Annotated in this window: 61 protein-coding genes and 1 tRNA gene (1 of these 62 cut by a window edge); 26 read left to right on the top strand and 36 right to left on the bottom strand. The window is 57.5% G+C overall.

All coding sequences use genetic code 11. From position 1 onward, the window contains the following. Together HKX44_RS15750 and HKX44_RS15745 are read left to right on the top strand one after the other, a co-directional pair. Window positions 1-189, top strand: partial view of an ABC transporter permease gene (locus HKX44_RS15750; RefSeq protein WP_276152328.1) — the final stretch only. 840 nt of this gene lie to the left of the window's left edge; the window shows 189 of its 1,029 coding nt (coding positions 841-1,029); the start codon falls outside the window, past its left edge; its stop codon occupies window positions 187-189. After that, window positions 186-1,340, top strand: coding sequence for an ABC transporter permease (locus HKX44_RS15745; RefSeq protein WP_276152327.1), 1,155 nt, complete (start codon window positions 186-188; stop codon window positions 1,338-1,340). The genes HKX44_RS15750 and HKX44_RS15745 overlap by 4 nt, the downstream gene beginning before the upstream one ends. A 247-nt stretch (window positions 1,341-1,587) precedes the next feature. Here the strand turns inward: HKX44_RS15745 and HKX44_RS15740 are convergent, their stop codons facing one another. After that, window positions 1,588-4,014 (bottom strand): mechanosensitive ion channel family protein, encoded by a 2,427-nt coding sequence (locus HKX44_RS15740; protein ID WP_276152326.1) that lies wholly within the window; start codon window positions 4,012-4,014, stop codon window positions 1,588-1,590. Window positions 4,015-4,252: 238 nt separating this feature from the next. Here HKX44_RS15740 and HKX44_RS15735 point away from each other — a divergent pair, with 238 nt between their 5' ends. From HKX44_RS15735 to HKX44_RS15710, 6 genes are read left to right on the top strand one after another with little or no spacing between them, the layout of a single operon-like run. After that, entirely contained in the window at window positions 4,253-5,461 is a 1,209-nt protein-coding gene (locus tag HKX44_RS15735) for a hypothetical protein (RefSeq protein WP_276152325.1), read from the top strand. Then, a complete protein-coding gene (locus HKX44_RS15730) occupies window positions 5,458-6,702 on the top strand; it encodes a glycosyltransferase family 4 protein (RefSeq protein ID WP_276152324.1) in 1,245 nt (414 codons plus the stop codon). The genes HKX44_RS15735 and HKX44_RS15730 overlap by 4 nt, the downstream gene beginning before the upstream one ends. After that, window positions 6,702-7,778, top strand: coding sequence for a glycosyltransferase (locus tag HKX44_RS15725; protein WP_276152323.1), 1,077 nt, complete (start codon window positions 6,702-6,704; stop codon window positions 7,776-7,778). The genes HKX44_RS15730 and HKX44_RS15725 overlap by 1 nt, the downstream gene beginning before the upstream one ends. Further along, a complete protein-coding gene (locus tag HKX44_RS15720; protein ID WP_276152322.1) occupies window positions 7,775-8,359 on the top strand; it encodes a histidine phosphatase family protein in 585 nt (194 codons plus the stop codon). The genes HKX44_RS15725 and HKX44_RS15720 overlap by 4 nt, the downstream gene beginning before the upstream one ends. Beyond that, a complete protein-coding gene (locus HKX44_RS15715) occupies window positions 8,356-9,501 on the top strand; it encodes a glycosyltransferase (RefSeq protein WP_276152321.1) in 1,146 nt (381 codons plus the stop codon). The genes HKX44_RS15720 and HKX44_RS15715 overlap by 4 nt, the downstream gene beginning before the upstream one ends. Continuing rightward, window positions 9,494-10,252, top strand: coding sequence for a polysaccharide deacetylase family protein (locus tag HKX44_RS15710; protein ID WP_276152320.1), 759 nt, complete (start codon window positions 9,494-9,496; stop codon window positions 10,250-10,252). Before HKX44_RS15715 ends, HKX44_RS15710 begins: the two co-directional genes overlap by 8 nt. Window positions 10,253-10,254: 2 nt before the next feature. Here the strand turns inward: HKX44_RS15710 and HKX44_RS15705 are convergent, their stop codons facing one another. Beyond that, entirely contained in the window at window positions 10,255-10,437 is a 183-nt protein-coding gene (locus HKX44_RS15705) for a hypothetical protein (RefSeq protein ID WP_276152319.1), read from the bottom strand. A gap of 182 nt (window positions 10,438-10,619) precedes the next feature. Next, on the bottom strand, window positions 10,620-11,123 hold the full coding sequence (locus HKX44_RS15700) for an alkylphosphonate utilization protein (RefSeq protein WP_276152318.1): 504 nt from the start codon (window positions 11,121-11,123) through the stop codon (window positions 10,620-10,622). A gap of 254 nt (window positions 11,124-11,377) precedes the next feature. On the opposite strand from HKX44_RS15700, the gene HKX44_RS15695 reads away from it, so the two are divergent. Then, window positions 11,378-12,658, top strand: a complete 1,281-nt coding sequence (locus tag HKX44_RS15695; RefSeq protein ID WP_276152317.1) for a DUF4214 domain-containing protein — start codon at window positions 11,378-11,380, stop codon at window positions 12,656-12,658. Window positions 12,659-13,328: 670 nt separating this feature from the next. Here the strand turns inward: HKX44_RS15695 and lepA are convergent. Continuing rightward, a complete protein-coding gene (gene lepA / locus HKX44_RS15690) occupies window positions 13,329-15,128 on the bottom strand; it encodes a translation elongation factor 4 (RefSeq protein ID WP_276152315.1) in 1,800 nt (599 codons plus the stop codon). A 284-nt stretch (window positions 15,129-15,412) separates the two neighbouring features. On the opposite strand from lepA, the gene HKX44_RS15685 reads away from it, so the two are divergent. Beyond that, window positions 15,413-15,772 carry a hypothetical protein gene (locus tag HKX44_RS15685; RefSeq protein WP_276152314.1) on the top strand — a complete coding sequence of 120 codons (360 nt, stop codon included), beginning with the start codon at window positions 15,413-15,415 and terminating at the stop codon, window positions 15,770-15,772. 188 nt (window positions 15,773-15,960) lie between these two features. On the opposite strand, the gene HKX44_RS15680 is transcribed toward HKX44_RS15685, so the two are convergent. The 6 genes from HKX44_RS15680 to HKX44_RS15655 form a co-directional block, all read right to left on the bottom strand. Continuing rightward, on the bottom strand, window positions 15,961-16,422 hold the full coding sequence (locus HKX44_RS15680; RefSeq protein ID WP_276152313.1) for a low molecular weight phosphatase family protein: 462 nt from the start codon (window positions 16,420-16,422) through the stop codon (window positions 15,961-15,963). Continuing rightward, window positions 16,423-16,902 carry a UPF0262 family protein gene (locus tag HKX44_RS15675; protein ID WP_276152312.1) on the bottom strand — a complete coding sequence of 160 codons (480 nt, stop codon included), beginning with the start codon at window positions 16,900-16,902 and terminating at the stop codon, window positions 16,423-16,425. A 102-nt stretch (window positions 16,903-17,004) separates the two neighbouring features. After that, a complete protein-coding gene (gene hisD, locus HKX44_RS15670; RefSeq protein ID WP_276152311.1) occupies window positions 17,005-18,306 on the bottom strand; it encodes a histidinol dehydrogenase in 1,302 nt (433 codons plus the stop codon). 116 nt (window positions 18,307-18,422) lie between these two features. Then, window positions 18,423-18,893, bottom strand: a complete 471-nt coding sequence (locus tag HKX44_RS15665; RefSeq protein ID WP_276152310.1) for a DUF2948 family protein — start codon at window positions 18,891-18,893, stop codon at window positions 18,423-18,425. Continuing rightward, the gene (gene murA / locus HKX44_RS15660) at window positions 18,890-20,161 is read right to left on the bottom strand and encodes a UDP-N-acetylglucosamine 1-carboxyvinyltransferase (RefSeq protein ID WP_276152309.1); all 1,272 of its coding nucleotides are present in this window, start codon (window positions 20,159-20,161) and stop codon (window positions 18,890-18,892) included. The genes HKX44_RS15665 and murA overlap by 4 nt, the downstream gene beginning before the upstream one ends. A gap of 1 nt (window position 20,162) precedes the next feature. Further along, window positions 20,163-20,327 carry a hypothetical protein gene (locus tag HKX44_RS15655; RefSeq protein WP_276152308.1) on the bottom strand — a complete coding sequence of 55 codons (165 nt, stop codon included), beginning with the start codon at window positions 20,325-20,327 and terminating at the stop codon, window positions 20,163-20,165. Between the two features lie 86 nt (window positions 20,328-20,413). On the opposite strand from HKX44_RS15655, the gene HKX44_RS15650 reads away from it, so the two are divergent. Next, window positions 20,414-20,488, top strand: a tRNA-Thr gene (locus tag HKX44_RS15650). Between the two features lie 275 nt (window positions 20,489-20,763). On the opposite strand, the gene HKX44_RS15645 is transcribed toward HKX44_RS15650, so the two are convergent. The 5 genes from HKX44_RS15645 to HKX44_RS15625 form a co-directional block, all read right to left on the bottom strand. After that, window positions 20,764-20,928 (bottom strand): hypothetical protein, encoded by a 165-nt coding sequence (locus HKX44_RS15645; RefSeq protein ID WP_276152307.1) that lies wholly within the window; start codon window positions 20,926-20,928, stop codon window positions 20,764-20,766. A gap of 115 nt (window positions 20,929-21,043) precedes the next feature. Further along, a complete protein-coding gene (locus HKX44_RS15640; RefSeq protein WP_276152306.1) occupies window positions 21,044-22,192 on the bottom strand; it encodes a lytic murein transglycosylase in 1,149 nt (382 codons plus the stop codon). A gap of 102 nt (window positions 22,193-22,294) precedes the next feature. Then, window positions 22,295-23,350: a YeeE/YedE family protein gene (locus HKX44_RS15635; RefSeq protein ID WP_276152305.1), complete on the bottom strand. Its 1,056-nt coding sequence runs from the start codon at window positions 23,348-23,350 to the stop codon at window positions 22,295-22,297. Between the two features lie 42 nt (window positions 23,351-23,392). After that, window positions 23,393-23,728 carry a metalloregulator ArsR/SmtB family transcription factor gene (locus tag HKX44_RS15630; protein WP_276152304.1) on the bottom strand — a complete coding sequence of 112 codons (336 nt, stop codon included), beginning with the start codon at window positions 23,726-23,728 and terminating at the stop codon, window positions 23,393-23,395. Between the two features lie 52 nt (window positions 23,729-23,780). After that, window positions 23,781-24,149, bottom strand: coding sequence for a hypothetical protein (locus HKX44_RS15625; protein ID WP_276152303.1), 369 nt, complete (start codon window positions 24,147-24,149; stop codon window positions 23,781-23,783). 70 nt (window positions 24,150-24,219) lie between these two features. On the opposite strand from HKX44_RS15625, the gene HKX44_RS15620 reads away from it, so the two are divergent. The 12 genes from HKX44_RS15620 (at window position 24,220) to HKX44_RS15565 (ending at window position 34,542) form a co-directional block, all read left to right on the top strand. Further along, window positions 24,220-24,960 carry a cytochrome c biogenesis protein CcdA gene (locus HKX44_RS15620; protein ID WP_276152302.1) on the top strand — a complete coding sequence of 247 codons (741 nt, stop codon included), beginning with the start codon at window positions 24,220-24,222 and terminating at the stop codon, window positions 24,958-24,960. Window positions 24,961-24,971: 11 nt separating this feature from the next. Beyond that, window positions 24,972-25,532 carry a thioredoxin family protein gene (locus HKX44_RS15615; RefSeq protein ID WP_276152301.1) on the top strand — a complete coding sequence of 187 codons (561 nt, stop codon included), beginning with the start codon at window positions 24,972-24,974 and terminating at the stop codon, window positions 25,530-25,532. Between the two features lie 118 nt (window positions 25,533-25,650). After that, window positions 25,651-26,127 (top strand): sulfur oxidation c-type cytochrome SoxX, encoded by a 477-nt coding sequence (gene soxX, locus HKX44_RS15610; protein ID WP_276152300.1) that lies wholly within the window; start codon window positions 25,651-25,653, stop codon window positions 26,125-26,127. 92 nt (window positions 26,128-26,219) lie between these two features. Next, window positions 26,220-26,639, top strand: coding sequence for a thiosulfate oxidation carrier protein SoxY (soxY, locus tag HKX44_RS15605; RefSeq protein ID WP_276152299.1), 420 nt, complete (start codon window positions 26,220-26,222; stop codon window positions 26,637-26,639). A 23-nt stretch (window positions 26,640-26,662) separates the two neighbouring features. Continuing rightward, on the top strand, window positions 26,663-26,992 hold the full coding sequence (gene soxZ / locus HKX44_RS15600) for a thiosulfate oxidation carrier complex protein SoxZ (protein ID WP_276152298.1): 330 nt from the start codon (window positions 26,663-26,665) through the stop codon (window positions 26,990-26,992). A gap of 24 nt (window positions 26,993-27,016) precedes the next feature. Continuing rightward, window positions 27,017-27,862, top strand: coding sequence for a sulfur oxidation c-type cytochrome SoxA (soxA, locus tag HKX44_RS15595; RefSeq protein ID WP_276152297.1), 846 nt, complete (start codon window positions 27,017-27,019; stop codon window positions 27,860-27,862). 93 nt (window positions 27,863-27,955) lie between these two features. Continuing rightward, window positions 27,956-29,659: a thiosulfohydrolase SoxB gene (gene soxB, locus HKX44_RS15590; RefSeq protein ID WP_276152296.1), complete on the top strand. Its 1,704-nt coding sequence runs from the start codon at window positions 27,956-27,958 to the stop codon at window positions 29,657-29,659. 28 nt (window positions 29,660-29,687) lie between these two features. After that, complete coding sequence (soxC, locus tag HKX44_RS15585; protein ID WP_276152295.1) at window positions 29,688-30,971, top strand: sulfite dehydrogenase; 1,284 nt, start codon at window positions 29,688-29,690, stop codon at window positions 30,969-30,971. Then, window positions 30,955-32,016 carry a c-type cytochrome gene (locus HKX44_RS15580; RefSeq protein ID WP_276152294.1) on the top strand — a complete coding sequence of 354 codons (1,062 nt, stop codon included), beginning with the start codon at window positions 30,955-30,957 and terminating at the stop codon, window positions 32,014-32,016. The genes soxC and HKX44_RS15580 overlap by 17 nt, the downstream gene beginning before the upstream one ends. Window positions 32,017-32,020: 4 nt before the next feature. Next, on the top strand, window positions 32,021-32,725 hold the full coding sequence (locus HKX44_RS15575; protein WP_276152293.1) for a c-type cytochrome: 705 nt from the start codon (window positions 32,021-32,023) through the stop codon (window positions 32,723-32,725). Between the two features lie 26 nt (window positions 32,726-32,751). Then, the gene (locus HKX44_RS15570; protein WP_276152292.1) at window positions 32,752-34,017 is read left to right on the top strand and encodes an NAD(P)/FAD-dependent oxidoreductase; all 1,266 of its coding nucleotides are present in this window, start codon (window positions 32,752-32,754) and stop codon (window positions 34,015-34,017) included. An 87-nt stretch (window positions 34,018-34,104) separates the two neighbouring features. Beyond that, the gene (locus tag HKX44_RS15565) at window positions 34,105-34,542 is read left to right on the top strand and encodes a DUF302 domain-containing protein (RefSeq protein WP_276152291.1); all 438 of its coding nucleotides are present in this window, start codon (window positions 34,105-34,107) and stop codon (window positions 34,540-34,542) included. Between the two features lie 3 nt (window positions 34,543-34,545). On the opposite strand, the gene HKX44_RS15560 is transcribed toward HKX44_RS15565, so the two are convergent. The 4 genes from HKX44_RS15560 to HKX44_RS15545 all read right to left on the bottom strand — a co-directional run bounded on the left by HKX44_RS15560 (window position 34,546) and on the right by HKX44_RS15545 (window position 38,893). After that, entirely contained in the window at window positions 34,546-35,622 is a 1,077-nt protein-coding gene (locus tag HKX44_RS15560) for a YeeE/YedE family protein (protein ID WP_276152290.1), read from the bottom strand. A 121-nt stretch (window positions 35,623-35,743) separates the two neighbouring features. Further along, complete coding sequence (locus HKX44_RS15555) at window positions 35,744-36,688, bottom strand: MBL fold metallo-hydrolase (RefSeq protein WP_276152289.1); 945 nt, start codon at window positions 36,686-36,688, stop codon at window positions 35,744-35,746. A 5-nt stretch (window positions 36,689-36,693) separates the two neighbouring features. Beyond that, entirely contained in the window at window positions 36,694-37,611 is a 918-nt protein-coding gene (locus HKX44_RS15550) for an MBL fold metallo-hydrolase (RefSeq protein WP_276152288.1), read from the bottom strand. Between the two features lie 97 nt (window positions 37,612-37,708). Then, window positions 37,709-38,893 (bottom strand): MFS transporter, encoded by a 1,185-nt coding sequence (locus HKX44_RS15545; protein ID WP_276153236.1) that lies wholly within the window; start codon window positions 38,891-38,893, stop codon window positions 37,709-37,711. Between the two features lie 85 nt (window positions 38,894-38,978). Between HKX44_RS15545 and HKX44_RS15540 the strand changes: the two genes are divergently transcribed. Continuing rightward, entirely contained in the window at window positions 38,979-39,947 is a 969-nt protein-coding gene (locus HKX44_RS15540; protein ID WP_276152286.1) for a helix-turn-helix domain-containing protein, read from the top strand. A gap of 56 nt (window positions 39,948-40,003) precedes the next feature. Here HKX44_RS15540 and HKX44_RS15535 read toward each other — a convergent pair whose 3' ends face one another. The 7 genes from HKX44_RS15535 to glpD form a co-directional block, all read right to left on the bottom strand. Continuing rightward, window positions 40,004-41,725 (bottom strand): ABC transporter substrate-binding protein, encoded by a 1,722-nt coding sequence (locus HKX44_RS15535; RefSeq protein ID WP_276152285.1) that lies wholly within the window; start codon window positions 41,723-41,725, stop codon window positions 40,004-40,006. 68 nt (window positions 41,726-41,793) lie between these two features. Continuing rightward, the gene (locus HKX44_RS15530; RefSeq protein ID WP_276152284.1) at window positions 41,794-42,066 is read right to left on the bottom strand and encodes a DUF2160 domain-containing protein; all 273 of its coding nucleotides are present in this window, start codon (window positions 42,064-42,066) and stop codon (window positions 41,794-41,796) included. Between the two features lie 16 nt (window positions 42,067-42,082). Next, complete coding sequence (locus HKX44_RS15525; RefSeq protein WP_276152283.1) at window positions 42,083-42,922, bottom strand: carbohydrate ABC transporter permease; 840 nt, start codon at window positions 42,920-42,922, stop codon at window positions 42,083-42,085. Then, window positions 42,922-43,794, bottom strand: a complete 873-nt coding sequence (locus HKX44_RS15520) for a sugar ABC transporter permease (RefSeq protein ID WP_276152282.1) — start codon at window positions 43,792-43,794, stop codon at window positions 42,922-42,924. The genes HKX44_RS15525 and HKX44_RS15520 overlap by 1 nt, the downstream gene beginning before the upstream one ends. 1 nt (window position 43,795) lies before the next feature. Then, a complete protein-coding gene (locus HKX44_RS15515; RefSeq protein WP_276152281.1) occupies window positions 43,796-44,875 on the bottom strand; it encodes an ABC transporter ATP-binding protein in 1,080 nt (359 codons plus the stop codon). 12 nt (window positions 44,876-44,887) lie between these two features. Continuing rightward, on the bottom strand, window positions 44,888-45,976 hold the full coding sequence (locus tag HKX44_RS15510) for an ABC transporter ATP-binding protein (protein ID WP_276152280.1): 1,089 nt from the start codon (window positions 45,974-45,976) through the stop codon (window positions 44,888-44,890). After that, window positions 45,976-47,598 (bottom strand): glycerol-3-phosphate dehydrogenase, encoded by a 1,623-nt coding sequence (gene glpD, locus HKX44_RS15505; protein ID WP_276152279.1) that lies wholly within the window; start codon window positions 47,596-47,598, stop codon window positions 45,976-45,978. Before glpD ends, HKX44_RS15510 begins: the two co-directional genes overlap by 1 nt. 278 nt (window positions 47,599-47,876) lie before the next feature. Here glpD and HKX44_RS15500 point away from each other — a divergent pair, with 278 nt between their 5' ends. After that, window positions 47,877-48,635, top strand: a complete 759-nt coding sequence (locus tag HKX44_RS15500; protein ID WP_276152278.1) for a DeoR/GlpR family DNA-binding transcription regulator — start codon at window positions 47,877-47,879, stop codon at window positions 48,633-48,635. A gap of 52 nt (window positions 48,636-48,687) precedes the next feature. Here HKX44_RS15500 and HKX44_RS15495 read toward each other — a convergent pair whose 3' ends face one another. The 10 genes from HKX44_RS15495 to HKX44_RS15450 all read right to left on the bottom strand — a co-directional run bounded on the left by HKX44_RS15495 (window position 48,688) and on the right by HKX44_RS15450 (window position 54,592). Continuing rightward, window positions 48,688-48,957, bottom strand: coding sequence for a WGR domain-containing protein (locus tag HKX44_RS15495; RefSeq protein ID WP_276153728.1), 270 nt, complete (start codon window positions 48,955-48,957; stop codon window positions 48,688-48,690). A 130-nt stretch (window positions 48,958-49,087) separates the two neighbouring features. Next, entirely contained in the window at window positions 49,088-49,294 is a 207-nt protein-coding gene (locus HKX44_RS15490; protein ID WP_276152276.1) for a cold-shock protein, read from the bottom strand. 209 nt (window positions 49,295-49,503) lie between these two features. Then, entirely contained in the window at window positions 49,504-50,379 is an 876-nt protein-coding gene (locus HKX44_RS15485; protein ID WP_276152275.1) for a hypothetical protein, read from the bottom strand. Then, a complete protein-coding gene (locus HKX44_RS15480) occupies window positions 50,376-51,095 on the bottom strand; it encodes a hypothetical protein (protein WP_276152274.1) in 720 nt (239 codons plus the stop codon). Before HKX44_RS15480 ends, HKX44_RS15485 begins: the two co-directional genes overlap by 4 nt. Beyond that, window positions 51,095-51,469 (bottom strand): hypothetical protein, encoded by a 375-nt coding sequence (locus HKX44_RS15475; protein ID WP_276152273.1) that lies wholly within the window; start codon window positions 51,467-51,469, stop codon window positions 51,095-51,097. Before HKX44_RS15475 ends, HKX44_RS15480 begins: the two co-directional genes overlap by 1 nt. Before the next feature lie 250 nt (window positions 51,470-51,719). Then, window positions 51,720-52,016 (bottom strand): 50S ribosomal protein L23, encoded by a 297-nt coding sequence (locus tag HKX44_RS15470; protein WP_276152272.1) that lies wholly within the window; start codon window positions 52,014-52,016, stop codon window positions 51,720-51,722. Beyond that, a complete protein-coding gene (gene rplD / locus HKX44_RS15465) occupies window positions 52,013-52,630 on the bottom strand; it encodes a 50S ribosomal protein L4 (RefSeq protein WP_276152271.1) in 618 nt (205 codons plus the stop codon). The genes HKX44_RS15470 and rplD overlap by 4 nt, the downstream gene beginning before the upstream one ends. Next, window positions 52,627-53,361: a 50S ribosomal protein L3 gene (gene rplC, locus HKX44_RS15460; protein ID WP_276152270.1), complete on the bottom strand. Its 735-nt coding sequence runs from the start codon at window positions 53,359-53,361 to the stop codon at window positions 52,627-52,629. Before rplC ends, rplD begins: the two co-directional genes overlap by 4 nt. Window positions 53,362-53,374: 13 nt before the next feature. Further along, window positions 53,375-53,692: a 30S ribosomal protein S10 gene (gene rpsJ, locus HKX44_RS15455; RefSeq protein ID WP_011567658.1), complete on the bottom strand. Its 318-nt coding sequence runs from the start codon at window positions 53,690-53,692 to the stop codon at window positions 53,375-53,377. A 219-nt stretch (window positions 53,693-53,911) separates the two neighbouring features. Beyond that, complete coding sequence (locus tag HKX44_RS15450; protein ID WP_276152269.1) at window positions 53,912-54,592, bottom strand: CatB-related O-acetyltransferase; 681 nt, start codon at window positions 54,590-54,592, stop codon at window positions 53,912-53,914. 253 nt (window positions 54,593-54,845) lie between these two features. Here HKX44_RS15450 and HKX44_RS15445 point away from each other — a divergent pair, with 253 nt between their 5' ends. Further along, window positions 54,846-55,394 carry a hypothetical protein gene (locus HKX44_RS15445; protein WP_276152268.1) on the top strand — a complete coding sequence of 183 codons (549 nt, stop codon included), beginning with the start codon at window positions 54,846-54,848 and terminating at the stop codon, window positions 55,392-55,394. Window positions 55,395-55,585 lie beyond the last annotated feature (191 nt).

Raw genomic sequence — 55,585 nt, 5'->3', positions numbered from 1 at the left:
GTTTCGGTTGTGCTGGGGCTGCAAACTATCGGCCCCTCATTGCTGACCGCGCTGAAATCGCAGGATCAATTCCTTGCAGCCTTCGTGTTGATGTTCGTCGCCATGTTGACGCTGATCGGCACGATGATCTCTGATCTGCTGCTGGTCCTGCTGGACCCGCGAATTCGTTATGGGGATCGCAACACATGACCGGGCATCCAGATAACCGTTATGTCGATCCAGAACCGTGGCAGGACGAAACCGACATCAGCGCGCCGGAACGCTCTGACATGGATGCGCCCGCATGGCTTCTGGTCTGGCGCAAATTCCGCCGCCACAAGCTGGCGTTGGTTTCGGGCCTCTTCCTGCTAACCTGTTATCTGATCCTGCCGATCGCGGGTTTCATTGCCCCCTACACCCCGAACGAGCGCAGCGCCGATTACCTCTATGCGCCCCCGCAGAGCATTAACCTGTGGCACGAGGGCCGCTTTGTTGGGCCTTTTGTCTATCCCACCACTGCCGAGGCCGATCTGGAGCAATTCCAATGGCGTTATAGCACCGATGAAACCACACCAATGCCGCTGGAGTTTTTCTGCGAAGGGCAAACCTACCGGCTGTTTGGCCTCATTGCCTCGGACACCCATCTGTTCTGCGCGCCTCAAGGGGCGACCGTGTTCCTTTGGGGCTCTGACCGGCTGGGCCGCGATGTCTTCAGCCGCATCCTGTATGGCGCGCAACTGTCACTAACCGTCGGCCTGATCGGCATCACGGTGTCGTTCCTGCTGGGCATCACCTTTGGCGCGATGGCCGGGTACTTTGGGGGCAAAACCGACTGGATCGTGAACCGCGCCATCGAAATCCTGCGTTCCCTACCAGAGCTGCCGCTGTGGCTGGCTCTCTCTGCCGCAGTGCCCTCAAACTGGGGGCCAGTTGCGGTGTTCTTTATCATCTCGATCATTCTGGGCATTCTCGACTGGCCCGGCCTCGCCCGTGCGGTGCGCTCGAAATTCCTGTCCCTGCGTGAAGAGGAATACGTAAAGGCGGCTGAAATGATGGGTGCCAAACCCTCGCGCGTGATCCGCCGCCATTTGCTGCCCAACTTCATGTCACATCTGATCGCCAGCGCCACCCTGTCGATCCCCGCAATGATCCTTGGCGAAACCGCGCTCAGCTTCCTTGGTCTCGGCCTGCGCGCCCCTGCGGTCAGCTGGGGCGTGATGCTGAACGACGCGCAAAACCTTGCGAGCATCGAAATCTATTGGTGGACCGCCATCCCGATGCTGCCGATCATCGTGGTTGTACTGGCGTTCAATTTCCTTGGCGACGGGCTGCGCGCGTCGCTAGACCCATACAAAAGCTGACGACGCTCGCATCGCGCCACGTCTATAGCCCCGCCTTCAACCTGAGACCTCTTACCTTACCAAAGGCCCAAGAACGCGAATATTGGCGATGATGGTTAAGGTCGGGCGCTATATCCTTCATCTTGCCGCTAAACTCCGGAGGTCCGGAGGCAGCGCCTCCGAACTGCGCCGCCGATGCCACAGGCACACCGGATAATGTCCGCGAAACCCGACATACCCAACGCGGCGCAGCACCACTCAGATGTCACTAGCGGTCATCCCCACCCGGTTCTGCGCCGCCCTCAAGCATCTCTTCCTCGATCGAGGCCTGCGCCGCGGCGGTGATGGTGCTTCGTTCTTCCTCGCTCAGCTCCTCAACTTTGCCATCCGCCAGCCGCACCGTCACTTCGCGATGGGCAAACTTGATACCTTCGCGTTCAAACAACGCCCGGATATCCTGATAGATTCGCTTGCGAATAACCCATTGATCACCGGGTTTTGTCATGAACTTGACGCGGATGATCATTGCACTGTCCTGCATTTCGATCACGCCTTGAGATTTCAGCGGCTGGATGAAATCAGGACCGATCACCGGATCCTCAAGCAACTCCTGACCCAATTTCTTGATCAGTTTGCGCACCCTTTCCACATCCGTGTCATAGGTCACCCGCAGGGGCAGTTTCATAATCACCCAGTCCCGCGAATAATTGGTCATCACCTGCAATTCGCCGAAGGGAATGGTGTGCAAGGCACCCAGATGGTGGCGCAGTTGAAAGGAACGGACCGAGATTTTCTCAACCGTGCCTTTTACCCCACCTACGTCCAGATACTCGCCTTTGCGAAAGGCATCATCAAACAAGAAGAACGCCCCCGCAAAAATGTCGCGCACCAGCGCCTGCGAGCCAAAGCCGACCGCCACGCCAACAATACCAGCACCGGCAAACAGCGGCCCCACGTTGATGCCCACCTGCATCAACACAATCAACACGATTGTCACGACCACCACAATCAGCATGAAATTGCGAAACAGGGGCAGCAGGGTTGCCAATCGGCTGGCCGAGGTACCGCCGCCCTCATCGCCCAGCTCGCCCTCTTCCTGATCACCGGCTTCCTCGCGGATTTTCGTGTCAATCCAGATCCGGAAGGCATGATAGATGATATAGCCGAAAAACATGATGACCATGATATCTAGCAGCCTGTCGGCGGCGCTTTCCACCATCTCTGCGCTGTCATTGTCCCAGATATAGAAGAACGCATAGGTCCCGGCGACAAAGGCCAGAATACCGGCAACGCGCCGGGCCAGCCCTTCAAAACTGTTCAATTGGTGGCGCGGGGCAATCGCCTTGCGGGCCGCTTCCTCTTCGGCGCGGGTCTCTTCCAGCTCTTGGGTCAAACGCGCCATTTCTTCAGGACCGACGGCCTGTTGTTCTGCCGCTTCCAGCGCCTGTTCCTGCGCGTCTTCCTCAGCCATGACTTCATTCATCCGGCGCAGGGCGCGGGCACGTGAAAAGCTGCGTTCGATCAGATAGTTGATCACGCCGTACACAACAATGATCGAGATCAGGATGCCATACGCGCCTGCAATCAGTGGAATGGGGTTCGGGTTACCCAATACAAGGTCGTAGGTCAGCTGGAACCAGGCAAACAGCACGTAAAGGATCACAATGGGTGCCCAGATCTGGCTTAACACGCGGGTGGCCATCCCCGTCTCTTCCACGGTTTGCCCGCTGCGCAAGGCCCGTGAAATAGCCCGACGGTTGATCAGCACCATCAGAATATTAAGCAAAACAATCACTGCCGACATGATCGAGGACAGGAAGGCATAAACATCGTAGTTCAGGCCCAACTCAGCGATCCAGAAACCGAAAAGCATCGTGCAAATGTCAAAAACCGCCAGTATCCACAGCCAGTTGTAGAGGCGGTTCGCGTCACGGTCGCTCAGCGCGGGCACGCGATACTGTGCCAGATAAGGCGAAAGGATCATACGCCACAGGCCGGAAACAAACCGGCATGTGAAATACCCGGTGTTGACCAGCGTCGCGGTGAACTGCAAAGCGGAATCTTCAAGCTGGCCGAAAATCACAAGGCCAATGACATAGGCCACCGTCATCGACACGATTATCCCACCGACACCGGCCAGAAACCGCAACACAAGAAAGGGCATCTTTTCACTATACCCGACGGGGTTTTCCCGGATGATCGGCACTATGATGTGGCGCATCATGCGTTTGCCATAGATTTCCCGCTCGAACAGCACGCCAACCGCAAACAGCAGCAGGCTATAGCCCAGCACCTCACCAAAGGCGACAAGCGTTCCTGTGGGACTGGCCGCGCGCAAGATATACAACACCTCATTGAATGAGGCCGGCAACTCGACAAGACGGTCGATCAATGCGGCGCGAAACCGCACCGTATTGTCTTGCAAGGCCATCAGTGCGGACCCGTCAAATCCTTCAGATGCATCAACCGGCGTTTCTTCCGGTTCTTGCTGAAGCAGGTTGCCCTCGCGGTCGATCACCACAACACCAACACCATTCTCGGCCGCCTGTTGCATGATGTCTTCAATCTTGGCTTCGGCACTCTTTTCCTGCGCCTGCGGGGCAGTCAAAAAAGAGATCCCTTGCGCAGAGGCGATCCCGCTCAAAGGACCAAGCAACAGCCCGATCAGTAACGAAAGTAAAATAATCAGGCGCATAAAAATCTCCGCGTTCTGCGACGGTTGAAACAGGCTAGGCCAGTCGCCACATCAATGCAACGAGCTGGCAGCAGGCCACTGAACGAAACCGTGATCCTTGACGTTTTACAAAGCCCTGCAATTTATGCCATAGCGGAAGCGGGCTGGCGCATGCCTGCCCTCAAATCACAGACGAATCCTGCGGGGGTCTGTTCACAGGCCAAGCCACAATTCAAACGTGGTGGAAAAGGTGACACTTATGGGGCCAATACCCTCGCACGCTAACCGCGATACCCGCGCACGGCGGATCATGTTTTACAGCCACGACACTTTTGGCCTTGGCCATTTGCGCCGATCCCGGGCTTTGGCCACGGCAATGACTCAGGCCGACCCCGAAGCCTCGGCGATCATTCTTACCGGCTCTCCGATGGCGGGCCGGTTCACTTTTCCTGAACGTGTTGACCACATCCGCCTGCCCGGTGTGACCAAGACACCCGACGGCAGCTATATCAGCCAAACCCTGGGGCTGGATATTGACGACACCACCTCTCTGCGGGCGGGATTGATCCAAAGTGCGGTCGAACGGTTCGAGCCTGATTTGATGATTGTCGACAAAGAGCCCACAGGTTTCCGCGGAGAGCTGCTGCCGACGCTGGAATACCTGCGGATGCGCGGGCGCTCACGTGTGGTTCTGGGCTTGCGCGATGTACTGGACGAACCCGAGGTGCTGGCCGCTGAATGGGACCGCAAAGGGGCCTTGGCGGCGGCTGAGAATCTCTATGATGAAATCTGGGTTTATGGGGTGCGTGACGTTTATGATCCGTCAGAGGGTTTGGCCCTGTCCGCCGAAACCCGTGCCAAGATGCATTGGACGGGGTATCTGCGCCGTGCGGTAACCGATTCATCTGATGTCCCTGACACACCTTACGTTCTGGTCACCCCCGGTGGCGGCGGTGACGGGGCGGCGATGGTGTCGCTGGTGCTGTCTGCCTACGAGCAGGACCCTGATCTGGGGCCGGACGCCATGCTGATCTACGGGCCATTCCTGTCAGGCGAAGTGCGCGACGCCTTCGATGCGCGGGTGGCCAAGTTGAACGGGCGGGTGACTGCCGTGGGTTTTGACAGCCGGATTGAGGCGCTGTTTGCCGGTGCAGTCGGGGTGGTCTGCATGGGCGGCTATAACACGTTCTGCGAGGTCCTGTCGTTTGACCGCCCTGCGGTCATCGTGCCACGTACCAAACCACGGCTGGAACAATGGATCAGAGCCAGCCGCGCCGAGGAATTGGGACTGGTGCGGATGCTGGACGAATTCCGCGACGGGATGACCACGCAGGCGATGATTAACGCAATCCGCGCCCTGCCCCGACAAGCCAGACCATCCGCCGCCGGTGCTGACGGGCTGCTTGACGGGTTGGACGTGGTTGTGAACCGGGCACAGGCCCTGATGGACAAAGGAACAAGCGGATGACAAAGCCCCCCCGCCTCGCGGTTGTGGTCAAGGGATGGCCACGGCTGTCCGAAACATTCATCGCACAGGAACTGGTCGCGTTGGAAGAGGCCGGTCTGGATTTTGACATCTGGTCCCTGCGCCACCCGACCGACAAGAAGACCCATCCGCTGCACGACCGCTTGCAGGCTCCGGTTCACTATTTGCCGGAGTATCTGCGTGATGATCCTGCACGGGTTGCACGCGCCATGGGTGCCGCCGCCGAAATGCCGAGGTTTGACGCCGCTGCCGCTGCTTTTGTTGCGGACCTTGAACGAGACGATACCGCCAACCGCCGCCGCCGCTGGGGACAGGCCTGTGTGATGGCGCATGAATTGCCCGAGGACGTGGGCGGGATCTATGCGCATTTTCTGCATACCCCGTCTTCCGTCGCCCGCTATGCCGCCATCCTGCGCGGCGTGCCTTGGTCTTTTTCTGCCCATGCCAAGGACATCTGGACGTCGCCCGATTGGGAACTGCAAGAAAAACTGAAGGGCACAACCCATGGTGCCGCCTTTGGGGCAACCTGCACAAGGTTCGGGGCAGAGCATTTGCAGGGGCTGGCCGACACGCCGTCACGGGTTGATCTGGTTTACCACGGCCTTGATCTGGGCCGCTTTCCTGCGCCGCCTGTCCGCCCCTTGCGCAAGGCCGACGCGCCATTTGCAATGATGTCGGTCGGGCGTCTGGTCGAGAAAAAAGGCTATGACAACCTCCTGGATGCCTTGGCCCTGCTGCCGGCATCACTGGACTGGCATTTCACCCATATCGGCGGTGGCGCACTGGACGCGGATATGCGGGCGCGGGCGCAACGGCTTGGCATTACCAATCGCATTACCTGGCGCGGGGCCTGCGACCAGCCCGAGGTAATTGCCGCCATGCGCACTGCCGATCTGTTTGTACTGCCCTCGCGCATTGCCGAAGATGGAGACCGTGATGGCCTGCCCAATGTGTTGATGGAAGCCGCCAGCCAGAAACTTCCGATCCTCAGCACCCCTGTGTCGGCCATCCCTGAATTTATCGACACCGGCGTGCATGGCATTCTCAGCGATGATGCCCCCGCAGCGCTGGCCAATGCGATGCAAGAACTCGCCACGGATCCCGCCCGCGCCCATGGGCTGGCCGATGCCGCCTATGACCGCCTGACCGCGCATTTCCTGATGCACCCGGGCATTGAACATCTGACTGGGCGACTGAACGCAATGTTAACGGCACAGGGCTGATGCAACTGGCCTTTTATGCGCCGATGAAGGCTCCGGACCATCCGGTCCCGTCCGGGGACCGTAGCATCGCCCGCGCATTGCTGGCCGCCCTGCGCCGAACCGGCGCGCAAGTCTGCCTGCCCAGCAGCCTGCGGTCCAGAGATGGCAAGGGCGACAGTGCGGTGCAGGCCGCGGTGCAGGCGGCAGCCGATGCCGAGATCGACCGGCTGTTGCCGCTGGGCCGGACCGCCGATTGGCAGGCCTGGATCACCTATCACAATTACTACAAGGCACCCGATCTGATCGGGCCTGCGGTCAGCAAGGGCTTGGGCATCCCCTATGTACAAATCGAATCCACGCGTGCGCGCAAACGCCTGTCCGGCCCTTGGGCCGCCTTTGCCAAAGCAGCCGAAGCGGCGAGTGATGCCGCCGATGTAATCTTTTATTTTTCCACCCGTGACGCCGTCGGCCTGAAGGAAAACGCCCACGCCACACAGCGGCTGATCCATCTGCGGCCCTTTCTGTCGCGGGATACCTTGCCCCGTACAGGGCCGGTAAACGGTCCGATGCTGAGCGTCGGGATGATGCGGGCCGGCGATAAAATTGCATCTTTTCAAATCATTGCCGACACCCTTGCCCTTTTGGCCACTCCTGACTGGCGACTGGATATAGCCGGGGATGGCCCCGCACGGCACGAGGTCGAACATATAATGCAGCCCTTCGGGAACCGTATAAAATTTCTGGGGCAGCTTGACCCGCCGACCTTGCAATCGACCTACCAAAACAGCAGCTTGATGTTCTGGCCGGGCGTAAACGAGGCCCTTGGGATGGTCTATCTGGAGGCGCAGGCTGCCGGTTTGCCCGTCGTGGCCCAAGACCGCCCCGGTATGCGCGAAGTGATTGCCCCAGCCGGTTATCCAACGCCCCAAACCGGTGCCACAGCGCTGGCACAGATGCTGGATGGTCTTCTGGGGCAACCCGAAAAACGCCAGCAGATGGGGCAGGATGCACAGACCTATGTGCTCGAAAATCACCTGATGCCCTCTGCAACGGATACGCTGCGCGACGGGCTGGCCAGTATCGGAGTTGCCACATGATCCACCTAGCTCTTTTGCGCCATGGGCATACCGAATGGAATCGCGCGGGCCGGATACAGGGCCACACCGATATTCCACTGGATGATGCGGCACGGGCGGATCTGTCCAAACTGATGCTACCGCCCCCGTGGCACAAGGCTGATCTGTTTGCCAGCCCGCTGGCCCGTGCCGCAGACACCGCCCGGATTGTGGCCGATCGGGATCCCATCACCGACCCAGCCCTGATGGAAATGAACTGGGGCAAATGGGAGGGGAAGTTCGGGGCACAAATGCGCAGTGATCCCGCCAGCGGGTATCGTGACATCGAAACATGGGGCTGGAACTATACCCCGCCGGATGGCGAGCCTCCCGCCGCCCTGCGCGCGCGGCTGCTGCCTTGGGTCGCTGGCTTGCAGCGCGATAGTCTTGCAGTTTGTCATATCGGTGTGATGCGGGTGCTTCTGGCCCAAGCAACAGGTTGGGGCTTTGACGGCCCCGCCCCCTTCCGGATCAAACGCAACAGGCTCTATGTTATCCAGATAGACGGGGACAACTGGCAGCTTCAGGACGAACCTGTCCGATTGACGGAGCGCCCGGCATGAGGGTGATGATCGTCGTCACCCATCTGCTTGGCACTGGCCACCTGACCCGCGCGCTCACCCTCGCCAAAGCGTTTGACGCAGCGGGCCATCAGTCCATTGTTGTTTCTGGCGGTATGCCTGTTGCGCGGCTTGCCAACAGCGGGGTCGAGGTTGTGCAACTGCCGCCGGTGCGTTCGGACGGGGTGGATTTCAGCAGGCTTTTGGACGAGGCGGGCACAGTGGCCTCAGATACCCTGCTTGAAGCGCGTAAGAAACAACTTGTTCAATCCCTTACCCAATTCAATCCAGATGCGGTGATTACCGAGCTGTTTCCCTTTGGCCGGCGCATTCTGAAAGACGAATTCACCACCCTGCTGGAGACCGTTCATGCAAGGCCCAACCGACCGGCGGTCTTGGCGTCGATCCGGGATATCCTTGCCCCGCCCAGCAAACCCGAGAAAGCCGCCCGCACAGACGCGATTATTACCGCACAGTATGACGCAGTCCTTGTACACTCCGACCCCGAGGTGGCCCCCCTGAACCTCAGCTGGCCAGTATCGGAGGCGCTGCAAGGCAAGTTGCGCTATACCGGATTTGTCGCCGCCGCACCGGCGCTGCCGCATCCCGATGAAGCGGGAAAAGGCGAAGTGATTGTCAGCGCCGGCGGCGGTCCGGTTGGCGCAGACCTGTTTCACTTCGCCCGCGCGGCAGCCGCGCTGGACAGCAAACGCGTCTGGCGGCTGCTGGTTGGCGGTCAGGATGCACAGTCCACGATCACGGATTTGCAATCCGGTGCCCCGGCCAACCTGCTGGTGGAAACCACCCGCCCCGATTTTCGCCAAATGCTGCATCACGCAGCCGCATCGGTTTCCTTCTGCGGCTATAACACCGCGCTTGATCTGCTTCAGACGAGCTGCCCTGCGGTGTTTGTGCCTTTTGACGATGGCAACGAAGTGGAACAAGGCATTCGCGCGGCGGCCCTTGCCAATGCCCCCGGGATCGAGGTGCTGGCGTCGGGTGATCTGACAGCCCCGGCCCTGCTTTACGCCGTGAGCAAGGCAATCACGGCGGGCCCACAGCGCAAGGCGCGACAACATATGTCTGGTGCCGAAAAAACCGTTAAGATCGTTGATCAAACCGTAAAGGACCTGCGCCGTGACTGACTGGACCGGCCTGCAAACCGAGCTGCGCATCTGGTATGATGAGGGGCTGGCCATGCCGCTCTGGTGGCGTGACGATGACGCCGTGGCGCAAACCACCGCGCTTGACCAGATGGTGGCACGGGCCAGAGACCTGAATATGCCGGTGCATATCGCAGTGATCCCGAAACACGCGGATCAAAGCCTTGTCGACGTGGTATTGGCGGAACCGAAACTGGTGCCGCTGGTGCATGGCTGGGCACATGAAAACCACGCCACACCGGGGCAGAAAAAATCCGAGTTCGCAGAACCGCGTGCCGCTCAACTCGCCGAGGCCAGTGCCGCAATCGCGCGGATGAAATCCTTGTTCGGCACCAGCTTTGCCGAGATTTTCGTGCCGCCGTGGAACCGGATTGATCCCGCATTAATTCCACAGCTGCCCGCATTGGGGTATGCGGGCCTGTCAACCTTCACTCCCCGCCTGTCCCGCCTGGCAACGGGTGGCCTGGTACAGATCAACACACATATTGACCCCATCGACTGGCGCGGCGGCGGTGGGCTGCGCGCCCCTGCTGAATTGCTGAATATTCTGATCCGTCACCTACAGGATCGCCGCGCAGGGCAGGCAGATACGGCAGAACCCTTGGGCATGTTAACGCACCATCTGGTACAGGATGAAGAGACCTGGCGGTTCACGCTGGAATGCCTTTCCCGCCTGATGGATGCCGGGGCCGTTCCGATAGATCTACAGGCAAGGCTTAACTCCTTACCCTGACATCAGGACCCTGTCAGCTTGCGCGCCACCAGATAGGCCACCGGCACAGCAACAACAGCCCCCGCAGCAGCAGCCGCGAGGATCGGTGTCAGTGACACGTAACCGGCGGAAAGCACTGCGATAACTCCTGCGCCTGCCAAAGCGGTGGCAATGATTGAATAGAGCATTGAAGCGAGACGAAACATGGCGTGTCCTTTTGAATTGGGTGGCGCTGCGCTTGGGTTAGCACGGAGCCGGACCGCCTGTGTTGATTTGGGTCAATCCACGCATCCTGCGGAAAATACCTGGGGCAAGGCAATTTGATGCAGGCAGCATTGGGTGACCACGAAAAGTGATGCTTGATGTCTCAAGTTTAACTCGAAAAGCTCTAACCGCGCTTTTTCACAAATTCCGTCAAGATCACAATACGCTGGCCTTCGACGCGGCCTTCGATATGGGCGGAATTGTCGGCAACCAAAGATATCCGATGAACCGCTGTGCCGCGTTTGGCGGTGAACCCGGCCCCTTTTACGTTCAGGTCCTTGATCAAAACCACGGTATCACCGGAGGCAAGCGCCACCCCGTTGCTGTCCTTATGTGCCGTCTCCATCGGTGCGTTATCCGCCCAAATCTGGGTTTCTTCCTCAAGATACAACTGGTCAGACAAATCACGCGCCCAATCGGTATCCAGCCGTTTGAGGGTGCGGGCGGCAAACACCTGCACAGCCGGATCGTCCGACCACATGGTGGATGCAAGGGCGCGGAAATGGTCCGGTACGGTTTGGGGATCGGCACAGGCAGCACAGATAAAGACAGCAGCATCCGACGGGCCACCCGGAACCGGCGTTTCAATAAGCGGGGCGTCAGCGGTGGTGCAAAGAGGACAGTTCATGCAGTGGGTTTAGGCCCTGCATTCTTGCGGCGCAATGGGTGTTGTCCGGCGCGGTGCCGGTGAAAAGCCATGTTGCGGAAAATCTTGGCCAGACGCATCCACGACCGGCGATTGCCCGCCCATATCCTCCCCCGTGCCGCGCCGCACATTTGTGCAACAACAGCAATTTTGATATGGATTGCAAATATTTCGCCCCATTCCCACCTTCATTGAAACATATTCAGGTGTTGTAAGGCCCAAAAAAGGAATGCCCGATGCCCACATATACCCTCAGCGACAATGACGACAATTTTACCGGCAGCGAAACCGCAGATGTCATTCGCGGACGGGGTGGCAATGACATGATCGACGCCCGTTTCGGCGACGACTTTGTCAGAGGGGGAGCCGGAAACGACACCATTTACGGACGCGACCAGAATGATACGCTGTACGGGGATTCCGGTCAGGACTCACTGATCGGCGGTTTGGGCAATGACACCCTGTATGGTGGCACCGGTGACGATCTGCTGGCAGGCAGTCAGGGCGATGATGAAATTCACGGCGGTAACGGCAACGACTTGGTTTTCCTGGGCGTTTTCGAAGGCTCTGACCGGATTTTCATGGATGCGGGCAACGACACGCTGGACGGTGCCGCTGCGGATTCATCCTTTTTCGCCTCAGGCGGCAGCGGCGACGACGAATTGCGCAGCGGCCATGCGAACGACACGTTGGACGGCGGCACCGGCGATGACTGGGCCATGCTGAGCAACTCCATGAACCACTACACATTGACGCTCCAGCCGGGTGATCTGACCTTGACCGACCGCAGCGCAGGCGGCACCGGTACCGACACCCTGATCAGCATCGAAAACCTTGAATTCGCAACAGGTGGCGAGGATACCCCCAACACGGTTTTCGCCCTTGGCACCTATGGCGGCATGGCAAACCTGACTGCGGATCAAATCGAAAGCTTCGTCGAATTCTACATCGCCTACTTCAACCGCGCACCCGATGCAGTGGGCCTCAACTTCTGGGGCACGGCATTCGCCAACGGGACCACGCTGGAACAAATGGCAAGCCTGTTCATCGACCAGCCCGAAACCCGCGCGACCTATCCCAGCTCAATGAGTAACGCGGATTTTGCCACGACGGTTTACGACAATGTGCTGGGCCGGGTTGCCGATCAGGGTGGGTTTGATTTCTGGGTTGGCGTTCTTGATGATGGTTCGGTCGGGCGCGACCAGTTCATTCGTGAAATTCTTGCAGGTGTACGGGCCGAGCCGCCGCAGGGTGCCTCGCCCGCGTTCATTGCACAACAACAAGCAGACGAGAATTTTCTGGAATCCAAAGTCGATATCGGCGCGTATTTCGCGATCCACAAAGGCATGTCAGATGTCAGCGACGCCTCGGCCGCGATGGCACTGTTCGACGGCAGCGCCGCCAGCCTGAACCGCGCCGTGGATGCGATTGATGACTATCACCAAGACGCGCTGGGTGCCGACGGCGGTTTCTTGTTGCCGCTGGTTGGTGTGCTGGATGATCCGTTCTCGGCGTAGGATCGGGTTTGTGGGGTAAGGTGCGTACACAATAACACCCTGTTAACCGTCCTGCGGCAAAATTACGGGATGAGTCGATATAGCCGCATGTATGTTCCGGGCGGAACATACTTCTTTACTGTAAATTTGGCCCAACGTGGCACCGACCTACTGGTTCGGGAAATTACCTTGCTCAGATCGGTGTATCGAGCTGTTGCGCGTGAACATCCAATTTACTGCAATGCCATGGTGATTTTGCCGGATCACATTCATACGGTCTGGACTTTGGCGGAAGGGGATGCCGACTTTTCCATTCGCTGGAAGAAGATAAAGGCACGCTTTTTTAAACACTCTGGCGCTGCGCGCCACTGTGAGTAAGAGCAAATCCCGAAAAGGGGAATGTGGAGTTTGGCAGCGACGGTTTTGGGAACATTGTATCCGTGATAAGGCCGACTTTCAGGCCCATATCGCTTATTGCCATTGGAATCCCGTCAAATACGGGTTTGCCGCGCGCGCCGTTGATTGGCCATATTCGACGGTACATCGGAGTATACGTAGGGTGGGTGCAACCCACGCGCCCGACAATTGAAACCTGAAAACGCGTGGGTTGCACCCACCCTACATCTCAACGCGCGCACATAAGTAGCTGTGCCAACCTTCTTCGCCCAGCCGCAGCGAAAATGCACGGCTTTTAGCCATCCATCTTCAGCGCCGAAATAAACGCTTCCTGCGGGATATCCACTTTACCGAACTGGCGCATCTTCTTCTTACCGGCCTTCTGCTTTTCCAGCAGTTTCTTCTTACGTGTTGCGTCACCACCGTAACACTTGGCCGTCACGTCCTTGCGCATGGCGGACAGTGTCTCGCGGGCGATCACCTTGCCGCCGATTGCCGCCTGAATTGGAATTTTGAACATGTGGCGGGGAATCAGGTCTTTCAGCTTTTCCACCATCGCACGGCCACGCGCCTCGGCACGGTCGCGATGCACCATCGTTGACAGCGCATCAACTGGTTCGTCATTCACAAGAATCGACATTTTGACCAGCTGATCGGTGCGGTATCCGGTCATGATATAGTCAAAGGATGCGTAGCCTTTGGTCACAGACTTCAGCCGGTCGTAGAAATCGAACACCACTTCGTTCAAAGGCAGATCATAGACAACCATCGCCCGCGAACCGGCATAGGTCAGGTCCATCTGGATGCCGCGGCGGTCCTGACAGAGCTTCAGCACGTCACCAAGATAATCATCAGGCACAAGGATCGTCGCCTTGATACGCGGTTCTTCGATGTGATCCACAAAGGTCAGGTCGGGCATGTCGGCGGGGTTGTGCAGTTGATCCACCTGACCGTCCTTCATGTGGATGTCATAGATAACCGACGGCGCGGTGGTGATCAGATCAATGTTGTATTCCCGCTCGATCCGGTCGCGGATCACTTCGAGGTGCAACAGCCCAAGGAAACCACAACGGAAACCAAAGCCCAGCGCGGCGGATGTTTCCATTTCAAAACTGAAGGACGCATCGTTCAGCGCCAGCTTCTCAATCGAATCGCGCAGGTCTTCGAAATCGGCGGCATCAACAGGGAACAGACCACAGAAGACAACAGGCTGTGCGGGCTTAAATCCGGGCAGCGCATCGGTCGTGCCCTTTTTCTCGTGGGTAATTGTGTCGCCCACACGGGTGTCACGGACCTGCTTGATCGAGGCGGTGAGAAAGCCAAGTTCACCGGGACCCAATTCATCAATTTCCGTCATCGCAGGACGGAAAACACCAATCCGGTCGACGTGATGTGTCGAATCATTCGACAACATCCGGATACGCTCGCCCTTTTTCAGAACCCCATCCATGATGCGGACCAGAACGATCACCCCGAGATAGCTGTCATACCATGAATCCACCAGCATCGCCTTAAGCGGCGCGTCGCGGGTACCGGTAGGCGGCGGCAGATGTTCGACAATAGCTTCCAGCGTTTCCGCAATGCCGATGCCGGTTTTGGCAGAGACGCGGATCGCCCCTGATGCATCAATGCCGATCACATCTTCGATCTGTTCGGCAACCCGGTCACAGTCGGCGGCGGGCAAGTCGATCTTGTTCAGAACCGGCACGATTTCATGATCTGCATCAATGGCATGATACACGTTTGCAAGGGTTTGCGCCTCAACGCCCTGCGTTGAGTCAACAACCAACAGCGACCCTTCGACGGCGCGCATAGAGCGGGAAACCTCATAGGCGAAATCGACATGGCCCGGTGTGTCGATCAGGTTAAGGACATATTCTTCACCGTTGTTCGCTTTGTAATTGATCCGCACGGTCTGTGCTTTGATGGTGATCCCGCGCTCGCGCTCGATGTCCATACTGTCAAGCATCTGCTCTTTCATATCGCGATCGGCCACAGTGTGCGTGGACTGGATCAAGCGATCAGCCAGAGTGGATTTACCGTGGTCAATATGGGCCACGATGGAGAAATTGCGGATGTGTGAAAGTGGTGTCATGGTAGGGATATGTAGGGGTTTAACGGGGCGGTCAAGATGGATTGGCTGGCCGTGCGAAGCGTGAAATTCTGGCAGAGCGGTATTTTCGAAAGTGAAACCGGATTTGGCGTGGTTCGGCACGTCTCTGACCGCCGAATATGGTGGTGTTGTCGGATCCGAACACGGCACAGCGCCACGGCACAAACGTGATTTGCCCCCCTGCTCCAAATCCGTCATACTGGGGCAAAGGCAAAACAGGACCACCAAGGGGCAAACCCCATCGGTTCAGGGCAAAGGCAGAATTTATGTTACGTATCAGTTTGGCGCTTGTGGCACTTGTGGCCTTAGTTGCTTGTGGCGGCGGCAGGTCATCGGGAAATCGGGGCTATGCCCCTGTGGTGCAATTTGCCAGCGGCCCGATTCAGAAAGCCTGTCAGGCGCAGGGGCGCAAGGCCGCGTCACGGGCGCGTTGTGGCTGCGTACAAGCGGTGGCCAACCGTGAACTGTCGTCGTCGGATCAGCGCAGAGGGGTGAAATACTTCAAGAACCCGCACGCCCTGCAAGAGGTACGGCAAAATCAGGACAGCAATCCGGGGAACAAGCGTTTCTGGGCCGCATGGAAGGCTTACGGCCAACGCGCAGCACAGGTGTGTTCAGGCGTCTAAAGCTATTCGAGTTTTACTCGAAGCACTATTGGCCGGCACGTATCCCTAGAGCGCCTCGCCTTAGATATGGATCGTTTGTTCGCTGTCTCTCCCTTTGGGTGAACGCGAAAAGCGATATATGATAGCTCAGGTTAAAGGCGGGACGCTTTAAGCAGAAAACGAAAGGTCAAATTCGCCCGGCACACCCACTACGTCGCGTCGTTTGGCGCGCCGAAACGCTCTATCAATCGTTCCGCAATCTGATCACGCGCAGCGCGGAACTGCGTCAGTTTCGCATCGCGGGTTTCCCCTAGGCCGGTTGGGTCAAGGATCGGCCAGTATTCAACGTCGAGATGGAAAAAGCGGGTCAGTTCCAGCGCCCGGCGTTGGCTGGCTGGCGACAGGGCAATCACCAAATCAAACGATGACAGATCGTCGCCCCATTGCTCCATTTCATCAAAGCTGCGCGACCGGTGACGCGACAATTCGACCTCAAGTTCTGCGCAAACAGCGATGGAAAACCCGTCGATTTCCAGATCATTTTTGACGCCAACCGATTGCACATAGGTATCGGTACCGTAAAACTTCTTCATGATCCCCTCTGCCATCGGGGAACGTACTGCGTTGTGATCGCAGCAGAATAATACGGATTGGGGGAGTGTGCCTTTCACTCAGCCTCCGAAATGCAGGACACAGATCAGGGTAAAGAGACGGCGCGCCGTATCGGTGTCGATTTCCGCTTTACCTTCCAGCCGCTCCTGTAAAACACGGCTACCTTCGTTGTGAATACCGCGCCGCGCCATATCGATGGTTTCGATCTGGCTGGGGGGCAGTTTTTTCACCGCATCAAAGTAGGATTCGCAAATCTGGAAGTAATCCTTAACCACCTGACGGAATGGTCCAAGCGACAGATGGAACTCTGCCGCTTTTTCCTCGGCTTGGGTTTCGACATCAAACACCAATCGCTTGTCACGGATCGAAAGCCCAAGGTGATAAGGTCCTTCCGGCACCGGGCGCGCATCACGCGACGGCAGCACAAATGTATTATCTTCAAGCAGGTCAAAGACGGCGACCTTGCGCTCTTGCTCGATCTCCGGTGTCGGAGGCGGCAGATTGGCGTCATCAAGGTTGATCTGAACGAGACGGGACATGCGCGGGCGCATCCTTTTATGAGCAGGTTTGTCTATGGATACGCCAGCAAATCGCCAGAGGCAATGTCACCCGCTTTTTGTTGTTGAACGCCGCCAGACATGTCAGCGGTTCAACCTGTCCAGACGTGCGGTCACACTCAAACCATGCGCCTCAAGGCTCTCTGACGTGGCCAGACGTTCCGCAGCCGGACCAATGGCGCGCAGGGCATCCGGCGTCATCCGCGCCAGCGTGGTGCGCTTCATAAAGTCCAGAACCGACAGCCCGGATGAGAACCGCGCCGAGCGCGCTGTCGGCAATACATGATTGGGCCCGCCGATATAGTCCCCGATGGCCTCGGGCGTCCATTGGCCCAGAAAAATCGCGCCCGCATGGGTGATTTGCGCGCTCAGCGCGTCCGGGTCCGCCACGCAAAGCTCAAGGTGTTCAGGGGCAACGCGGTTGGAAAGCTCGGCCGCCACGCCAAGGTCGGGCACGATGATGATGGCCCCGAAATCGCGCCAGCTGGGGCCGGCAATATCGCGGCGTTCGAGTGTTTCCAGCCGTTTTTCAACGGCTTGCGCGACAGCCTGACCAAAGGACTGATCTGTGGTGATCAGGATGGATTGTGCGCTTTGATCGTGTTCGGCCTGTGACAGCAGATCAAGGGCGATCCAATCCGGATCATTGTCGCCATCGGCAATAATCAGGATTTCCGACGGACCAGCGATCATATCAATCCCCACCTTGCCGAAAACCCGGCGCTTGGCCGCGGCAACAAACGCATTTCCGGGGCCCGTGATCTTGTCCACAGGGGCGATGCTGTCGGTGCCATAGGCCAGTGCGGCCACGGCCTGCGCCCCGCCAATGCGGTACACCTCGTCAACGCCGGCAATCCGGGCGGCCATCAGGACCAGCGGGTTCAGCACGCCATCTGGCGTCGGCACCACCATGGCAAGGCGCTCTACCCCGGCAACTTTGGCCGGAATTGCATTCATCAGAACGGAGCTTGGATAGCTGGCAAGCCCGCCGGGCACATAAAGCCCCGCCGCGGATACGGGCGTCCAGCGCCAGCCAAGGGTTGCGCCGGCCTCGTCTGTCCATTCGGCGTCTTCGGGCAGTTGCCGTTCGTGATAGGCGCGGATGCGGGTGGCTGCCAGTTCAAGCGCGGCTTTGTCCTCGGGACCAACCGCGCCCACCGCCGTGGCGATTTCATCATCTGTGATGCGCAGGGTCTGCGGCGTCAGGGTCACGCGGTCAAATTTGGCGGTCAGGTCAATAACCGCGGCGTCCCCCTTGGCGCGGACGTCCGCAATGATCTGCGCCACCACCGCGTCAACGTCCGGGCTGTCTTCGCGCTTCGCATTCAACAGGGTTTGAAAGGCGGCTTCGAAATCGGGTGCCAAGGCATTTAGGGTAACGGGCATTTTCAGATCGCTCCGGGAGGGTGTTGATGCCGCCCCTTTCCAACCGCTGGTCACAGCGCGCAAATGAGAGGGAGGACAGTATTTAAAGCCAAAAAGAGAAGAAAGACGGCGTTATGCTAGTCGGGATGTCGGGGCAGTTTCTTTGACGGGGCGACATAGGGACGTGTGACATCCTTGAGCGTAACCTCAATGGCCTCGACGTTCAGACGGATGGCTCCATCTCCCGCAAGGGTCAGCGTCAGATGGCCCGAAGGCGCATCGGTTTCTTCAAAGCCCAGCGCCAGCAGCGAAAGGATGGTGTCGGCGTCCCCTTTGGGCACATCCTGACTGGCAACACCCTGAACGGTTTTGAACATCAGCACCGATTGCACCCGCTCGGGGGCATGGCGGCCCTGCCCCTGGTCTTCCCAACGCACTCGGTTCAGCAACAGTGCAAAGCGGCCTGACTTGGGCTCCCAACGCATCTCCGAGGCGGGGAATACTGCGTCCTGAACAAGCGACGAGATAACCTTGAGGTCTTCTGCATCCATCGCGCCAAGATTCAGCGGGGCCTCTGCACCATCCTCGAAACGGGCATCCTGGGTCATGTTTCTTTGATCCGTTCGATATCTGCGCCCACCCCGCGCAGCTTCGCAACAACATGTTCATAGCCGCGGTCAAGGTGGTAAACGCGGGCGACCTTGGTTTCACCCTCGGCAGCAAGCCCTGCAAGGATCAGCGAAACAGAAGCGCGCAGGTCGGTCGCCATCACGGGGGCCCCTTTCAGACGTTCCACACCGGTCACCGTGGCGGTGCCGCCCTGAACATCAATTTTTGCACCCATGCGCTCTAGTTCGGGGGCATGCATAAACCGGTTTTCAAAGATTTTCTCTTCCAGCACGGACGTACCTTCAGCGGTACAAAGAAGCGCCATCATCTGCGCCTGCAAATCGGTTGGAAACCCCGGGAACGGTTCGGTTGTCACGTCGACGGCGCGGATCCGGCCATTCTTGCGCGCCACTTTGAGGCCGCTGGCAGTTTCTGTCACCGCAATGCCTGCCGCGTCCAGTTTTTCGCAAAACGCCGACAATAAGTCGATGCGCCCGCCCAGCAGTTCAATTTCGCCGCCGCAGATCGCCGGGGCCAGCATATAAGTGCCCAGTTCGATCCGGTCCGTGACCACCTTATGTGTGGCCCCATGCAGGCTGTCGACGCCCTGAATGGTGATGGACGGGCTGCCATCTCCGTCGATCTGTGCCCCCATGGCGCGCAGGCAATCGGCAAGGTCTACGATTTCGGGCTCGCGCGCCGCATTGTTGATCACCGTGGTGCCCTTGGCCAAGGTGGCAGCCAGCATGATATTCTCCGTCGCCCCGACAGACGCAAAAGGAAAATCGATGACCGCGCCTTTAAGCCGTCCGCCCTGCGCCTTGGCATGCAGATACCCGTCGCGCAGTTCGATATCCGCCCCCATAAGGGTCAGCCCGTCTGTATGGATGTCCATGGGACGTGCGCCAATGGCGCACCCGCCGGGCAAAGATACTTCGGCATGGCCCTCGCGGGCCAGCAGTGGCCCCAATACAAGGTTGGATGCCCGCATCTTGCGCACGATATCATAATCAGCATGGGTGTTGATCGGCCCCTGACTGGACATCGCCAGCACTTTACCATCTTGCAGTGCAGAAACCTCGGTGCCCAAAGAACCCAGCAATTCCGTCATGGTGCGAATGTCACTCAGACGTGGCGCGTTGGTCAGCGTCAGCGGCTCTTCGCTCAGCAAGGTGGCGGGCATCAACGTGAGACAGGCATTTTTCGCCCCGGCAATCGGAATTGCGCCCTGCAGTTCCTTGCCGCCTCTGATCAGAATCGAATCCATGCTACTCGCTTTCCTCAATTGCCCCTTTGGGGTCTGTATTTGCCGCGGCCCTGCCACGTGCCTGTGCCTTACGCCGCCCCATATTTGCCTTCAGCGCAGCCTTAAGCCGCTCTTCACGCGCCTGCGCTTTGGTTTTGGGGATCGGGGGCGTTTTGGGCTGTGTCATGAGGCCTGTCTAACGCAGCGTTGCAAAAGGGTCCAGATTTCGGTTGCAGTGTTTTTGGTTTGCCGCTAATCAGCGCGCAGATCAGCGCTGTAGTAGCTCAGTGGTAGAGCGCGTCATTGGTAATGACGAGGTCGGGAGTTCAATCCTCCCCTACAGCACCAGATACCTACCACACATCCATACACGCTTGGGTAAGCATATTTGCCTACTTCCCGAATGATGACCGCCACGACCTGGCGGTCGGAGTGCGAACGAAACCGCCAAATCCAAAAACATAGGGACCCGACGCAATGGCGCGGGCCCCTTAGAAGATCGTTCACTCGTAAACATCACAACCTGACGCCGGTTGGATGACTACCCCATGCAATCGGAACATCAGACGGGTGCCCCCCCGCGACAGACCGGAGTCACCCCCATCAGTCGGAGTCACTCCCTGTTACTCTGATTTCGGAAGTTCAATTGACACATCGACATCTTTGGCGCCGGGTGCCTCTCCACCTAGGAAAAAGTAGCCGCCGACCGCAACGACCACCAGCAAGGCACCCACAAGAAACCAGCTACCACCACCGGTTGTTACAACTGTTGTATCTTTGCCAGCCATTTTTCGCTCCTTGGTATTAATTACTTGGAGTGATAACGGCCCAGTCACGCGATGGTTCCCGGACTTTTCGGATTTAGCTGTAAAACGGACCTCCACGTGAAGGCCCTTCTATCACTTAGCCCAAACTGCGCAGCAAATTTGCTGACGGATCCCCTGTCGGTTGCTGGCCGATACTGCTTTGATAGGCACTGATTGCCTTGCGGCTGTTGGGGCCGATTACGCCGTCGGATCCGCCGGTGTCGAAGCCGCGCGCGGTCAACCGTTGTTGCAGGCGCACACGGTCATCTTTCGTCAGCCCGTATTTATCCGGCGGAAAGCTGGCGCGGATCGGGCCACCGCCGGCGATACGGTCGGCCAAATGCCCCACCCCAATCGCGTAACTATCTGAATTATTATAGCGTTTGATGACGTTAAAATTGCTGGTCACGTTGAACCGCGGACCACCTGCCTGCGGCTGCAACATGCGTCCCTGCGGGGCACCATTGCCAATTTCGCCCCCCCATTTGCGCCCTTTGGTCCAACCGTTGCGCGCCAGATAAGCGGCGGTAGAAGCCAGCGAATCCGCCGGATTATCTGACCAGATATCGCGCCGGCCATCACCGTTAAAATCAACAGCAAAAGCTTGATAGGACGTCGGGATAAACTGGGTGTGCCCCATGGCCCCCGCCCATGATCCCTTTAACATGGCAGGGGTCGTATCCCCGCTTTGCAGGATTTTTAGCGCCGCGATCAGTTGTTTTTCAAAGAACACCCCGCGCCGCCCGTCAAAGGCCAGCGTCGAGGTGGCTGAAATCACCGGCACATCGCCACGCCGCTCACCATAAAAGCTCTCCAGCCCCCAGACCGCCGTGACAATTTCGGCATCAACGCCATATCGCTCCTCAACCGCCGCCAAAGTGCTGCGATGGCGGGCAAAGGCTGCGCGTCCCTTTGAGACCCGTTCATCCGAGGCGGCAATGGCCAGATAATCTTCGAGCGTGCGGGAGAATTCGGTCTGGTTGCGGTCTCGCTTGACCACGCCGGGCAGGTACCCGGTTCCGCGAAATGCAGACGACAGTGTACCGGGTGAAATGCCCCGCGCCAATGCGCGGCTGCGAAAGCCGGCGACCCATGCATCATAGGCCGCATTGCTAACAGGGCGTAGGTCGGCGGGCAATCCGCCGGAGGTTGTGCTGGCGCGCGGCCCAAGCGTGCCGCCCGTGGCGCAGGCGCTGAGGCCGAATGCACCGAGGCCCAAAAGGGTGGTTCTGCGTGAAAGGGTCATCTGCTCAGTTCCGATCTTGTTTTACCAGAGTCTAGCGGATGAAAAGCGTCGTGCAAGGCGGGGTTTGTCAGCGCGGGACGCGATCGGCGGAAATCCGGCAAATTACAACGAGGGCGCAAAGCCCAGTATCAACTGGCGCAAACCGATGGCCGCACCGATCAGAATGCAGATCAAGGTCAAAGGTGCGCTGAATGACAGGACGGAAAACGCCGACAGCCCTTGCCCGACACTGCAGCCCACCGCCACCACTGCGCCCGCCCCCATCAGCGCAGCACCCAAAATCTGGCGGCGCAATTCACGTGGATCATCACAGGCTTCCCAGCGAAAATGCCCTTTGATCACGCTGCCCAAAAACGCGCCAAGCAGCACACCCACAACAGAGCCGGTGCCAAAGCCCACGGTATTGCCAGACGCGGTCATCACATAGAGTATGGTTTCGCCAATCGGGGCAGAGAACGTATGGCTGACCACAGGGGTCGCATCAAAGCCGGTGTTCGCGACCCACTGCGTACCTGCCCAGCCTGACACGATGCTCAGGCCGGCAATCGCCCCCCAGAACACATGACCATAAGACTGGCGTAAACTGCGGTTCAGCAAGGTCACCGCCAAAATCACACAGCCGATCAGGACACCTGCGGCGTTCACGGATACGCCAGTGATCTGCGACACCCCATAGGCAAAGGTCGGAATCTTGCCTGCCGGTTCCGCCCCGCCGAAAAGCCAGATCCGCAAACCCGACAAGGGACCGCCCAGCGTGACATAGGCAGATATGCCCATGATCAGGATAATCAGCAAAGACCGCAAATCACCGCCGCCAACCCGCGCCAATGCCCCGTAGCCACAGTTACCAGCCAAAGCCATGCCATAGCCAAAGATCAGCCCACCGATGATGCTTTCTGCCGGGTTCCAGGCGCGTGTCAGGTACAAGGTCTGGCCCAAATCCAGCAAGCCGAGTGCCGAAAGGCCAAAGGTCCCGATCACTGCCACGCCAATTGCAACGCCCCACATCCGCAACCGCAATGTGTTTTCGCCGTAATACAAATCTTCGATGGCCCCCAGCGTGCAAAACCGTCCGATCCGCGCGGCCAGCCCCAAAAGCACGCCGCCAATCAGCCCGACAAGGGCAACAACAGCCGGTTCGGACACCATCTCATACATCGGAGCGGCCCGTCATATCGACCCTGTGCCAATCCGCCGCCGTCATTTGTCGCGGCAAAACAGATCATAGACGACTTCCATGATTTGCTTGGGGCGGTCGTCGGTCAGGCTGTAGTAAATCGTCTTGCCGTCACGGCGGGGCCGCACGAGCCCCTCAAGGCGCAAACGCGAAAGCTGTTGTGAAACGGCGGCCTGACGGGCGGACAGCAGGGTTTCCAACTCGGTCACCGATTTTTCACCCGAAGCAAGATGGCAAAGGATCATCAACCGCCCTTCATGGCTGATCGCCTTGAGGAAATTGGACGCATCCATGGCATTCTCTGCCATTTTGTCCATGTCTTCGGGGCACATGTTCACATCAAATACCGGCAGGCCCATTTTCTTCTCTCTTCTTGTCGTGCTTCTGGCCAATCGGGCCCTTTTTCCGGATTTAGCTGCTAAAATCGATTCTGGCATCCGACAACATTTTTTCGAGTATACCCCAAAAGAAATCCTCCCCGGAATACCCTTCGATCCGCGATATCTCTTTCCCGTCCACCATCAACACGAATGTCGGTGTGAATACCAACCTGCGCGCGAACTCTAGATCTTTCGGCACAGCCTCGTGAATATCAATGCGGCGCAGAGGTGCGGCCTTTCCGGCATCCGTCTTGGGATAGATCGACGCAATTTCTTCGTTCCACCGGGCACACCACATACAGCCCTTTTCTTCGACCATGACAAGCTGCGTACCAGCCGCCGCAGACCATGCCGAAGTAATAAGCAGCAAGAAGCCAAAAAGAAACGACCGGAAAGACATGCGAAATTGACCTTTGTTAATCAAATAACGTAATCTGAATGTGTGAATTAAACAAGAGCAGGACCCTGCCATGCTGGAAATCACCTTTGCCGGTGCTGCGTTTGCTGGCATTCTATCATTTCTCTCGCCGTGCATTCTGCCCATTGTGCCCTTTTACCTCAGCTATCTTGCCGGGATCGGCATGAACCAGATCACCGCCGATGCGCAGATCGACAACAGTATCCGCAATCGCGCGGTGCTGGCCGCCTGTTTCTTTGCCGCAGGCGTGATCACCATCTTTATGGGCCTCGGTGCCGCCGCAACCCTGTTTGGTCAAGTGGTGCGTGAATACTTTGACATCCTGCGCTGGATTGCAGCGGCGATAATCATCGCGATGGGGCTGCATTTTCTGGGCGTGATCCGTATCGGCATCCTGTACCGACAGCTGCGTGCAGATGGCGGCGGCACCTCCAACGTCAGTCTGCTGGGGGCCTATGTGATCGGGCTGGCCTTTGCCTTTGGCTGGACGCCCTGTGTCGGGCCGGTACTGGCTGCAATCCTGTTCACCGCTGCGGGGGCAGACACCGCGGCAACCGGCGCTTGGCTGTTGTTTGTCTACGGGCTGGGGATGACCGCGCCGTTCATTCTGGCCGCATTCTTTATCGGCCCGTTCATGCGCTGGATGACAGGGTTTCGCCGTCACCTTGGCACGATAGAAAAAGTTATGGGCGCGATGCTGATTGTCTTTGGTGTACTGATCGCGACCAATTCAATGAACTATATCGCACAATGGATGCTGGCTGTTGGGCCTGACATCGGCGTGCTGCGCTAGGAGAACACCAGATGAGACTTTTGATCGCTGCTTATGTCACCCTTGTTATGACCGTCGCAGCCTTTGCCGCCGAGCTGGGCGACGACGGGCTGCACAAGGCCCCGTGGATGCGCGACACTTTCAAAGACCTGTCCGAGGATCTGGCCGAAGCGACGGGCGAAGGCAAACGCCTTATGGTGATCATCGAACAGCGCGGCTGTATCTACTGCGAGAAGATGCACGAAGAGGTGTTTCCCGTGCCTGAAATCGCTGCATTTATCGAGGACAAGTTTTTCGTTGTGCAGATCAATATGTTTGGCGATGTCGAAGTAACCGATTTTGACGGCACTGCTCTGCCGGAAAAGGAAATGGTCAAGAAATGGGGGGCGCTGTTTACCCCGATGATTCTGTTTTTTCCCGAAGAGGTCGGTGCCGATACCCCCGCCTCACAGGCGGCGGTTGCGACAATGCCCGGTGCCTTTGGTCGGTACACGACTTTCAACATGCTGAACTGGGTTGTCGAAAAAGGTTATGATGGTGACGAAAGTTTCCAGAGATATCATGCACGTAAGTTCGCAGAGCAAAGCAAATAGCCCGCCGGGATTCTGCCAGCACCTGCCACCCTCAAATAATTCAAGTAGTTGAATTTGTTGTTGCGTGAACCGGTTACCCCGCGTTAGGGTAGCAAAATAAATACGTTTGGGAGGACGCATGAGGATTTCTGTCATTTCTGCCGCCGCGATGGGGCTTGCGGCCTCAGTGGCCTTTGCTGATGAGGTGCTGCCGACTGCCGTCAGCTTTGATGATGACGGCGCGGTTGCGCAGTCCTTGTCCGGTATGGCCGGTGATGCTGCGAACGGTCGCAAGATTGTCGGTGACAAAAAACAGGGCAATTGCGTGGCCTGTCACGAGGTCACCGATCTGTCCGACGTGCCATTCCATGGCGAAATCGGCCCGATGCTTGACGGTGCCGGCTCTCGCTGGTCCGAAGCCGAACTGCGCGGGATCGTGGCCAATGCCAAGGTGATGTTCGATGACAGCATGATGCCGTCCTTTTACAAAACCGAAGGGTTCATTCGTCCCGGCAACGCCTATACCGGCAAAGCGGCGGACGATACATTCGGTCCGCTTCTGACCGCACAGCAGATCGAAGATGTTGTGGCCTATCTGGTCACTCTCAAAGAATAGCCAATCCCAAGGTGCAACTGCCATTCCCCGCAAAAAGGGGTGGCCGGCCCATCGGGACATCCCGTTCATGCGGGAAAATCAGGAGTAAAAACATGGAATTCACGAGACGGAATGCAATCGCAATGGGGGCCGGTGCCTTGTTGGTCGCAGGTTTGCCAATGCGCGTATCCGCCGCAACAAGCGATGAAGCGATTGCCGCCTTTACCGGCGGAGCAGAAATCGGCACTGGCGACATCAAGCTGACCGCACCGGAAATTGCCGAAAACGGCAACACAGTACCAATCGAAGTGTCCTCCGGCACAGCGGTTGAAATTCTGGTGCTGGCCACCGGCAACCCGACACCCGGCGTCGCGACCTTCAGCTTTGGCAAGCTGGCCGCGTCCCGCTCTGCGTCGACACGCATCCGCCTTGCCGGCACACAGGATGTGGTCGCCGTTGCCAAACTGGAGGACGGTTCATTCGTTCAGGCCTCAAGCGCGGTAAAAGTCACAATCGGCGGCTGCGGCGGCTAAATCAGATACGAAGGAGAATTATCATGGCATCTGGTGTAAAACCCCGCGTCAAAGTTCCGAAAAAAGCGGCCGCTGGTGATGCGATCACCATCAAGACGCTGATCAGCCACAAAATGGAATCCGGTCAGCGCAAAGGGGACGATGGCAACCCGATCCCCCGTTCGATTATCAATCGTTTCACCTGTGACTTTAACGGTGAGAATGTCGTTGACGTAAAGATGGAGCCTGCAATCTCGACAAACCCGTACTTCGAATTCGAAGCGCTGGTACCCGAGGCCGGCGAATTCAAGTTCACGTGGTACGACGACGACGGCTCGATCTATGAAGAAACAAAATCAATCGCGATCGGCTGAATTAAAATCCTTGGGAGGGAAACCATGCGGAAATTGACAGGCGCCTTTCTGGCGACGCTGATGGCAACGTCCATCGCATCGGCAGACCCGGTTGATGACAACCTGATACTGAATGAAGAAACCGAAATCGTGACCCGCACTGCGGCACCGGCGCATCTTTCGGATGCTTTGGATGAAGTCATGTCAGGCTGGCTTTTCCGTGGCACGGAAACCCGCGCCATGCAGGCAGACGACTTTGACAACCCCGGCATGATTTTTGTCGAACAGGGGCAAGACGCCTGGAACACGGTAGACGGCTCTGAAGGCAAATCATGCGCCTCTTGTCACAACGACATGGACAGCATGGCCGGCGTCAAGGCGACCTATCCCAAGTGGAACGATGCAGCAGGCGAAGTGCGCACCTTGCAGATGCAGGTGAACGATTGTCGCGAGAACCGCATGGGCGCTGATCCTTGGAAATACGACAAGGGGGACGCGATCAACATGGAGGCAGCCCTGTCCGCCGTATCGCGCGGCCTGCCGGTGAATGTCGCAATCGACGGCCCGGCGCAGTCGACTTGGGAAAAAGGCAAGGAACTGTACTACACACGGACGGGCCAGCTTGAGCTGTCCTGTGCCAATTGCCACGAAGACAATTATGGCAACATGATCCGCGCCGACCACCTGAGCCAAGGCCAGATCAACGGCTTTCCCGTGTATCGTTTGAAAAACACCAAGCTGAACGGCGCACATTCACGTTTTAAAGGCTGTATCCGTGACACACGTGCCGAAACCTACAAACCCGGCAGCGCCGAATTCGTAGCTCTTGAGCTTTATGTCGCCTCCCGCGGCAACGGGTTGAGTGTCGAAGGCCCGTCGATCCGTAACTAATCAATTGGCCCCGCACCGGTGTTCCGGGCGGGGCCATTTTTACACCCAATCAATTCACAAATGCGCATATGTATGTGACATCAGGAGCCCACCATGATTTCTCGCCGTGATTTTTTACAGACCAGCATGGCAGCCGCTGCTCTTTATGGCGGTTCTGGTTTTGGCAACTGGGCGCGCCTTGCCGCGCAGCAATCGCTTACCCAGGACAAGCTGTTGGAGTTTGACACCTTTGGCAATGTCTCGCTGATCCATGTGACAGACATTCATGCCCAGCTGAAACCGATCTACTTCCGTGAACCATCCGTCAATATCGGTGTGGGTGGCAACAAGGGCGCGGTGCCCCATATCACCGGTGCCGATTTCCGCAAACTCTATGGCGTGGAAGACGGCAGCCCCTCGGCCTATGCGCTGACCCACGATGATTTTGCCTCGCTTGCCAAAGGATACGGCAAAGTTGGCGGGTTGGACCGTGTTTCAACCGTGGTCAATGCCATCCGCGCGGATCGCCCGGATGCCCTTTTGCTGGACGGCGGCGACACATGGCACGGCAGCTATACCTGCCACCAGACCCAAGGTCAGGACATGGTCAACGTGATGAACGCGCTGAAACCGGACGCGATGACCTTTCACTGGGAATTTACGTTGGGGTCCGATCGGGTGAATGAAATTGTCGAGGGCCTGCCCTTTGCCGCTCTTGGCCAGAATATTTTCGATGCCGAGTGGGACGAGCCGACAGACCTGTTCCCACCTTACAAGTTTTTCGAACGCGGCGGCGTCAAGATCGCCGTCATCGGTCAGGCCTTTCCTTATATGCCGATTGCCAACCCCGGCTGGATGTTCCCTGAATACTCTTTCGGTATCCGCGATGAACGGATGCAGGAAATGGTGAACGAAGTTCGCGCCGCCGGCGCCGAGCTGGTCGTTTGTCTTTCGCACAACGGCTTCGACGTGGACAAACAGATGGCTGGTAAAGTGAGTGGCATTGACGTGATCCTGTCAGGCCATACCCATGACGCGCTGCCCGAACCGGTGCTGGTGGGCGAAACCATCATCGTGGCTTCCGGCTCGAACGGTAAGTTCGTCAGCCGTGTTGATCTGGACGTGCGCGATGGGCGCATGATGGGGTTCCGCCACAAGCTGATCCCGATCTTTTCGGATGTGATCACGCCCGACGCCGCTGTAACCAAAGTCATTGATGAACAACGCGCCCCTTACGCCGATGCGCTGGCCGAGGTGATCGGCAAGACCGCAGACGACCAGACACTTTACCGCCGTGGCAATTTCAATGGCACATGGGATGATCTGATCTGTGACGCGCTGATCTCCGAGCGGGACGCCGATATTGCCCTGTCCCCCGGCGTGCGTTGGGGGCCATCGATTCTGCCCGGGCAGGATATCACCCGCCAGGACATCTGGAACGTTACCTCAATGAGCTATGGCGAGGCCTATCGCACGGAAATGACCGGCGAATTCCTGCATGTGGTGCTTGAGGATGTGGCCGACAACCTGTTCAACCCCGATCCCTATTACCAACAGGGCGGTGACATGGTGCGTGTCGGCGGCCTTGGCTACCGGATCGACGTGACCAAACCGCAGGGCGACCGGATCACTGAAATGACGCTGCTCAAGACCGGCGAGCTGATTGACCCAGCCAAGACTTATCAGATTGCCGGTTGGGCATCGGTCAACGAGGGCACAGAAGGGCCACCGATCTGGGATGTGGTCGAGGCGCATATCGCCAAACAGGGCACCATCTCTCTTGATCCAAACAACAGTGTGACAGTGGTCGGCAACTAGGCCAGGCTTCAAAACGGAGGCATCTGACATGTCAGATAATCGAACAGGAAACGGGACATCCCGTCGTGCATTCTTGCGGGGGGCAGCAGCAGCAGGCGCGGGCGCATTGAGCGCAACAGCCGCCAAGGCGCAGAGCCCTGATCCTCTTATTACCGAGGTCCAACCCTGGGCACAGGAATTCGGCGACGGGGTGGATGCCACCCCCTACGGCTTGCCAATCGAACACGAGGGTGACGTGATCCGGCGCAATGTAGAGTGGCTGACGGCCGATACGGTCAGTTCAATCAACTTTACGCCCATCCACGCGCTGGATGGGACAATCACCCCGCAAGGCTGTGCCTTTGAACGCCACCATTCCGGTGCCATTGATTTGCGCAAGGAAGACTACCGTTTGATGCTGAACGGTCTGGTCGACACGCCAATGGTGTTTTCCTACGCCGATCTTGAACGCTTTCCGCGCGAAAACCACGTCTATTTCTGCGAATGCGCCGCGAATACTGGCATGGAATGGGCCGGTGCCCAGCTGAACGGTGCGCAATTTACCCACGGTATGATCCACAACATGGAATACACCGGTGTGCCCCTGCGCACCCTGCTGGAAGAGGCCGGGCTGGATACGGCAGGTGACCTCAAGAACAAATGGATCTTTGTCGAAGGTGCCGATGCCTCGTCCAACGGGCGGTCGATCCCGATGGAAAAGGCGCTGGATGATTGCCTGATTGCCTTCAAAGCCAATGGCGAGGCCCTGCGCAAAGAACACGGTTATCCTGTGCGCCTTGTTGTGCCCGGTTGGGAAGGCAACATGTGGGTCAAATGGATCCGCCGGATCGAGGTGATGGACGGCCCCGTCGAAAGCCGCGAAGAAACCTCAAAATATACCGATGTTCTGGAAAACGGCATCGCGCGGAAATGGACTTGGGCGATGGATGCAAAATCCGTTGTGACCAGCCCCAGCCCGCAGGCACCGATCACCCACGGCAAGGGGCCACTGGTGATTACCGGTCTGGCGTGGTCCGGTCGCGGCGCGATCACCCGCGTGGATGTCTCCAAAGACGGTGGCATGACATGGGAAACCGCAAGGCTGGCCAAACCCGGTGAAAAAATGGCCCTGACCCGTTTCTATCTGGATACGGAATGGGACGGCAGCGAAATGATACTGCAAAGCCGTGCAATGGATGACACCGGTTACATCCAGCCAACCAAAGCGCAGCTGCGCGAAGTGCGCGGCCTGAATTCGATCTACCACAATAACTGCATCCAGACATGGCTGGTGCGCAGCAACGGCGAGGCGGAAAATGTCGAAGTTTCTTAAATCAACCGCACTGGCAGGTGCCCTTGCCCTGACGGCCGTCCCTGCCCTCGCAGAAAAATTTGGCCTCGGACGTGCAGCCCTGCCCGATGAGATTGCCGCATGGGATGGGGACATCCGCCCTGACGGCACCGGATTGCCAGTTGGCTCTGGTGATGCACTGATCGGGGAAGAGATTTTTGCCACCCAATGTGCGGCTTGTCACGGTGACTTTGCCGAAGGTATCGACAACTGGCCCAAACTGGCCGGTGGCGCAGACACACTGGATCACGAGGACCCGTTAAAAACAGTCGGTTCTTACTGGCCTTATCTTTCAACCGCTTTTGACTACATCAAACGGTCAATGCCCTATGGCAATGCCGGCACCCTGAGTGACGATGACGTCTATTCGATTGTTGCCTATATCCTGTATTCAAACGATCTGATCGAAGATGACTTTGTGCTTTCAAACGAAAGTTTTTTCGACGTCGACATGCCCAATGCGGATGGCTTCATTCTCGATAACCGTGCCGAAACCGAATACAGCAAATGGACCGGCGAACCCTGCATGGAAAATTGCAAGTCAGAGGTCAAAGTGACGATGCGGGCCAGGGTTCTGGACGTAACGCCGCAAGAAGAGACCGCGGTCGCAGACAGCGAGGAAGCTCAACCAGTTGAGGTTGCCGCAACCAGCGCGGCAGCCCCGGCAGAGGAAACCGCAGCGGTAGAAACCGTTGCCGCATTTGACGCCGATCTGGCAGAAAAGGGCGAGAAAGTATTCAAGAAATGCAAATCCTGCCACCAACTGGGCGCGGGTGCCAAGAACCGCACCGGTCCGATCCTGACCGGGATCGTCGGGCAGGCCGCTGGTGCTGTTGAGGGGTTCAAATACTCCAAACCAATGCAGGCCGCCGGCAAGGATGGTCTGCTCTGGACAGAGGGCGAACTTGCCGCGTTTCTGGCCAAACCCAAGAAATACATGAAGGGCACAAAAATGTCCTTTGCGGGCCTCAAGAAAGAAGCGGATCAGGCCGCAGTGATCGAATACCTCAAGTCGGTTACGGAATAGCGGAATGCGCTGGCCCCTCCAATCCGCCCTCAGCCTTGCCGCCATCTGCGCGGCAGGGATGGCATGGTCGAACGAATTGGGTGACCCGGAAAAAGGGGCCGATGTTTTTCGCAAATGCACTTCCTGCCACGAAATAGGTGAAGGTGCCAAGAACCGCGTCGGACCGCATCTAAACGGAATCTTTGGGCGGCCAGCGGGTGCTGTGGCGGATGTTAAATACTCCAAAAGCATGATCCGCGCCGGTGACGACGGGCTGATCTGGACGGAAAAGACCCTTGATGCCTATATTGAAAACCCCAAGGCGCTGATCTCGAAAACCAGAATGAGCTTTCGCGGGATCAAAGACATTGAGGAGCGCTCGCATCTGCTGGCCTATCTGCGTGCCTATTCGGACAATCCGTCAGACATCCCCGAAGCAGAACCCACCGCGACCGGCACCGATCACGATCTGGATCCTGCGATCCTCGCCATTCAGGGCGATCCAGAGTATGGTGAATATCTCGCCAGCGAATGCACGACCTGCCACCAAAGCAGCGGTGCCAATGACGGCATCCCCGGTATTTCCGGATGGCCGACGCAAGATTTTGTCGTCGCCATGTATGCTTATAAACGCAAGCTCAGACCACATCCCGTCATGCAAATGATGGCCGGGCGCCTGTCTGACGAAGAGGTTGCAGCGATTGCTGCGTATTTTAGGGACCTCGAATAAGCGGGGCCACATCGGGAGGAAACCACATGACACTGAACAGACGTGCCTTTATCGGAACCAGCGCCGCTGCCGCCGTAACACTTGCCGCGCCCGGTGTTTTTGCCGCCGGCCATGGCAAACCGCGTGTTGTTGTGATTGGCGGCGGTGCGGGCGGGGCAACCGCCGCACGCTATATCGCCAAGGACAGCAAAGGCGCAGTGGACGTCACGTTGATCGAACCAACGCGGATGTATTACACCTGCTTCTTCTCGAACCTCTATCTTGGCGGTTTCAAGGAAATGGACGACCTTGGCCACAGCTATGGCACGCTGGCCGCCGGTGGCGTGAATGTAATCCACGACTGGGCCACAGGTGTGGACCGCGCCGCCAAGACCGTGGCCCTCGCTGGGGGCGGTTCCCTGCCCTATGACAAGCTGATCCTCAGCCCAGGCATTGATTTTGTCGAAGGCGCGGTCGAGGGCTGGGACGTCTCTGCGCAAAACGCCATGCCCCACGCCTATAAAGGGGGCTCGCAGACCGAACTGCTTAAGGCCCAGCTGATGGCGATGCCCGAAGGTGGCACTTTTGCAATGGTTGCGCCGCCAAATCCATTCCGCTGCCCCCCCGGGCCTTATGAACGCGTGTCAATGGTTGCGCATTTCCTCAAGGCCAACAATCCAACGGCCAAGATCATCATCGCCGACCCAAAGGCGAAGTTCTCCAAGCAGAGCCTGTTTCAGGAAGGCTGGGCAAACTATTACGAAGGTATGGTTGACTGGATCGGCGAGGATTTCGGTGGTGGCAATGTCTCGGTTGATCCCGGTGCCATGACCGTCACCATCGATGGCGAGGTCACACAAGTGGATGTCTGCAACGTCATTCCTGCGATGAAAGCCGGGCGGATCGCAGAACTGGCCGGCGTTACAGAGGGCAATTGGGCACCAGTCAACGCGGCAGATATGTCAACCAAAGCAGACCCCGACGTTTACGTGCTGGGCGACGCGTCCCAACAGGGCGACATGCCAAAATCCGGCTTCTCGGCCAACTCTCAGGCCAAGGTTTGCGCCAACGCGGTGCGCGGGGCATTGACCGGTTCCAAGGTATTCCCGGCCAAGTTCTCCAACACCTGCTGGTCACTGATCGACACCAACGACGGCGTCAAGGTTGGGGCCACCTACGAGGCAACAGACGAGAAAATCGCCAAAGTCGACGGGTTTATTTCCGCCACCGGCGAAGCGGCCGATCTGCGCCGCGCGACCTATGAGGAATCCGAAGGTTGGTACGCGGGCATCACTGCAGATATGTTCGGCTAGATATTCCGGCAGGGGTTTTGCGATACATCAAAGCCCCTGCTGCGGTTCTTTCTTTACACTGATAGAATTAATCCGGGAGGAACCAACATGAGATCATTTCTAATCGCCGGCATCGCCAGCCTCTTTATGAGCGCTGCTGCGCAGGCCGAAGACACCTCGACCGTCTACGATTTCGATGGCAGTTTTGACGACGCTACCTTTAGCGTGGAAAGTGCCATTGTCGGCAAGGGGCTGGTCATCGACCATGTCAGCCACACCGGTGAAATGCTGAAACGTACCGGCGCGGATGTCGGCAGCACACAGCCCCTGTTCGAGGCGGCAGACATCTTTATTTTCTGTTCCGCCGTTCTGTCACGCAAAATGATGGAGGTGGACCCGATGAACATCGCCCATTGTCCCTACGGAATTTTTGTGGCCGAACGTGAGGGGCGCGTCATGGTCGGGTACCGCAATTATCCCAAAGGGCCGATGCAAGAAGTTCAGGCACTGCTGGACGAAATTGCCCAAGAGGCCGTTGCGAATTAGCAATTAGGATTGTGCGCGCGGGCGCGCAATCCCACCCCCAAGACCCGCTTCGGAAATGCGTTGGGTCAGCACCGCACCAACCCACATCGACAACAAGGCCAGCCATGCGGTAAGGGCAAAAATCGCGCCCCCCGACATGCCCGCCCCCACGGCACAGCCACCGGCCAGCATACTGCCAAAGCCCATCATAACGCCGCCCAGAAGATAGCGTTCCATCGGCATCTGTGGCTCAAAGCGTTGTATTTTGGCCTCTTTGGACAGCCAAGCCATCAGGAAAGCCCCCAGAAACACCCCCGGCACAAGACCCGATCCAAAGCTCAGCGGCAGTTGGCGTTCATTCACAAACCCCATCAAGGTATCCGCTGACGGCCCGGTAAATGTGATCGAGGACACCGGCACCACCTCAAACGAGTTTTGCGCCACGCTGTAGGTTGCCATCCAGCCCGCCGAGATTGCCGCCCCGACCAGCACCGCCGCGAATATCCGGCTTTTTTCTTTGCCACGATAGGCCGCGAATGCGATGGCCAGCAACACACAGACACCGGCGATCACCGCTGCGCTCAACGGCGATATTCCGATATAGACAAGAAGGTCGCGGGACGGGCCGCCTTCCACTGTCCAAATCGCGCTTAGACTTTCACGCAGCGGCGATAGGACGCCCCGTAACGAGGCCTGCGCCGTCAGGGTCAGCACCAGTCCCGTGACAATGGCCCGCAGATTTCCCGTGGCTGACAGAACCAGCAACCTGCTGGCACAACCACGTGCCAATATCATCCCCGAGCCAAACAGCGCCCCGCCCAGTATCGCGCCCGACAGACTGCCCTGCGCCGCGATCTGGCGGGCATCGGACAAATCCAGATGGCCCAGCACAATGGCCAATTGCACCGTAAGGACCGCCGCACTGAAAGCCACAAACCAGATGGCAATGCGCGGCCCCCAGATGTTATGCGAGAACTCAATCGTTGCCGCACGCAGGCAAAACCGAGAATGCTGGGCCGCAGCGCCGAACACCATACCGATAAGCACGGCAAACCCGAATAAAATCCGGCCCTCTCCGAAACTGTCGATCAGGTTCTCCATCGGCAAAAACTCCGCTTGGCATGATCATTTGGTATCGATTTGACCGGCAAACCGCATTGACGCAGATCAACGGCACAGCCCGACAGCCCCTGTCCAGCCGCGCCCGGCGACCGCTGTCGCGTTATTCAAACTCCATCTGTTCATAGACCCGGCCTGCATTCTTGGTGGCCAGCTCCTCGAAAGTATCCAGATGCCTATAGGGGGTCTGATCGACATAAAACGCGTCAGCCAGATCACCGCCCGCGTCCAGATGCGCACCGATCTTCTCGCGCAGATAGACCAAGTAATCATGCGTATAGCGGCGCACCTGATCCATGTTGGTGGGATGACCGTGCCCCGGAATGACATAGGTCGCGCCCAGCGGTTCAAAGGCGGCATTCCATGTTTCGACCCAATCCGCCGTCATCGTATGCTCAAAGATCGGCAACATGCGTTCATGAAAGGCAACGTCGCCCGATATGACCAGACTTTGCGCAGGCAGCCAGATCACAATATCGCCGGGACTGTGGGCTGGTCCGAGATAGCGCGCTTCGATCTGCATATCGCCCATCTCAACCAGATATTCATCTTCGAATGTCTTGGTCGGCAGGGTTACCTTGGTTTGTTCGGCCCGCTCTTTCACACGGGCCTGTGTCGCGCGCAGATCCTGACCACCATGGGCCTTAAACTCCTCTGCGGCATCCACATGGGCGACAATTTCAACCCCCTGTTCTGCCCAATAGGAATTGCCCAGCATCGCATGGCCCTGCCCGTTCTCATTCAGCACCAGCTTGACCGGCTGATCCGTCACTGTCTTGATCTCGTCATGCAATGCCTTGGCCAAAAGGTATGATCCGCCGCCATTCACCACAACCACCCCATCACCGGTAAGGATAAAGCTAAGGTTGTTGTTATGGCCGGCATTGTCATAGGTCGGCGGCGCTGTGGCACCGATGGCGGAAAACACATTCGGGATAACCTCGACCGGTTTCGAATACAGCATCGACGCCGGATACTGGTCGGCGATGTCCTCGCTGGCCAAAACGGGGCCGGCAATCAACGCACAGATAAGGGAGAGCAGTCGCATGAATTTTATTCCTTCACAAAAGCATATCCGGCGGATGTCTTATCAACATAGCCGATACCGTTTCCGGTGAGGTGGTAGCCAATGACACGGGTCTTTTCCTGCGCCAGCTGGTCCATCAACGACAGACGTGTTGCTGCCGCAGTTTCAGGGTCCTGATCAGACCCCGAGTGCCACTCCGGTTTGGCGAAAGCGATATGATCATTGCCGATACAATCCCCGAGGATCATCACCGCATCCCCGCCCTGCCGGACCTCAAACGCCATATGACCGGGCGTATGGCCGTAGCTGGCACGGGCGGCAACGCCGGGCATAATCTCATCCCCATCGCCGAAAAACCCGATCTGATCCTTGATCAACGCAAGCCGCCGCTGGGCGCCAACAGCAAACGACAGGCGGGCCTCGCCAATCTCGTCCACCGTGTTGGGGTTCATCCAATACTCCCACTCTGCCTGCCCGATCAGATAACGGGCCTGCGGGAACAACGGGTCGTCGAAATCATCCAACAGCCCCCAGAGATGATCCGGGTGGGCATGGGTAAACACAATGTCGGTCACCTCGTCAGGGGTGACATCCAATCCTGCAAGCGACGCCAGCAAATCGCCGGAGTCCGGCGCAAAATCCGGCCCTGATCCGACATCAAACAGCACGGTGCGTCCGCCATGACGCAGCAACGTCACGTTGCATGGCGGGGTCAGCACCTCGGCAGACTGCCCAAGCGTTTCGAGGATCGGCAGCAATTCGGCCTTGGGCATGGGGTCAAAGATAAACCCGCCCGGCAAGGTCAGCGATCCGTCACTGACCACATCCAGCCGCATGTCGCCCAAGGTGATCTGCGCATGGGCCTGTGCGGGAAACAGTGCAAGGCCGTGACTGGCCGCGACCCCCGCCGCCCCCGCGAGGAATTGTCGTCTTGAAACCGCCATCCTTCCCTCCAATAATTCTACTATTTGAATATGAAGGAAAGCAGAGGGTGGGGCAAGAGATATGCCGTGGGCCTGTCACGGCTCAACGGTGTGCCTATCAGGCGGGTTGGCGCGCGGGCCAATGCAAGCAACACAATGCCGCCACCAGAATAACCAGCGCCGCCAAGGCCAGCACCGTCCATCCGTAACCCGCAACGATGGCCCCCGCCGCAAAAGCACATAGCGTCGAGGCCAGTGCAATCACGGTGTCATTGGCCCCCTGCGCCATGGGCTTTTCCGCGTCAGACACCACATTTGCCAACATGTTTGTCGCCCCGATAAAGCCAAAATTCCACCCCAGCCCCAACAAGACAAGCGCGCCATAGAAATGCGCCCCGGACAAACCACCAAGCGCAACAACCGCAGAGACAACCAGCAAGGCCAAACCAGCAAGTGTAATGCGCTCTGTCCCGAAACGCTTGATCAGAAACCCGGTGAAGAAACTGGGGGCGAACATTGCAACGACGTGCCAACGGATGACATCCCCTGCGACCGCCTCGCTAAAACCACAGCCGACCATCGCCAGCGGTGTCGGGATCATCAGGAACACCATGATCCCTTGTGACACCGCCCCGATTGCAACTGCCCGCCGAACCGGTTTGCGCCGCAACACCGCAAGGGCCGCAAGCCGATCGCGAAATGTTTGATTTGCCGGGGCCGATCCTTTTGGCATACGCACAAAGGCAAGCGGCACAAGCCCGATCACGGATATCAGGCCAATCGCCGCATAGGCCCCAGCCAAAGGAACGGGTGCCAAGGCATCCTTGGCCATGATAAAGAGCTGCGGCCCGGCAAAAGCCGCAACCAAGCCCGAGGTCAACATCAGCGAAATCGCCACCGGCTGCCACTCAGGGCTGACAACCTCTGCGGCAGCGAAGCGAAAGAACTGAAAACAGGCAAGCGCCGCCCCCAGCGCAAGGTGACCGGCGCACAACAGAATGAAACTGCCTGAGAGCATTGCCCAAACGCCCAGCAACGCCCCGGCGACAGCCAGGGCCACACCGATCACAAACCCCGTCTTGCGGCCAAACCGCCCCATCATCATCGAAAACGGTGCCGCGGCAAACAACCCCGCCAGTGTCTGCAGCGAGGCCGGCAAAGTCGCCAACGCGGTGGTCGGCGACAGCATCAGCCCCGCAAGCCCGCCAAGGATAATCAGCATCGGCATCGCCGCACCAAGGATGGTATTGGCGGCCAGCAGCCCCAAAAAGTTACCGTTACGGGCAAAAGGCATGTTGATCATAGGGGCAAGACTTTCTTGGGAATGGTTGACACGGTTGGATGTAAATCAGATGCATGATGTCTGACATGTCAAAGAGGCATCAAAAATGGACACACCTGTCACAGCGCGCAGTATCGACGTTCTGCTTTATAAGGATATGAACCTTTTGGATGTGGCCGGATCGGTACAGACGTTCAAAACGGCCCGCGTGAACAGCCGCCGCAAATACAAGATGCGGTATGTCACCTTGGACGGCAGACCGGTGCGCAGTTGTTGCGGGCTGCGGCTGGAGCCGGAGGCGAAACTGGGATGTACTTCTGCCTCAAACGACCTGTTAATCCCCGGCGGCATCGGCGTGGACGCGATGATAGAAGACCCGCAGTTGCGCCGGATCATTCAGGAACGCGCCGCATTGGAGGGTGACGGCCGGTTGATCTCGATCTGCTCAGGCGCGCTCGTACTGGCCGCTGCGGGGGTATTGGACGGAAAGGCCGCAACAACCCATTGGTCCCGCGCAGCGGACGTGCGCAGCTATGCCAAGGTCAACTGGGATCTGGACCGGATATGCACCACACAAGGGCGGGTGTTCACCTCAGCCGGAGTAGTCACGGGCATTGATCTGACACTGGCCATTGTGCGCGCCGATTGCGGGCCGGCTGTTGCACTTGAGGTCGCCCGCGAGCTGGTTGTGCAACTGCGCCGCACCGGAGGGCAGAGCCAATATGCCCTGCATCTGGCTGGCCAGTTTTCGCAGGACGAGACGCTTGCGCGGCTGATTGAACAGGTGATCTCGCAACCACAGGCGCATTGGTCGCTTGAACGGCTGGCCGAAACTGCGGGTATGAACCCGCGCACCCTGTCGCGGCACTTCAAACGTGATTTGCAAGACACGCCAGCGCAGTTCGTTGAACGGGTGCGGGTGGATCACGCACGGGGGCTGTTGTCAGAGAACCTGCCGTTGAAACAGGTCGCAAGAGACAGCGGATTTGGGGATTTGCAACGTATGCGCCGCGCATTTCAACGCCGTTTCGGCGTGCGGGTCAGCGAATACCTTAACACGTTTGGCGACGCATAGGGCCTCACCACGCGAGGAGGTGTCCGGGGCCGGCGAACCAGCCCCGGATCAATGGCTTACTGCCAGGACTTGATCAACTCGTCATAAGCGATCGTTACCGGCTCTTCGTCTTCGTTTGCCAGTTTCGCTTTGGGCGAACCGGGCTGTGACAGCCAGTAATCAGCATCTTTCTCTTCGTTCATCTTCGGACCAATGTCGCCCTGAACACCGGCACGCTCCAAACGGATCAGCACTTTTTCCTGATCTGCACAGAGTGAATCCAGTGCTTCCTGAGGTGTTTTCGCACCTGACATCGCGTCGCCAATGTTCTGCCACCACAGCTGTGCCAGCTTTGGATAGTCAGGCACGTTTGTGCCGGTTGGTGACCACTGAACGCGCGCTGGCGAACGGTAGAATTCAACCAGACCACCCAGTTTCGGCGCACGCTCGGTAAAGCTTTCATGCTGGATCGTGGATTCACGGATGAACGTCAGACCAACATGGCTTTTCTTCACGTCAACGGTTTTGGAGGTCACGAACTGGGCATAGAGCCAGGCCGCCTGAGCGCGATCAACAGGTGTTGATTTCATCAGGGTCCAGGAACCGGCATCTTGGTATCCGATCTTGGTGCCCTCGGTCCAATATGCACCATGTGGCGAAGGTGCCATGCGCCATTTTGGCGTGCCATCTTCGTTCATCACGGGCAGATCAGGCTCTACCGATGCGGCTGTAAATGCCGTGTACCAGAACATCTGCTGTGCAACATTGCCCTGCGCCGGGATTGGACCCGCCTCGGAGAATGTCATACCGGCAGCCGCTGGTGGAGAGTATTTTTCCAGCCATTCGATTGCCTTGGTCACCGCATAAACCGCCGCTGGCCCGTTGGTGGCACCGCCACGCGCGACACAGGAACCAACCGGCTGTGAATTCTCGTTCACACGGATGCCCCATTCGTCAACCGGCAGACCGTTCGGCTCGCCTACGTCACCGGCACCAGCCATGGACAGCCACGCGTCAGTATAGCGCCAACCCAAAGACGGGTCTTTCTTGCCATAGTCCATGTTGCCAAAGACTTCGCCTTCGACACCCAGACGCGACAGGTCTCGCCCTGTGAAGAATTCCGCAATGTCCTCGTAAGCGGTCCAGTTGACTGGCACACCCAGATCATAGCCGTATTTCGCTTTGAAATCCGTCTTGTTCTGTTCGTCGTTGAACCAATCATAGCGGAACCAATAAAGGTTCGCGAACTGCTGGTCGGGCAATTGATAAACTTTGCCATCTGGCCCTGTAGTAAAGGACAGACCGATGAAATCTTCCAGATCGAGGTTCGGGTTGGTGACCGCAGCCCCTTCACCAGACATCCAGTCGCTCAGGTTACGCGCCTGCTGATAGCGCCAATGCGTGCCGATCAGGTCGGAGTCGTTGATATAGGCGTCATAGATGTTTTCGCCTGACTGCATTTGTGTTTGCAGCTTTTCAACGACGTCACCCTCGCCGATCAGGTCATGTGTGACCTTGATACCGGTGATGGCCTCAAACGCGGGGGCCAGCACGGTGGATTCATAGGTGTGCGTACCGATGGTTTCGGAGACAACGTTGATCTCCATGCCGTCAAACGGCTTGGCCGCATCGACGAAGAACTGCAATTCAGCTTCCTGATCTGCACGTGACAGCACCGACATATCGCCGATTTCACTGTCGAGGAATGCCTTGGCGGCATCCATGTCAGCAAAGGCGGGGGCGGCGAACATACATGTCGCCAGCGCAATTGCTGTGGTTCCCTTAAGTCGCAAGTTCATTTTTGGATCCTCCCTAAATGATGGTAATGAAGGCGATCCGGTTCTTGCTTGCCGGACTGCCTTTTCGATTACACCCAGCGGAACACCGCTACGGCGTAGAACAGGCAAACAATCAACGCACCCCATTGCGGCGCATCCAGTAGGCCAAGCCATGCCAGATTGATAAAGGCAGAGCCCAAAAGCGTGATGAAAAGGCGATCACCACGGGTCGTTTCGATCCGCAAAATACCGGCGCGCGGTGCCTCGGGGAATTTGATTGCCAGCACCGTAAAGGTCGCCAGCGTTGCCGCGATGATGCCGAAGAAAGCGGCGGTCGGCCAAGTCCATGCCATCCAGTCCATTATTGTTCTCCCTTACTTAAACGCGACCCAGGGCAAAGCCCTTGGCGATGTAGTTGCGGACAAAATAGATCACCAAAGCACCCGGCACGATGGTCAGCACACCGGCGGCAGCCAGCACCCCCCAGTCGATGCCAGCGGCCCCGACGGTACGGGTCATCGTGGCGGCGATGGGCTTTGCGTTGACCGATGTCAGCGTGCGGCTCAGCAACAGTTCCACCCATGAGAACATAAACAGGAAGAACGCGGTGACGCCGATGCCAGAGGCAACGAGGGGCGTGAAAATCTTGATAAAAAACCGCGGGAAGGAATAGCCGTCGATATAGGCGGTCTCGTCGATCTCTTTGGGCACGCCGCGCATGAACCCTTCCAAAATCCACACGGCCAATGGCACGTTGAACAGGCAATGCGCCAAAGCAACGGCGATATGTGTATCGAACAGCCCAACCGAGCTATAAAGCTGGAAGAACGGCAGGGCAAAGACCGCCGGCGGGGCCATGCGGTTGGTCAACAGCCAGAAGAACAGATGTTTGTCACCCATGAAGGTATAGCGGCTGAAGGCGTAGGCCGCCGGCAGCGCCACCAGCAGCGATATCACCATGTTCATCACCACATAGGCCATGGAATTCAGATAACCAGTATACCACGACGCATCCGTCAGGATCGTCAGATAGTTGTCAAACGTCAGATCACGCGGCCACAGGGTAAAGGTGTTCAGAATTTCCGAATTGGTCTTCAGGCTCATCATCACCAGCCAGTAAATCGGCAGCAACAAAAACAACAGATACAGGCCCATCACCACGGCATTACCCTTAATACGCGGCAAGCGGCGAGGTTGTGTTTGCAAGGTATCGGACATCAGTGGCCATCCCTTTTATCAAGGTTCGTCATCACGGTGTAGAACACGTAGGACACCAGCAAAATCACCAGATAATACATGATCGAGAACGCGGCGGCGGGGCCAAGGTCGAACTGTCCCAGCGCCATCTTCACCAGATCAATCGACAGGAAGGTCGTCGAGTTACCCGGCCCGCCCCCGGTGACCACAAACGGCTCTGTGTAGATCATAAAGCTGTCCATAAACCGCAACAGAATAGCGATCATCAACACGCCGGTGATCTTGGGCAACTCAATGAAGCGGAACACTTTCCAACGGCTGGCCTGATCAATCTTGGCCGCTTGGTAATAGGCATCAGGAATGGATTGCAGACCGGCATAGGCCAGGAGTGCCACCAATGATGTCCAGTGCCAGACGTCCATCACAATAACAGTGATCCAAGCAGCATAGAAATCTTGGGTGTAGTTGTAATCAATACCCAAAGCCGCCAGCGTATAGCCCAACAGGCCAATATCCACGCGCCCGAAAATCTGCCAGATCGTGCCCACCACATTCCACGGGATCAAAAGCGGCAGTGACATCAGCACCAGACAGAGCGACGCCCAGAACCCCGATTTGGGCATGTTCAGCGCCACAAAAATCCCCAGCGGAATTTCAATGGCAAGGATGATCGCCGAGAACGTAATCTGACGCCCCAGCGCATTCCACATCCGCTCAGATGCCAGCATCTCCTCGAACCACTCAAGGCCCGCCCAGAAAAACTGGTTGTTGCCGAACGTGTCCTGCACTGAATAATTCACCACTGTCATCAATGGGATAACAGCAGAGAATGCGACCAACACAAGCACCGGCAGGATCAGGAACCACGCCTTTTGATTGACGGTCTTGTTCATATCAGGCCCCCTTTGGCGCGACGCGCCAGCTGTCGGAATAAACGTTCACACCCGCCGGATCAAAAACCACGCGGTTCATATCGGGCGAAATTTCGGCACCTTCGGGCGCAAGGATATTCACCTCTGTGCCGTTGAACTCGGCGCGCACGATCTTATGGCGGCCCACGTCTTCAACCCGCTTGATCGTGACCGGCAGCCCCTGTTCACCCGTGGCAAGCGCGGTGAATTCTGGACGTACGCCCAGTTCAACCTTGCCCGTTGGTGTCCCAAAACCCTTGCCCAGATCAATCTGGGTACCCGCCAGCACCGCCTTGTCACCGTTCACCTCGGCGGGCAGCACGTTCATGCCGGGCGAGCCGATGAAATAGCCGACAAAAGTATGTTCCGGTGTCTCGAACAATTCCTGCGGCGTGCCCATCTGCACCACGCGCCCATCATACATGACCACCACCTTATCAGCAAAAGTCAGCGCCTCGGTCTGGTCATGGGTCACGTAAATCATGGTGTGACCAAATTCGTGATGCAGGGATTTCAGCTGTGTGCGCAGCTCCCATTTCATATGCGGATCAATCACCGTCAACGGTTCGTCAAACAACAGGGCGTTCACGTCTTCGCGCACCATGCCACGGCCCAGCGAGATTTTCTGTTTCGCATCCGCTGTCAGACCACGCGCCTTGCGATCCAACGTGTCTTCCATCCCGATCATCGCCGCAATCTGTTGCACGCGATCCTTGATATATGTCGCATCTGCCCCCCGGTTGCGCAGTGGGAACGCCAGATTGTCACGCACCGTCATCGTGTCATAGACTACCGGAAACTGGAAAACCTGCGCGATGTTGCGCTCGGTAGTGGGTGCCGCCGTCACATCACGGTCGTTAAACAGAATTCGCCCCTGCGACGGGTGCAGCAGACCGGAAATGATGTTGAGCAGCGTGGACTTACCACAGCCCGACGCCCCCAAGAGCGCATAGGCTTCGCCGTCCACCCAATCGTGATTTAGCTCCTTTAACGCAAAATCGTCTTCGCTTTTCGGAGTTGGCAGATAGGAATGTGCCAGATTATCGAGGGTGATTTTCGCCATGACCGTTCTCCCTCAGGCCGCCGTCGCATAAGACGCTGGCGCAACCGAAGTGCCGTCTTGTGCAAAAATGTAGACATGTTTCGGATCAAGGAAGACCTTTAGCGGCGCGCCAATCTCCAGATGTTTCACACCGTGGATCAGGCCCACCCAGTTTTCGCCGTGGTGATCCAGATGCACGAAAGTTTCTGATCCGGTGATCTCGGTCACCTGCAACGTCGCTTCGAAGGACATTGCATCGATGGCCTGTTGCTCCAGCTCAAGGTGGTTGGGACGGAACCCGGCAAGGAATGTGCCATTCTCAAGTGCCGCGAAACCACCGATTGCTGGCGCGCTTTGACCATCACCAAAGGACAACAGGTCCCCCGATTTGCGCACTTCCAGAAAATTCATCGGCGGATCAGAAAACACGCGCGCCGTGGTCGCGTTGACCGGCTGGCGATACACCACTGGCGTTTTGTCAAACTGGGTGATCCGCCCTTCCCACATCGCTGCGGTATTGCCGCCCAACAGCAGCGCCTCTTCCGGCTCTGTAGTGGCGTAGACAAAGATTGATCCCGCTTCTTCGAAGATTTTGGGAATTTCGGCGCGCAGCTCTTCGCGCAGTTTATAGTCAAGGTTGGCCAATGGCTCATCCAGCAACACCAGCCCCGCATCTTTCACCAAGGCCCGCGCCAGCGCGCAACGCTGCTGCTGCCCCCCCGAAAGCTCCAGCGGTTTACGGTCCAGAAACGGGGAAAGCTTCATCAGGTCCGCCGCCGCGCGCACTGCTTTGTCGATCTCGTCGGCCGTTTTGCCCAATAGGCGCATCGGGCTGGCGATGTTGTCATAGACGCTCATCGAGGGATAGTTGATGAACTGTTGATACACCATCGCAACGCCGCGATCCTGCACGCGCATACCGGTCACATCCGTGCCATCCCAAAAGATTCGCCCGCTGCTTGGCACATCCAACCCCGCCATCAGACGCATCAGCGATGTTTTCCCCGCCGAGGTTGGCCCCAGCAGTACGTTCATCGTACCGGAAGACAGTTCCAGACTGGTTGGATAGATCAGCGTCTCGCCGTTGACGACGGTAGACACGTTTTCAAGGACAAGTGACATTACGCCCTCCCTTTTTCTATTTGGCGGGGCATGGCCAGCGCTTGCGCCATCCACTTCTCCAGCAACTCGACTTCTTGTGCGGTCATTCTCAGACCCAGTTTTGATCGGCGCCAAAGGATGTCATCCGCACAACGGGCAAATTCCTTTTCGACCAGCCACAGTACCTCGAACTCCGTCAGATTGGCACCGAAGCACTGGCCCAAATCCTCTGCAGTTTGGGCATCGCCCAGCACCTCGAAAACATCACGCCCATAAGCTTTGACCAGGCGCGTGGCCCAGCGGTCATCCAGAAACGGGTACTGGCCCTTGATCTGGACAATCAGCGCCGACACCCCATCAACAGGGAAATCACCGCCCGGCAAGGGGACACCGGCGGTCCATGGCTTATCGTCCTGCGAAAAGAACGGCACGATCTTTTCAAGCGCACTTTCGGCAAGCCGGCGGTAGGTTGTGATCTTGCCACCAAACACGTTCAGGATGGGTGCCCCTGCGGATTGATCCAGCGTCAGAACATAGTCGCGCGTCGCTGCCGTCGCCGACGTCGCACCATCATCATAGAGCGGCCGGACACCGGAATAAGTCCAGATGATATCATCCTTGGAAACATCCGCCTTCAGGTATTTCGATGCGAAATCAATTAGGTAATCCTGTTCTTCTGGCGTGCAGACCGGCTTTGCATTCACATCCTGATGCTCTGCATCTGTGGTGCCGATCAGGGTGAAATCACTTTCATAAGGGATCGTGAAAATGATCCGCCCGTCGGTGCCCTGAAAGAAATAACATTTGTCGTGGTCATACAGTTTGTGTGTGACGATGTGACTGCCCCGCACCAGCCGCACCCCTTCGCTTGCGTTGATCCTTACGGTGTTTCGAATGACGTCCTCGACCCATGGGCCGCCGGCATTCACCAACATGCGGGCGGTCACGACCCGCTGATCACCTGTGTCTTTATCCTCAAGTGTGATCCGCCATTGGCCGGCGATCTGCTCGGCGGAAACAACCTTGGTGCGCACATTGATCCGCGCGCCACGGTCTTCGGCGTCGCGGGCATTCAACACCACCAGACGGCTGTCTTCGATCCAGCAGTCGGAGTATTCATAGGCTTTTTCAAACCGATCCTGAAGCGGCGCGCCTTCGGGTGTGCCAGACAGGCTGATCGAGGTTGTCCCCTTGAGGATCTTCCGCCCGCCCAGATTATCATACATGAACAAACCCAACCGAACCAACCAGGCCGGCCTGCGCCCGCGCATCCAGGGCATGACAAAGCTCAACACTTTGGAGGTTGGGGTGTCCCCCTCAAACCGCATGTCCTTGTGATAGGGCAACACAAACCGCATCGGCCAAGAGATGTGCGGCATTGCCCGCAGCAATGTCTCGCGTTCGATCAGGGCCTCGCGCACAAGGCGGATTTCCCAATATTCGAGATAGCGTAAACCACCATGAAACAGCTTGGTCGATGCTGACGAGGTGGCAGAGGCCAAATCGTTCATTTCGGCAAGCTCGACGCGCAAACCACGGCCTGCCGCATCACGCGCGATCCCGCATCCGTTGATGCCACCGCCGATGACAAACAGATCAACAGTTTCATTGTTGTTGCGCTGATCCAATGAAGCCCCCCGCATTCATGTCGCACCGTTCCCTTGTGGGCACCGGCATTGCGTAAAACAACACCACAACAGCCTACATGGCAATAACGAATGTTCGTTTGTTTTCCTTTTCGTATAATTCATTGAAATCCCCATCAATTATTTTTCGAGAGCAGGGCATTCAAACGCGTTTATGTCCCATTTACGAATCACGCCCTTGACGATTTCGGCGGACTGTTGATTGATAACAGCGGCAAACACCTGCGCCTTCCCTTAGCCACGGGGGCGCAGAAATTGATGCCGGGGAGCAAACGATGGTCGCGAATTTCAGGCAGAAAGAAATCCTTGATCTGGCCCGCAGAGACGGCAAGGTCACGGTGGACGGGCTGGCAGAGTTTTACGATGTGACCGTGCAAACCATCCGTCGTGATCTGTCCGATCTGGCGCAGAGCGGGCGCCTTGAACGGGTGCATGGCGGTGCGGTGATCCCGTCCGGTGTCGTCAATATCGTTTACGAAGAACGCCGCCGGCTGAATGAGGCGGGCAAGAAATCAATCGCGCAGGCCTGCGCGCGCGCCATCCCGGACGGCGCATCGGTCTTTATGAACATCGGCACCAGTACCGAAGCCGTGGCGCAGGAGTTGCTGGACCATGAAAATCTGCTGGTGGTCACCAACAATCTGAATATCGCAAATATTCTTGCACAGAACCACAGTTGCGAAATCATTCTTGCGGGTGGCGTCCTGCGCCGTGCCGATGGTGGGATTGTGGGCGGGCTGACCGTCGACATGGTCAAGCAGTTCAAATTTGATTATTCCGTTCTGGGCTGTTCGGCAATTGACGCTGACGGGGACTTGCTGGATTTCGACGGACAAGAGGTCATGGTCAGCAGCACCGCCATCGGACGATCACGCAAGGTGATGATCGTGGCAGACCAACACAAATTTACCCGTAAGGCCCCGCTGACCATCTGTTCGCTCAGCGATGTTGATGTCTTGTTTACCGATGGGAAACTATCCGCACCCCTGACCACAAGTTGCGACGTCTGGGGCACGCAGGTTGTGACGTCCTAAAGCAGCGTGGCCGGCCTAAGCATTGGCGAATAATCCGGCGTGTCCTGCCGTGTTAATCGTAGCCGACTTTGGCCTTTTTCATATGCAAGGCAAAACGGGCATCCTTGGCCTCCGCTTCATCCTGATACCAGTCGGTGCGGGTCTGACCGGCGCGGCCAACCTTGCCCCATTCACGCACCAGCGCCCAATCCCCAAATAGCCCCGGCAACAGATCAATGCGGTAAAAGCGGCGATCAGTGGAAGCTTTGTTCATTTGAGTCAGATACATACAGTCGGGGCCGTCACAAGAAAAGTTATCCCCAAGACTATCAAGCGGCAGCATTGTTGTCTTTAGCAACCTGCGGATTTCCCGAAAAAAGTCGCCGGATACCTCGCCACCTCCACATAAAAAGGCGCAACATACTGTTACGCCTTTTCAATTCTCTACATCACCGGCCCGAAGGCCGCTCAGCTTATGCCAGCTGGATGTTTGTCGCGCTCTCGCGGCCGTCACGGCCTGCTTCGATGTCGAAAGTCACTTTCTGATCATCGGAAAGACCTGTCAGGCCCGCTTGTTCTACCGCAGAAATGTGTACGAAAACATCTTTGCTGGCTCCATCGGGCGCGATAAAGCCGAAGCCTTTAGTTGCGTTGAACCATTTGACTGTACCAGTGGCCATTGTCATATTCCTTGTGTTTTCTGCCCGCAGGATGCGGCAGGTCGGCTAAGTCCTCAAAAGATCGAATGACTGTGCCGAAAGGAGCAGTGATGCCGATAGATATAGTAACGTCGCAGCGCCCACATGCGCTTTTTGTCAAAGCTTAGCAAGCGGTTTCATGCAAGCCGATCCTCGACGCCATTCCCTACTGACGCCCTGTTCACAGGCGGTTACTTGATCCAGCGACCTTGCCAGTTTTCAGGACGCCAATCAGGGGTCTCCACCCAGTGGCGCATTGCAATCGGGACCTCAATGGTGCCCTTCACCTCAAACCTGCGCGCATCCCGCAAGGTCTTGATCTCTTGGGACAATGTATCCTGATCAATGTTGAAACTGACCCGCATGACGAACCGATCAGCTGCGTCGTGGTTCTGCGGCGCTGAGGCACCGGCTGGCGGGATCGACACGCCTGAGGGCGCGGAATTCAGGTGACGCACCTCGGCGATTGCCTCGACAAAGGGTGTGTCGCAAGGGTGCCAGACACCGGTGCGCACCGTTTTGGTACCATATGTTTTCTTATTCAGCTGCGCCGAAGTGATGCTGTGCAGGATTTTGGTGGGGGGGCCGAAACGTGGTTGTGGCTTTACCGTCCAACCGGCCCGCGCAAAAATGTCAGTGGTCTGCGCGACCATCAACTGCATTTCATCCCAATCCATCGGCTCCATCGGATAGATCAGATAGGCACTATCGACCACCGGCCCCTCAAAGGAAATCTGCATCTGACGCCCCGCTGGCAGGGTCAGGGGGCAGTCCGGCGCAGCATAGGTCAGCGTGATCGATGAAGGATCATCCACCGCATCTGCATTTGCACGGGCCACTGGCAGGAACCGGCCACTGTCCCCTGTCTCGGGATCATCGACCGTCGCAACAAATGAGGGCACATTGTTGCGCGCCAACAGGCTGGCCACTGGCTCCAGCAGCTGCATCCCCACCTGCATGGGTGCGCGTGGTGTGACCGGTGTATCGTCCATCGCGTTTCTCCAGATCAATGTCGTTGCAGCTGCGGCAATCAGAAACACAGCCGCGGATTTCTTCAGGCCCGTCAATGCCCCTCCAGCTCCTTCAGCCGGTTGATCAACCGGCCATAGTAGGTGACCCGGTCCTGCGGGTTGGCGATGTCCAGGTCGCCCAGCGAAACCAGATTGTCACGAGTGCAGTGATCGGCGATCGGAATACTGGTCTGATCCCCCGGCATAACCGCTTCGGCGGTGCCAAGATCGTCGAACACATCCGCATGGCGGTCATAGACTTGCTGCACAACATCGACCTGTTCATGTTCGGCCAGAATATCAGCTCCGGCCTGCAAATTGCCCTGATCAATCTGTTCCAACCCCCGCATAATATCCTCGTCTACGTCGATTTCGCCGCGTTCCACACATTCCTTTAACCGCGCGAAACCACATTCATGCATGAACTTATTCGGCGGAAAGACACTTTCGAAAATCGTAATATTGGCGTCTCCCAAGGCCGCCAAGGCCTGTTCTGGATTCACAATCGCGCGGCCCAGGGTTTGCGCATCCCACGCTTGCGTGCGGCGCATGGCACAGCCCCCCTGCACCGATACGTATCCCGCCAATCGCACCCACCAGTTATTCGGCATCGCCTCGCCCAATTCCTGATAGGACCGTGTGATGCCAATATTGCGCTGGATGGGGTTGGAAATCCGGCGCATCAGATCGACATCGGCGTTGGCCATCGCCATGGCTTCTGCACAGTTGTTCGGGCAGCGCGCATAAACCTGTCCTGCGGCGTCTTGCGGCATCAACCATCCTCCCGGTTTGCAATATCAGGCACCCAAGAGGGGTGCGACCAGACCCACCGGCGCAGCATCTCGGCGGCTTTGGTCTCTGACCGCATCAGTGGCTTTTTCATCAATGCCAGGAAATCAGGATCCGTGCGGAGTGCATTTCGGGTCAAAAAACACGCTTCGGTAAAATCGGCAATCTGGCGGTCTGTCTCGAAACCGACGTCCAAACCTGCAACCTGACACGCTCTGACAAAAGAACGCAGCGCTCCGTCCAGCGGCAACGCATATCTCTGCGCCAATTCAGCGGACAGATTTTCAACGAATTGCTTGCGCACGTCCTCCTGTCCGGCAGACATCTGTCCTTGCGTCATCACCAACACGACAGTCACCCCTCCCAACCTGCCCTTTCAGGGGTAAGCCCTCGCTCTGCCTGATGCAAGCAAGGCAACACCGGCAGCGGCGGGTGCCCGCCAGTTAAAGTGCCCGGCCTTTAACCTGAAGCATTTCGTATCCCCGATGTCCCGAGAACGCGCAGCGTGGCAGGGCATTGGGAGTTCATGTTTAAGGTCGAGCACTATAACAACGCAAAAGGCCCCCCGTTTGCACGGAGGGCCCTTCAAATTCTCAATCGCGTCAGACTTAGAGGCCTGTGGACACGTCGATTGTGTTGCCTTCTTCAAGCGTCACATAGGCTTTCTTCACGTCCTTGCGACGGCCGATCTGGCCGCGGAAACGCTTTACCTTGCCTTTGGTGATGGTCGTGTTCACGGCCTTCACCTTAACACCAAAGAGCGCTTCAACAGCTTCTTTGATCATCGGCTTGTTGCTGTCGATTGCCACTTCAAAAACAACCGCATTGGCTTCGGAAGCCATGGTCGCTTTTTCGGTGATGATCGGCTTGCGGATCACGTCATAGTGGGTGTGCTTGGCGCTCATTTCAAACGGGCCTCCAATGCTTCGATGCCCGCCTTCGTGATCACCAGAGTGTCACGCTTGAGGATATCATATACGTTAGCGCCCATTGTCGGCAGGATGTCCAAACCTTCAATGTTGCGCGCGGCTTGCAGGAAGTTTTCATTCACGGTTGCACCGTCAATGATCAATGCCCGCTTCCAACCCAGGTTAGAAACCTGCTTGGCCAGTGCTGCGGTCTTACCTTCGGAGTTTGCATCCTCGATAATAACCAGCTCACCCGCTTTTGCCTTTGCAGACAACGCGTGACGCAGACCCAGCTTGCGGAACTTTTTGGTCAGGTCGTGACCGTGCGAACGCACAACAGGACCCTTATAAACACCACCCCCGCGGAAGATCGGCGCAGAACGTGCACCGTGACGTGCGCCGCCGGTACCTTTCTGACGATAAATCTTCTTGGTTGAATAACTCACTTCGGAGCGTGTCTTGACCTTGTGTGTACCGGCCTGCGCGTTGTTGCGCTGCCAGCGGACAACGCGGTGCAGGATGTCGGCACGTGGCTCAAGGCCAAACAGGGCCTCGTCCAGTTCTACCGATCCGGCCTTTGCGCCGTCGAGTTTGATGACATCAAGTTTCATGCTTCACCACCTTCTGCGGGAGCTTCCGCAGGTGCTTCAGCCGCCGGAGCAGCCGTTGATTTCAGAGCAGCAGGAACAACAGCGTTCTCGGGGAACGGCTTTTTCACCGCGTCCTTAACAGTCACCCAACCACCTTTGGAGCCGGGAACCGCGCCTTTGACCATGATCAGGCCGCGCTCGGAATCGGTTTTCACGATCTCGAGGTTCTGCGTTGTCACGCGGGCTGCACCCATGTGACCGGCCATTTTCTTGCCTTTGAAAACCTTACCGGGGTCCTGACACTGACCCGTTGAACCGTGCGAACGGTGTGAAATCGAAACACCGTGTGTCGCGCGCAAACCGCCAAAGTTGTGACGCTTCATCGCACCGGCAAAACCTTTACCGATAGAAGTGCCCGCAACGTCGACATACTGACCTGCGAAATAGTGATCCGCGATGATCTCTTCGCCTACGTCCAGCATGGCATCCGCGTCGATGCGGAATTCCGCAACCTTCCGCTTGGGTTCAACCTTTGCTGCTGCAAAGTGGCCGCGCATCGCCTGAGACGTGCGTTTTGCCTTTGCGGTACCAGCACCGAGCTGAACAGCAACATAGCCGTCCTTTTCGATGGTACGCTGTGCAACAACCTGAAGGTTATCGAGGTGAAGAACGGTTACAGGAATCTGCTTGCCGTCTTCCATGAACAGCCGGGTCATGCCCAACTTTTTTGCAATAACGCCTGAGCGCAACATAACGGTGCCCTCCTTACGACTGCAGCTTGATCTCGACGTCCACACCAGCGGCGAGGTCGAGCTTCATCAGCGCGTCAACGGTCTGGGGAGTCGGATCAACGATATCCAGCAGACGCTTGTGCGTGCGGATCTCGAATTGGTCACGGGATTTCTTGTCTACGTGTGGACCACGCAAAACAGTGAATTTTTCAATTTTGTTCGGCAGCGGAATCGGGCCGCGAACAGATGCGCCGGTACGCTTGGCGGTGTTGACGATCTCTTGTGTGGAAGTGTCCAGCACACGGTAGTCAAACGCCTTCAACCGGATGCGGATATTTTGGCTTTGTGCCATGTATATATCATCCCTAAATCAGGGCTTTAGCGGATTGGAAGATGCCAGCTCATCCGGCACCCTCTTCGCGCATAGTACAACTCAAACGGGGCACGCCTTGCGCACCCCGTCTGGTTAAGGCTCCTATAGGGGGAGTCGCATGAGAGGTAAAGGGGTTTTCGGGCGGCTGCGTGGTTTTCACCCCCCGCACCCGCCCCCCCCCTTGATCCCGCGCGGCGGCTAGCCGTCTTTGCCCGCTGGCGCGACAGCCTCAAGAGCAGCCACATCGCCCGCCATGATCAAATGTTCATGACCCAAAATGGTCTCTATCGGCCAATCCCACCATGCAATTCGGTTCAGCCGGGTGATGTCCTCTTGCGGGAACCGCCGCCTGATCTCTTGCGCTGGATTGCCAGCGACAATTGCATAATCCGCAATGGTGCCTGCGACAACCGCACCGGCCCCGATGATCACCCCGTTGCCGATCTGCGCCCCCGGCAGGATCTTCGCCCCCTGCCCGATCCAGACATCATGTCCGACAACCGTATCCTTACCCGGTGCTGGCATCGACGGGCGGCCCTCCCTCTCGCCTCCACCAAAGATGGCAAAGGGAAAGCTTGAAATGCCATCATAGCGATGGTTCGCCGATGCAGTGACAAAAGTAACCCCATCTGCAATCTGGCAGAACTTCCCAATGCTCAGGCGTTCGGGGCTGAAATCAAACAGATAAGGGGCGAGGCCGGCCGCCCAGTCTTCAGGCGGATTAAATGCGCTGGCATAGGTATACTCCCCTACCGTCATCCTTGGATGATCTACCGCGGGTTTCAGAAATACCGTGCCTTTGTAGGGTCTGCCATCAGGCAAGATGATAGGATGCACAGTGTTGGGTGCCGCAAAGGGAACCCTGTTGGAAACAGACATGAAAGATCCTTTGATCGAGAAATTTGGAAATACTCAGATCGCGGTCTTGTTCATGTCACCCTCCATCATTGCTCCTTAACCTATACGCGTTGAACACCGACCAGACAAGCATCGCGCTGCCCGTGATCCTGCTGCTGCCCCCCATGCATTCCACCCCCCCCCGACACCCCGATTGCCTGCATCCCGGTTGCCCATGTTAGAAGGCTAGACTAACGTAAAAAGTGTATTACGTAAGAAAATGAGGACGGAAAAAATGATAAAATCCCTGCTGGGCAGCATCTTACTGGCGGCGGTATGCGCTGCACCTGTTTCAGCGCAGGATATCCGATGGAAGCCGCAATCGATGACACCCGGCGACTATCTCAGCATCGATCAGAGCATGGGCGGACCGATCCATCATGTTTTTGCGGGTCGAAGCGGCAAGGCTTACGTACTCAAGAGTTACCGTGGCCCCTCCCCTGACGGCACGCCGGTTTTCACAACCTTTCTTGACCGGCACGGGAATTACCTCCGCTGGGTTCGCGCGGATGGCATGACGATTGATTACCGACCGCATGATTGCAAAAGAACCGCTGGCGAATGCCAATACCGCCGCGTGTTTTCCGATGGACGACACGAGATCAGAACCCGGGTTACCACACCGACGGCCACCGGCTTCTCCTTCAAGGAGTATGACGCAGGCGGCAATTTCATCTTTGGCGGAACAATTGAATTGGATGAACGCGGCAATGCCGGCGATGGGCACATCTCTGGCCATAAGGGCGATCAGGTCTTTCGCCTGATCGGGCGCTTCTATCAGTAAGAGGAAAGAAGGGGCAGCGCCCTCGTCCGCCGTAGGGCCGGGTTCACCCCGCCACTGCCCCATGCCCCGCAACGCAAAAGGCCGCCCCATTTGGAGCGGCCTTCTGTTTTCTTCGGCACCGGCTGCCGGCACCGTCAACAACGCATTGGCGCTGTTGATTACTCAGTGATCTTGGACACAACGCCCGCGCC

Origin of the sequence: Sulfitobacter sp. M05 (genome assembly GCF_029285175.1) — a bacterium.
GTDB lineage: Bacteria > Pseudomonadota > Alphaproteobacteria > Rhodobacterales > Rhodobacteraceae > Sulfitobacter.
Note: the sequence above shows the minus strand (reverse complement) of the source record. Positions and strands in the feature narration are given on the sequence as shown.

Bases quoted from the DNA above. Each gene is read 5' to 3' on its own strand.
- HKX44_RS15745 (WP_276152327.1), top strand. From the start codon at position 186: ATGACCGGGCATCCAGATAACCGTTATGTCGATCCAGAACCGTGGCAG.
- HKX44_RS15740 (WP_276152326.1), bottom strand. From the start codon at position 4,014: ATGCGCCTGATTATTTTACTTTCGTTACTGATCGGGCTGTTGCTTGGT.
- HKX44_RS15735 (WP_276152325.1), top strand. From the start codon at position 4,253: ATGGGGCCAATACCCTCGCACGCTAACCGCGATACCCGCGCACGGCGG.
- HKX44_RS15730 (WP_276152324.1), top strand. From the start codon at position 5,458: ATGACAAAGCCCCCCCGCCTCGCGGTTGTGGTCAAGGGATGGCCACGG.
- HKX44_RS15725 (WP_276152323.1), top strand. From the start codon at position 6,702: ATGCAACTGGCCTTTTATGCGCCGATGAAGGCTCCGGACCATCCGGTC.
- HKX44_RS15720 (WP_276152322.1), top strand. From the start codon at position 7,775: ATGATCCACCTAGCTCTTTTGCGCCATGGGCATACCGAATGGAATCGC.
- HKX44_RS15715 (WP_276152321.1), top strand. From the start codon at position 8,356: ATGAGGGTGATGATCGTCGTCACCCATCTGCTTGGCACTGGCCACCTG.
- HKX44_RS15705 (WP_276152319.1), bottom strand. From the start codon at position 10,437: ATGTTTCGTCTCGCTTCAATGCTCTATTCAATCATTGCCACCGCTTTG.
- HKX44_RS15700 (WP_276152318.1), bottom strand. From the start codon at position 11,123: ATGAACTGTCCTCTTTGCACCACCGCTGACGCCCCGCTTATTGAAACG.
- HKX44_RS15695 (WP_276152317.1), top strand. From the start codon at position 11,378: ATGCCCACATATACCCTCAGCGACAATGACGACAATTTTACCGGCAGC.
- lepA (WP_276152315.1), bottom strand. From the start codon at position 15,128: ATGACACCACTTTCACACATCCGCAATTTCTCCATCGTGGCCCATATT.
- HKX44_RS15685 (WP_276152314.1), top strand. From the start codon at position 15,413: ATGTTACGTATCAGTTTGGCGCTTGTGGCACTTGTGGCCTTAGTTGCT.
- HKX44_RS15675 (WP_276152312.1), bottom strand. From the start codon at position 16,902: ATGTCCCGTCTCGTTCAGATCAACCTTGATGACGCCAATCTGCCGCCT.
- hisD (WP_276152311.1), bottom strand. From the start codon at position 18,306: ATGCCCGTTACCCTAAATGCCTTGGCACCCGATTTCGAAGCCGCCTTT.
- HKX44_RS15665 (WP_276152310.1), bottom strand. From the start codon at position 18,893: ATGACCCAGGATGCCCGTTTCGAGGATGGTGCAGAGGCCCCGCTGAAT.
- murA (WP_276152309.1), bottom strand. From the start codon at position 20,161: ATGGATTCGATTCTGATCAGAGGCGGCAAGGAACTGCAGGGCGCAATT.
- HKX44_RS15655 (WP_276152308.1), bottom strand. From the start codon at position 20,327: ATGACACAGCCCAAAACGCCCCCGATCCCCAAAACCAAAGCGCAGGCG.
- HKX44_RS15645 (WP_276152307.1), bottom strand. From the start codon at position 20,928: ATGGCTGGCAAAGATACAACAGTTGTAACAACCGGTGGTGGTAGCTGG.
- HKX44_RS15640 (WP_276152306.1), bottom strand. From the start codon at position 22,192: ATGACCCTTTCACGCAGAACCACCCTTTTGGGCCTCGGTGCATTCGGC.
- HKX44_RS15635 (WP_276152305.1), bottom strand. From the start codon at position 23,350: ATGTATGAGATGGTGTCCGAACCGGCTGTTGTTGCCCTTGTCGGGCTG.
- HKX44_RS15630 (WP_276152304.1), bottom strand. From the start codon at position 23,728: ATGGGCCTGCCGGTATTTGATGTGAACATGTGCCCCGAAGACATGGAC.
- HKX44_RS15625 (WP_276152303.1), bottom strand. From the start codon at position 24,149: ATGTCTTTCCGGTCGTTTCTTTTTGGCTTCTTGCTGCTTATTACTTCG.
- HKX44_RS15620 (WP_276152302.1), top strand. From the start codon at position 24,220: ATGCTGGAAATCACCTTTGCCGGTGCTGCGTTTGCTGGCATTCTATCA.
- HKX44_RS15615 (WP_276152301.1), top strand. From the start codon at position 24,972: ATGAGACTTTTGATCGCTGCTTATGTCACCCTTGTTATGACCGTCGCA.
- soxX (WP_276152300.1), top strand. From the start codon at position 25,651: ATGAGGATTTCTGTCATTTCTGCCGCCGCGATGGGGCTTGCGGCCTCA.
- soxY (WP_276152299.1), top strand. From the start codon at position 26,220: ATGGAATTCACGAGACGGAATGCAATCGCAATGGGGGCCGGTGCCTTG.
- soxZ (WP_276152298.1), top strand. From the start codon at position 26,663: ATGGCATCTGGTGTAAAACCCCGCGTCAAAGTTCCGAAAAAAGCGGCC.
- soxA (WP_276152297.1), top strand. From the start codon at position 27,017: ATGCGGAAATTGACAGGCGCCTTTCTGGCGACGCTGATGGCAACGTCC.
- soxB (WP_276152296.1), top strand. From the start codon at position 27,956: ATGATTTCTCGCCGTGATTTTTTACAGACCAGCATGGCAGCCGCTGCT.
- soxC (WP_276152295.1), top strand. From the start codon at position 29,688: ATGTCAGATAATCGAACAGGAAACGGGACATCCCGTCGTGCATTCTTG.
- HKX44_RS15580 (WP_276152294.1), top strand. From the start codon at position 30,955: ATGTCGAAGTTTCTTAAATCAACCGCACTGGCAGGTGCCCTTGCCCTG.
- HKX44_RS15575 (WP_276152293.1), top strand. From the start codon at position 32,021: ATGCGCTGGCCCCTCCAATCCGCCCTCAGCCTTGCCGCCATCTGCGCG.
- HKX44_RS15570 (WP_276152292.1), top strand. From the start codon at position 32,752: ATGACACTGAACAGACGTGCCTTTATCGGAACCAGCGCCGCTGCCGCC.
- HKX44_RS15565 (WP_276152291.1), top strand. From the start codon at position 34,105: ATGAGATCATTTCTAATCGCCGGCATCGCCAGCCTCTTTATGAGCGCT.
- HKX44_RS15560 (WP_276152290.1), bottom strand. From the start codon at position 35,622: ATGGAGAACCTGATCGACAGTTTCGGAGAGGGCCGGATTTTATTCGGG.
- HKX44_RS15555 (WP_276152289.1), bottom strand. From the start codon at position 36,688: ATGCGACTGCTCTCCCTTATCTGTGCGTTGATTGCCGGCCCCGTTTTG.
- HKX44_RS15550 (WP_276152288.1), bottom strand. From the start codon at position 37,611: ATGGCGGTTTCAAGACGACAATTCCTCGCGGGGGCGGCGGGGGTCGCG.
- HKX44_RS15545 (WP_276153236.1), bottom strand. From the start codon at position 38,893: ATGATCAACATGCCTTTTGCCCGTAACGGTAACTTTTTGGGGCTGCTG.
- HKX44_RS15540 (WP_276152286.1), top strand. From the start codon at position 38,979: ATGGACACACCTGTCACAGCGCGCAGTATCGACGTTCTGCTTTATAAG.
- HKX44_RS15535 (WP_276152285.1), bottom strand. From the start codon at position 41,725: ATGAACTTGCGACTTAAGGGAACCACAGCAATTGCGCTGGCGACATGT.
- HKX44_RS15530 (WP_276152284.1), bottom strand. From the start codon at position 42,066: ATGGACTGGATGGCATGGACTTGGCCGACCGCCGCTTTCTTCGGCATC.
- HKX44_RS15525 (WP_276152283.1), bottom strand. From the start codon at position 42,922: ATGTCCGATACCTTGCAAACACAACCTCGCCGCTTGCCGCGTATTAAG.
- HKX44_RS15520 (WP_276152282.1), bottom strand. From the start codon at position 43,794: ATGAACAAGACCGTCAATCAAAAGGCGTGGTTCCTGATCCTGCCGGTG.
- HKX44_RS15515 (WP_276152281.1), bottom strand. From the start codon at position 44,875: ATGGCGAAAATCACCCTCGATAATCTGGCACATTCCTATCTGCCAACT.
- HKX44_RS15510 (WP_276152280.1), bottom strand. From the start codon at position 45,976: ATGTCACTTGTCCTTGAAAACGTGTCTACCGTCGTCAACGGCGAGACG.
- glpD (WP_276152279.1), bottom strand. From the start codon at position 47,598: ATGCGGGGGGCTTCATTGGATCAGCGCAACAACAATGAAACTGTTGAT.
- HKX44_RS15500 (WP_276152278.1), top strand. From the start codon at position 47,877: ATGGTCGCGAATTTCAGGCAGAAAGAAATCCTTGATCTGGCCCGCAGA.
- HKX44_RS15495 (WP_276153728.1), bottom strand. From the start codon at position 48,957: ATGCTGCCGCTTGATAGTCTTGGGGATAACTTTTCTTGTGACGGCCCC.
- HKX44_RS15490 (WP_276152276.1), bottom strand. From the start codon at position 49,294: ATGGCCACTGGTACAGTCAAATGGTTCAACGCAACTAAAGGCTTCGGC.
- HKX44_RS15480 (WP_276152274.1), bottom strand. From the start codon at position 51,095: ATGCCGCAAGACGCCGCAGGACAGGTTTATGCGCGCTGCCCGAACAAC.
- HKX44_RS15470 (WP_276152272.1), bottom strand. From the start codon at position 52,016: ATGAGCGCCAAGCACACCCACTATGACGTGATCCGCAAGCCGATCATC.
- rplD (WP_276152271.1), bottom strand. From the start codon at position 52,630: ATGAAACTTGATGTCATCAAACTCGACGGCGCAAAGGCCGGATCGGTA.
- rplC (WP_276152270.1), bottom strand. From the start codon at position 53,361: ATGTTGCGCTCAGGCGTTATTGCAAAAAAGTTGGGCATGACCCGGCTG.
- rpsJ (WP_011567658.1), bottom strand. From the start codon at position 53,692: ATGGCACAAAGCCAAAATATCCGCATCCGGTTGAAGGCGTTTGACTAC.
- HKX44_RS15450 (WP_276152269.1), bottom strand. From the start codon at position 54,592: ATGTCTGTTTCCAACAGGGTTCCCTTTGCGGCACCCAACACTGTGCAT.
- HKX44_RS15445 (WP_276152268.1), top strand. From the start codon at position 54,846: ATGATAAAATCCCTGCTGGGCAGCATCTTACTGGCGGCGGTATGCGCT.